The sequence below is a fragment of the Ruegeria sp. CDSB136 genome (assembly GCF_059610965.1).
The window spans coordinates 1-53,361 of record NZ_JBXWOP010000019.1 but is presented as its reverse complement, the minus strand read 5'-3'; the positions used below and the strand labels follow the sequence as shown (position 1 = coordinate 53,361).

At 60.2% G+C, this 53,361-nt stretch carries 65 protein-coding genes and 1 pseudogene (1 of these 66 only partly in view); 38 read left to right on the top strand and 28 right to left on the bottom strand.

Features of this window, described 5'->3' with window-relative positions; all coding sequences use genetic code 11:
* The 3 genes from AC2FIR_RS18950 to AC2FIR_RS18940 all read left to right on the top strand — a co-directional run.
* On the top strand, positions 1-75 hold the 3' end of the coding sequence (locus tag AC2FIR_RS18950) for a hypothetical protein (protein ID WP_496762885.1). 312 nt of this gene lie to the left of the window's left edge; 75 of the gene's 387 nt are visible here — the last part of the coding sequence; its start codon lies beyond the left edge, outside the window; the stop codon is at positions 73-75.
* 141 nt (positions 76-216) lie between these two features.
* On the top strand, positions 217-3,672 hold the full coding sequence (locus AC2FIR_RS18945) for a chromosome segregation SMC family protein (RefSeq protein WP_496762883.1): 3,456 nt from the start codon (positions 217-219) through the stop codon (positions 3,670-3,672).
* Positions 3,673-3,725: 53 nt separating this feature from the next.
* Positions 3,726-4,076 (top strand): hypothetical protein, encoded by a 351-nt coding sequence (locus tag AC2FIR_RS18940; protein WP_496747219.1) that lies wholly within the window; start codon positions 3,726-3,728, stop codon positions 4,074-4,076.
* A gap of 74 nt (positions 4,077-4,150) precedes the next feature.
* On the opposite strand, the gene AC2FIR_RS18935 is transcribed toward AC2FIR_RS18940, so the two are convergent.
* The 4 genes from AC2FIR_RS18935 to AC2FIR_RS18920 all read right to left on the bottom strand — a co-directional run bounded on the left by AC2FIR_RS18935 (position 4,151) and on the right by AC2FIR_RS18920 (position 8,038).
* A complete protein-coding gene (locus tag AC2FIR_RS18935; protein WP_496747217.1) occupies positions 4,151-4,834 on the bottom strand; it encodes a DUF1194 domain-containing protein in 684 nt (227 codons plus the stop codon).
* Positions 4,835-4,980: 146 nt separating this feature from the next.
* Complete coding sequence (locus AC2FIR_RS18930; protein WP_480911842.1) at positions 4,981-6,144, bottom strand: lytic murein transglycosylase; 1,164 nt, start codon at positions 6,142-6,144, stop codon at positions 4,981-4,983.
* Between the two features lie 11 nt (positions 6,145-6,155).
* A complete protein-coding gene (gene cbiB / locus AC2FIR_RS18925; protein WP_480911840.1) occupies positions 6,156-7,076 on the bottom strand; it encodes an adenosylcobinamide-phosphate synthase CbiB in 921 nt (306 codons plus the stop codon).
* Entirely contained in the window at positions 7,073-8,038 is a 966-nt protein-coding gene (locus AC2FIR_RS18920) for a threonine-phosphate decarboxylase (protein WP_496747216.1), read from the bottom strand. Before AC2FIR_RS18920 ends, cbiB begins: the two co-directional genes overlap by 4 nt.
* Positions 8,039-8,221: 183 nt before the next feature.
* Between AC2FIR_RS18920 and AC2FIR_RS18915 the strand changes: the two genes are divergently transcribed.
* Positions 8,222-8,584, top strand: coding sequence for a response regulator transcription factor (locus tag AC2FIR_RS18915; protein WP_170611970.1), 363 nt, complete (start codon positions 8,222-8,224; stop codon positions 8,582-8,584).
* On the opposite strand, the gene AC2FIR_RS18910 is transcribed toward AC2FIR_RS18915, so the two are convergent.
* Complete coding sequence (locus AC2FIR_RS18910; RefSeq protein WP_496747213.1) at positions 8,566-9,555, bottom strand: glutathione S-transferase family protein; 990 nt, start codon at positions 9,553-9,555, stop codon at positions 8,566-8,568. The two genes, AC2FIR_RS18915 and AC2FIR_RS18910, sit on opposite strands and share 19 nt — an antisense overlap.
* A 210-nt stretch (positions 9,556-9,765) precedes the next feature.
* On the opposite strand from AC2FIR_RS18910, the gene AC2FIR_RS18905 reads away from it, so the two are divergent.
* Positions 9,766-10,119, top strand: coding sequence for a hypothetical protein (locus AC2FIR_RS18905; protein WP_170681560.1), 354 nt, complete (start codon positions 9,766-9,768; stop codon positions 10,117-10,119).
* Here the strand turns inward: AC2FIR_RS18905 and AC2FIR_RS18900 are convergent.
* The 3 genes and pseudogenes from AC2FIR_RS18900 to AC2FIR_RS18890 all read right to left on the bottom strand — a co-directional run.
* A pseudogene (locus AC2FIR_RS18900) lies at positions 10,116-10,265 on the bottom strand (L,D-transpeptidase family protein); the annotation flags it as partial. The gene AC2FIR_RS18905 and the pseudogene AC2FIR_RS18900 sit on opposite strands and share 4 nt — an antisense overlap.
* Before the next feature lie 17 nt (positions 10,266-10,282).
* Complete coding sequence (locus AC2FIR_RS18895; protein WP_321250946.1) at positions 10,283-10,513, bottom strand: hypothetical protein; 231 nt, start codon at positions 10,511-10,513, stop codon at positions 10,283-10,285.
* An 18-nt stretch (positions 10,514-10,531) separates the two neighbouring features.
* Complete coding sequence (locus tag AC2FIR_RS18890) at positions 10,532-11,704, bottom strand: MalY/PatB family protein (RefSeq protein ID WP_170611962.1); 1,173 nt, start codon at positions 11,702-11,704, stop codon at positions 10,532-10,534.
* Between the two features lie 94 nt (positions 11,705-11,798).
* Here AC2FIR_RS18890 and def (AC2FIR_RS18885) point away from each other — a divergent pair, with 94 nt between their 5' ends.
* The 6 genes from def (AC2FIR_RS18885) (at position 11,799) to speB (ending at position 15,130) form a co-directional block, all read left to right on the top strand.
* The gene (gene def / locus AC2FIR_RS18885; RefSeq protein WP_170611959.1) at positions 11,799-12,317 is read left to right on the top strand and encodes a peptide deformylase; all 519 of its coding nucleotides are present in this window, start codon (positions 11,799-11,801) and stop codon (positions 12,315-12,317) included.
* Complete coding sequence (gene def / locus AC2FIR_RS18880) at positions 12,314-12,808, top strand: peptide deformylase (RefSeq protein ID WP_496747210.1); 495 nt, start codon at positions 12,314-12,316, stop codon at positions 12,806-12,808. The genes def (AC2FIR_RS18885) and def (AC2FIR_RS18880) overlap by 4 nt, the downstream gene beginning before the upstream one ends.
* Positions 12,809-12,850: 42 nt before the next feature.
* Positions 12,851-13,765, top strand: coding sequence for a methionyl-tRNA formyltransferase (fmt, locus tag AC2FIR_RS18875; RefSeq protein ID WP_496747209.1), 915 nt, complete (start codon positions 12,851-12,853; stop codon positions 13,763-13,765).
* A gap of 5 nt (positions 13,766-13,770) precedes the next feature.
* Entirely contained in the window at positions 13,771-14,007 is a 237-nt protein-coding gene (locus tag AC2FIR_RS18870; RefSeq protein ID WP_170681551.1) for a hypothetical protein, read from the top strand.
* A gap of 1 nt (position 14,008) precedes the next feature.
* Complete coding sequence (locus tag AC2FIR_RS18865) at positions 14,009-14,245, top strand: GlsB/YeaQ/YmgE family stress response membrane protein (RefSeq protein ID WP_170611951.1); 237 nt, start codon at positions 14,009-14,011, stop codon at positions 14,243-14,245.
* 63 nt (positions 14,246-14,308) lie between these two features.
* On the top strand, positions 14,309-15,130 hold the full coding sequence (speB, locus tag AC2FIR_RS18860; protein ID WP_170611949.1) for an agmatinase: 822 nt from the start codon (positions 14,309-14,311) through the stop codon (positions 15,128-15,130).
* A 122-nt stretch (positions 15,131-15,252) separates the two neighbouring features.
* Here speB and AC2FIR_RS18855 read toward each other — a convergent pair whose 3' ends face one another.
* From AC2FIR_RS18855 to AC2FIR_RS18835, 5 genes are all read right to left on the bottom strand, one after another.
* Complete coding sequence (locus AC2FIR_RS18855) at positions 15,253-15,729, bottom strand: alpha/beta hydrolase (protein WP_496747208.1); 477 nt, start codon at positions 15,727-15,729, stop codon at positions 15,253-15,255.
* A 77-nt stretch (positions 15,730-15,806) separates the two neighbouring features.
* Complete coding sequence (gene rnhA / locus AC2FIR_RS18850) at positions 15,807-16,274, bottom strand: ribonuclease HI (RefSeq protein WP_480911824.1); 468 nt, start codon at positions 16,272-16,274, stop codon at positions 15,807-15,809.
* The gene (locus AC2FIR_RS18845; protein WP_496747207.1) at positions 16,267-16,854 is read right to left on the bottom strand and encodes a class I SAM-dependent methyltransferase; all 588 of its coding nucleotides are present in this window, start codon (positions 16,852-16,854) and stop codon (positions 16,267-16,269) included. Before AC2FIR_RS18845 ends, rnhA begins: the two co-directional genes overlap by 8 nt.
* Positions 16,854-17,804, bottom strand: coding sequence for a 4-hydroxy-3-methylbut-2-enyl diphosphate reductase (gene ispH, locus AC2FIR_RS18840; RefSeq protein ID WP_170611941.1), 951 nt, complete (start codon positions 17,802-17,804; stop codon positions 16,854-16,856). Before ispH ends, AC2FIR_RS18845 begins: the two co-directional genes overlap by 1 nt.
* A gap of 191 nt (positions 17,805-17,995) precedes the next feature.
* Entirely contained in the window at positions 17,996-18,571 is a 576-nt protein-coding gene (locus AC2FIR_RS18835; RefSeq protein WP_170611939.1) for a LabA-like NYN domain-containing protein, read from the bottom strand.
* Positions 18,572-18,715: 144 nt separating this feature from the next.
* Between AC2FIR_RS18835 and folK the strand changes: the two genes are divergently transcribed.
* The 10 genes from folK to rnc all read left to right on the top strand — a co-directional run bounded on the left by folK (position 18,716) and on the right by rnc (position 26,554).
* Positions 18,716-19,285: a 2-amino-4-hydroxy-6-hydroxymethyldihydropteridine diphosphokinase gene (gene folK / locus AC2FIR_RS18830; RefSeq protein ID WP_496747204.1), complete on the top strand. Its 570-nt coding sequence runs from the start codon at positions 18,716-18,718 to the stop codon at positions 19,283-19,285.
* 94 nt (positions 19,286-19,379) lie between these two features.
* Positions 19,380-19,733, top strand: a complete 354-nt coding sequence (rpoZ, locus tag AC2FIR_RS18825; RefSeq protein ID WP_170611935.1) for a DNA-directed RNA polymerase subunit omega — start codon at positions 19,380-19,382, stop codon at positions 19,731-19,733.
* 26 nt (positions 19,734-19,759) lie between these two features.
* The gene (locus AC2FIR_RS18820) at positions 19,760-21,892 is read left to right on the top strand and encodes a RelA/SpoT family protein (RefSeq protein WP_170611933.1); all 2,133 of its coding nucleotides are present in this window, start codon (positions 19,760-19,762) and stop codon (positions 21,890-21,892) included.
* Between the two features lie 16 nt (positions 21,893-21,908).
* Positions 21,909-22,607 carry a DUF2062 domain-containing protein gene (locus AC2FIR_RS18815; RefSeq protein WP_170611931.1) on the top strand — a complete coding sequence of 233 codons (699 nt, stop codon included), beginning with the start codon at positions 21,909-21,911 and terminating at the stop codon, positions 22,605-22,607.
* Complete coding sequence (locus AC2FIR_RS18810) at positions 22,600-23,346, top strand: pyridoxine 5'-phosphate synthase (protein WP_496762879.1); 747 nt, start codon at positions 22,600-22,602, stop codon at positions 23,344-23,346. Before AC2FIR_RS18815 ends, AC2FIR_RS18810 begins: the two co-directional genes overlap by 8 nt.
* On the top strand, positions 23,343-23,966 hold the full coding sequence (locus AC2FIR_RS18805) for a LysE family translocator (RefSeq protein WP_496747202.1): 624 nt from the start codon (positions 23,343-23,345) through the stop codon (positions 23,964-23,966). The genes AC2FIR_RS18810 and AC2FIR_RS18805 overlap by 4 nt, the downstream gene beginning before the upstream one ends.
* A gap of 126 nt (positions 23,967-24,092) precedes the next feature.
* On the top strand, positions 24,093-24,557 hold the full coding sequence (locus AC2FIR_RS18800; protein ID WP_496747200.1) for an ABZJ_00895 family protein: 465 nt from the start codon (positions 24,093-24,095) through the stop codon (positions 24,555-24,557).
* Positions 24,558-24,560: 3 nt separating this feature from the next.
* Positions 24,561-24,980, top strand: coding sequence for a holo-ACP synthase (gene acpS / locus AC2FIR_RS18795; RefSeq protein WP_496747198.1), 420 nt, complete (start codon positions 24,561-24,563; stop codon positions 24,978-24,980).
* Between the two features lie 57 nt (positions 24,981-25,037).
* Complete coding sequence (gene lepB, locus AC2FIR_RS18790) at positions 25,038-25,877, top strand: signal peptidase I (protein WP_170681526.1); 840 nt, start codon at positions 25,038-25,040, stop codon at positions 25,875-25,877.
* Positions 25,874-26,554, top strand: coding sequence for a ribonuclease III (rnc, locus tag AC2FIR_RS18785; RefSeq protein WP_480812507.1), 681 nt, complete (start codon positions 25,874-25,876; stop codon positions 26,552-26,554). Before lepB ends, rnc begins: the two co-directional genes overlap by 4 nt.
* 114 nt (positions 26,555-26,668) lie before the next feature.
* On the opposite strand, the gene AC2FIR_RS18780 is transcribed toward rnc, so the two are convergent.
* Positions 26,669-28,045, bottom strand: a complete 1,377-nt coding sequence (locus AC2FIR_RS18780) for a multicopper oxidase family protein (RefSeq protein WP_496747195.1) — start codon at positions 28,043-28,045, stop codon at positions 26,669-26,671.
* Positions 28,046-28,203: 158 nt separating this feature from the next.
* Between AC2FIR_RS18780 and era the strand changes: the two genes are divergently transcribed.
* The 3 genes from era to AC2FIR_RS18765 all read left to right on the top strand — a co-directional run bounded on the left by era (position 28,204) and on the right by AC2FIR_RS18765 (position 29,875).
* Complete coding sequence (era, locus tag AC2FIR_RS18775; RefSeq protein WP_496747193.1) at positions 28,204-29,112, top strand: GTPase Era; 909 nt, start codon at positions 28,204-28,206, stop codon at positions 29,110-29,112.
* Positions 29,109-29,438 carry a DUF1491 family protein gene (locus AC2FIR_RS18770; RefSeq protein ID WP_170611913.1) on the top strand — a complete coding sequence of 110 codons (330 nt, stop codon included), beginning with the start codon at positions 29,109-29,111 and terminating at the stop codon, positions 29,436-29,438. The genes era and AC2FIR_RS18770 overlap by 4 nt, the downstream gene beginning before the upstream one ends.
* A gap of 113 nt (positions 29,439-29,551) precedes the next feature.
* The gene (locus AC2FIR_RS18765; RefSeq protein ID WP_170611911.1) at positions 29,552-29,875 is read left to right on the top strand and encodes a SemiSWEET transporter; all 324 of its coding nucleotides are present in this window, start codon (positions 29,552-29,554) and stop codon (positions 29,873-29,875) included.
* Positions 29,876-29,903: 28 nt separating this feature from the next.
* Here AC2FIR_RS18765 and AC2FIR_RS18760 read toward each other — a convergent pair whose 3' ends face one another.
* Positions 29,904-30,209 carry an NIPSNAP family protein gene (locus tag AC2FIR_RS18760; protein WP_480526266.1) on the bottom strand — a complete coding sequence of 102 codons (306 nt, stop codon included), beginning with the start codon at positions 30,207-30,209 and terminating at the stop codon, positions 29,904-29,906.
* 126 nt (positions 30,210-30,335) lie between these two features.
* Between AC2FIR_RS18760 and recO the strand changes: the two genes are divergently transcribed.
* Positions 30,336-31,061, top strand: coding sequence for a DNA repair protein RecO (recO, locus tag AC2FIR_RS18755; RefSeq protein WP_496747190.1), 726 nt, complete (start codon positions 30,336-30,338; stop codon positions 31,059-31,061).
* On the opposite strand, the gene AC2FIR_RS18750 is transcribed toward recO, so the two are convergent.
* The 3 genes from AC2FIR_RS18750 to AC2FIR_RS18740 all read right to left on the bottom strand — a co-directional run bounded on the left by AC2FIR_RS18750 (position 31,045) and on the right by AC2FIR_RS18740 (position 33,989).
* Positions 31,045-31,437, bottom strand: coding sequence for an META domain-containing protein (locus AC2FIR_RS18750; protein ID WP_480911801.1), 393 nt, complete (start codon positions 31,435-31,437; stop codon positions 31,045-31,047). The two genes, recO and AC2FIR_RS18750, sit on opposite strands and share 17 nt — an antisense overlap.
* Positions 31,438-31,487: 50 nt before the next feature.
* On the bottom strand, positions 31,488-32,042 hold the full coding sequence (locus AC2FIR_RS18745; protein ID WP_496747188.1) for a hypothetical protein: 555 nt from the start codon (positions 32,040-32,042) through the stop codon (positions 31,488-31,490).
* Positions 32,043-32,297: 255 nt separating this feature from the next.
* Entirely contained in the window at positions 32,298-33,989 is a 1,692-nt protein-coding gene (locus AC2FIR_RS18740) for an acyl-CoA dehydrogenase family protein (RefSeq protein WP_496747186.1), read from the bottom strand.
* Between the two features lie 144 nt (positions 33,990-34,133).
* Here AC2FIR_RS18740 and AC2FIR_RS18735 point away from each other — a divergent pair, with 144 nt between their 5' ends.
* Entirely contained in the window at positions 34,134-34,898 is a 765-nt protein-coding gene (locus tag AC2FIR_RS18735; protein WP_496747185.1) for a sulfite exporter TauE/SafE family protein, read from the top strand.
* Between the two features lie 4 nt (positions 34,899-34,902).
* Here AC2FIR_RS18735 and AC2FIR_RS18730 read toward each other — a convergent pair whose 3' ends face one another.
* The 3 genes from AC2FIR_RS18730 to AC2FIR_RS18720 form a co-directional block, all read right to left on the bottom strand.
* Entirely contained in the window at positions 34,903-35,445 is a 543-nt protein-coding gene (locus AC2FIR_RS18730; RefSeq protein ID WP_496747183.1) for a hypothetical protein, read from the bottom strand.
* Positions 35,446-35,478: 33 nt separating this feature from the next.
* Positions 35,479-35,769, bottom strand: a complete 291-nt coding sequence (locus tag AC2FIR_RS18725) for a hypothetical protein (RefSeq protein WP_480903625.1) — start codon at positions 35,767-35,769, stop codon at positions 35,479-35,481.
* Between the two features lie 372 nt (positions 35,770-36,141).
* Positions 36,142-37,740, bottom strand: a complete 1,599-nt coding sequence (locus tag AC2FIR_RS18720; RefSeq protein WP_496762874.1) for a phosphoenolpyruvate carboxykinase — start codon at positions 37,738-37,740, stop codon at positions 36,142-36,144.
* Positions 37,741-37,819: 79 nt separating this feature from the next.
* Here AC2FIR_RS18720 and AC2FIR_RS18715 point away from each other — a divergent pair, with 79 nt between their 5' ends.
* The 8 genes from AC2FIR_RS18715 to AC2FIR_RS18680 are packed head-to-tail and all read left to right on the top strand — an operon-like array spanning position 37,820 to position 43,512.
* Positions 37,820-38,065: a hypothetical protein gene (locus tag AC2FIR_RS18715; protein ID WP_170611894.1), complete on the top strand. Its 246-nt coding sequence runs from the start codon at positions 37,820-37,822 to the stop codon at positions 38,063-38,065.
* Positions 38,066-38,086: 21 nt separating this feature from the next.
* On the top strand, positions 38,087-38,791 hold the full coding sequence (locus tag AC2FIR_RS18710; RefSeq protein WP_170611892.1) for a response regulator: 705 nt from the start codon (positions 38,087-38,089) through the stop codon (positions 38,789-38,791).
* Between the two features lie 33 nt (positions 38,792-38,824).
* Positions 38,825-40,543: an ATP-binding protein gene (locus AC2FIR_RS18705; protein WP_170611889.1), complete on the top strand. Its 1,719-nt coding sequence runs from the start codon at positions 38,825-38,827 to the stop codon at positions 40,541-40,543.
* Positions 40,544-40,547: 4 nt separating this feature from the next.
* Positions 40,548-41,018 (top strand): HPr kinase/phosphorylase, encoded by a 471-nt coding sequence (locus AC2FIR_RS18700; RefSeq protein ID WP_170611887.1) that lies wholly within the window; start codon positions 40,548-40,550, stop codon positions 41,016-41,018.
* Complete coding sequence (rapZ, locus tag AC2FIR_RS18695) at positions 41,003-41,896, top strand: RNase adapter RapZ (RefSeq protein WP_496747178.1); 894 nt, start codon at positions 41,003-41,005, stop codon at positions 41,894-41,896. Before AC2FIR_RS18700 ends, rapZ begins: the two co-directional genes overlap by 16 nt.
* Positions 41,893-42,285: a PTS sugar transporter subunit IIA gene (locus tag AC2FIR_RS18690; protein WP_496747176.1), complete on the top strand. Its 393-nt coding sequence runs from the start codon at positions 41,893-41,895 to the stop codon at positions 42,283-42,285. Before rapZ ends, AC2FIR_RS18690 begins: the two co-directional genes overlap by 4 nt.
* Positions 42,286-42,302: 17 nt before the next feature.
* On the top strand, positions 42,303-42,572 hold the full coding sequence (locus tag AC2FIR_RS18685; RefSeq protein WP_170611881.1) for an HPr family phosphocarrier protein: 270 nt from the start codon (positions 42,303-42,305) through the stop codon (positions 42,570-42,572).
* 40 nt (positions 42,573-42,612) lie between these two features.
* A complete protein-coding gene (locus tag AC2FIR_RS18680) occupies positions 42,613-43,512 on the top strand; it encodes a lysophospholipid acyltransferase family protein (RefSeq protein WP_480903616.1) in 900 nt (299 codons plus the stop codon).
* 79 nt (positions 43,513-43,591) lie between these two features.
* Here the strand turns inward: AC2FIR_RS18680 and AC2FIR_RS18675 are convergent, their stop codons facing one another.
* The gene (locus AC2FIR_RS18675) at positions 43,592-44,467 is read right to left on the bottom strand and encodes a 3-hydroxybutyryl-CoA dehydrogenase (RefSeq protein ID WP_496747173.1); all 876 of its coding nucleotides are present in this window, start codon (positions 44,465-44,467) and stop codon (positions 43,592-43,594) included.
* A 162-nt stretch (positions 44,468-44,629) separates the two neighbouring features.
* On the opposite strand from AC2FIR_RS18675, the gene AC2FIR_RS18670 reads away from it, so the two are divergent.
* Complete coding sequence (locus AC2FIR_RS18670; protein WP_496747171.1) at positions 44,630-45,442, top strand: DUF6473 family protein; 813 nt, start codon at positions 44,630-44,632, stop codon at positions 45,440-45,442.
* Between the two features lie 59 nt (positions 45,443-45,501).
* Here the strand turns inward: AC2FIR_RS18670 and AC2FIR_RS18665 are convergent, their stop codons facing one another.
* The 6 genes from AC2FIR_RS18665 to AC2FIR_RS18640 all read right to left on the bottom strand — a co-directional run bounded on the left by AC2FIR_RS18665 (position 45,502) and on the right by AC2FIR_RS18640 (position 49,854).
* Entirely contained in the window at positions 45,502-46,431 is a 930-nt protein-coding gene (locus tag AC2FIR_RS18665) for an electron transfer flavoprotein subunit alpha/FixB family protein (RefSeq protein WP_170611876.1), read from the bottom strand.
* A complete protein-coding gene (locus tag AC2FIR_RS18660) occupies positions 46,431-47,189 on the bottom strand; it encodes an electron transfer flavoprotein subunit beta/FixA family protein (protein ID WP_170611874.1) in 759 nt (252 codons plus the stop codon). Before AC2FIR_RS18660 ends, AC2FIR_RS18665 begins: the two co-directional genes overlap by 1 nt.
* A gap of 286 nt (positions 47,190-47,475) precedes the next feature.
* Positions 47,476-48,048 carry a cob(I)yrinic acid a,c-diamide adenosyltransferase gene (locus tag AC2FIR_RS18655; RefSeq protein WP_480911773.1) on the bottom strand — a complete coding sequence of 191 codons (573 nt, stop codon included), beginning with the start codon at positions 48,046-48,048 and terminating at the stop codon, positions 47,476-47,478.
* Positions 48,049-48,252 (bottom strand): twin transmembrane helix small protein, encoded by a 204-nt coding sequence (locus AC2FIR_RS18650; RefSeq protein ID WP_170611869.1) that lies wholly within the window; start codon positions 48,250-48,252, stop codon positions 48,049-48,051.
* Between the two features lie 75 nt (positions 48,253-48,327).
* Entirely contained in the window at positions 48,328-49,155 is an 828-nt protein-coding gene (locus AC2FIR_RS18645; RefSeq protein ID WP_170611867.1) for an SDR family NAD(P)-dependent oxidoreductase, read from the bottom strand.
* Positions 49,156-49,224: 69 nt separating this feature from the next.
* A complete protein-coding gene (locus AC2FIR_RS18640) occupies positions 49,225-49,854 on the bottom strand; it encodes an SH3 domain-containing protein (RefSeq protein WP_480714111.1) in 630 nt (209 codons plus the stop codon).
* Positions 49,855-50,052: 198 nt separating this feature from the next.
* Here AC2FIR_RS18640 and AC2FIR_RS18635 point away from each other — a divergent pair, with 198 nt between their 5' ends.
* From AC2FIR_RS18635 to AC2FIR_RS18625, 3 genes are all read left to right on the top strand, one after another.
* Positions 50,053-52,401, top strand: coding sequence for a DNA topoisomerase IV subunit A (locus AC2FIR_RS18635; protein ID WP_496747169.1), 2,349 nt, complete (start codon positions 50,053-50,055; stop codon positions 52,399-52,401).
* A 98-nt stretch (positions 52,402-52,499) separates the two neighbouring features.
* Complete coding sequence (locus tag AC2FIR_RS18630; RefSeq protein WP_170681495.1) at positions 52,500-53,090, top strand: hypothetical protein; 591 nt, start codon at positions 52,500-52,502, stop codon at positions 53,088-53,090.
* Between the two features lie 116 nt (positions 53,091-53,206).
* A partial coding sequence (locus AC2FIR_RS18625) for a GTP-binding protein (protein ID WP_496747254.1) occupies positions 53,207-53,361 on the top strand: 155 nt, incomplete at its 3' end.

The window sequence follows — 53,361 nt, the reverse complement described above, 5'->3', positions numbered from 1 at the left end:
ATCTCGCGTCCGAACTATGAATGTATCAGCTATGGGGGATTCGACTATGCAGTGTATGAATGCACCCCTTATTGAAACGCGCGGATTGTTGCGAGATTTGGCAAGATATTGTGGATAACTCGGATCATTGGTCCATATACTGCGTATCTCCGTTGACACCTCCCCCTTCGGTTGCGCAGACTTCCTACTCATAGGAATCACGGGACCCAGCGGCCATTGCGCTTTAGCAAACTCAAACTGACCGGCTTCAAAAGCTTTGTTGATCCGACCGATCTGATCATCGCGGACGGGTTGACCGGTGTGGTGGGTCCGAATGGATGCGGCAAGTCCAATCTGCTCGAGGCACTGCGCTGGGTCATGGGGGAAAACCGCCCGAAATCCATGCGCGGCGGCGCTATGGAGGATGTGATTTTTGCCGGTGCTGCCACGCGCCCCGCCCGCAATTTCGCCGAAGTGGTCCTGACCATGGACAACTCGGAACGTCTGGCGCCATCCGGGTTCAACGAGAGCGACCAGCTTGAGATCGTCCGCCGCATCACCCGCGATGTGGGCAGCGCCTACAAGACCAACGGCAAGGACGTGCGCGCCCGTGACGTGCAGATGCTGTTCGCCGATGCCTCGACCGGTGCACATTCACCGGCGCTGGTCGGCCAAAACCGCATCGCCGAACTGATCAACGCCAAACCCCGCGCGCGCCGCCGCATTCTTGAAGAGGCGGCGGGTATCTCGGGCCTGTATCAGCGCCGGCACGAGGCCGAGCTGAAATTGAAAGGAACCGAAGCCAACCTGACCCGGGTCGATGATGTGCTGGAACAATTGGGCACCCAACTGGCGCAACTCGCCCGTCAGGCCCGCCAGGCCGCCCGCTATCGCGAGATCGGCGAACAACTGCGGCAGGCTGAAGGGATGTTGCTGTATCGTCGTTGGAAAGAGGCCGACATGGCCCGCCAGCAGGCCGAGGAAAAACTGCGCGACCGCATCACCGAAGCCTCGCGCGCCGAGGCCGAAGCCCGCGCGGCTGCCGCCAAACGCGCCGAGATCGAAGAAACCCTGCCACCGCTGCGCGAGGAAGAAGCCATCGCCGCCGCCGTCCTGCAGCGCCAGCAGGTTCAGCGCGACCAGCTTTCCGATCAGGAATCCCGCGCACGCCAAACCATCGAAACCCTGACCAACCGCATCAAGCAACTTGGCAACGATATCGAACGCGAAGCCGGGCTGAACCGCGACGCGGGCGAGATGATCGAGCGTCTGGAATGGGAAGCCCGTGAGCTGGCCAAAGCGGCCGAAGGTCATGACGACAAAGTCTCCGAGGCTGCCGAAATCGCGCGCGAAGCCGCATCCGTGCTGCAGGACCGCGAGGATCACCTGTCGCAGGAAACCGAGGACATGGCCCGCCTCGTCGCCCGCCACCAGTCGGCGCAGCGGCTGGTCGAGGACAGCCGCAAGACCCTGTCCCGCTCTGAGGCCGAAGAAGACAAGGCGCGCGCCGCCGTGGATGAGGCCAAAGCTGCCCTGACCCGTGCCAGCGAAGCCTTTGAGGTCGCGCAGGACGGTGAGGAAGAAGCCCGCGAAGCCGCCGAAGCCGCCGAGGAAGCTTTGGCCGCCGCTGACGAGCTGCGCAACGACACGCAGGCACGCGAGGCGGAAGCCCGCGCGCAAAGGTCCGAAGCCGAAGGGGAGTTGGGGGCCATTCGCGCGGAAACCATGGCGCTGGCCAAACTGGTCGAACGGGATACGGCCGAAGGCGGGCAGGTGCTTGATCTGCTGCGTGTGGCGCCGGGCTATGAAAAGGCGCTGGGGGCTGCGTTGGCCGACGATCTGCGCGCGCCCCTGGTCGAAGGCGACGGTCCTTCCGGCTGGGTTCAGGTTGCGGGATATGACAATGATCAGCCCTTGCCCGACGGTGCGGAACCGCTGGCGCTGCATGTCTCGGGGCCGGATCGCCTCAGCCGCCGGATTGCGCAAATCGGGTTGGTGGATGCCGATCTGGGCGCGCGACTGCAAGCTTCTCTGAAGCCCGGCCAGCGGTTGGTGTCGCGGTCCGGCGATTTGTGGCGCTGGGACGGTTTCAGGGCCTGGGCTGAGGATGCGCCAAGCGCGGCGGCCCTGCGGCTTGAACAGCTCAACAAGCTGGAAGCGCTTAAGCAGGAACTGACCCGTACCGAAGCGCAGGCCGATGGTGCCCGCGCCGCGCACGAGGCGCTGTCTCGGAAACTGGCGGATGTGACCGAAGCCGATCGCCGCGCGCGCGAAGCCCGCCGTGCTGCCGATCAGCGCATGGCCGAAACCGCCCGCCTGCTGAGCCGGGCGGAGGCCGACCGCAACCTGGCGCAGGGCAAGCTGGAAACCCTGTCCCTTGCAGTGGATCGCCATAAAGAGGACGCCATGTCCGCCCGTGTCCAGTTGCGCGAGGCCGAAGGCGCATTGAGTGGTCTGGGCGACCTCGACAGTGCCCGAGCGCAGGTCGAGGACATCAAGCAGACGGTCGAGGCGGCGCGGATCACCATGCTGACCCACCGCTCGACCCATGACGAATTGCGCCGAGAGGGCGAGGCGCGGACCCGACGCTCGCAAGAAGTGACGAAAGACCTCAGCGGTTGGAAGCACCGTCTGGAGACGGCGGAAAAGCGTATCTCGGAACTGGCTGAACGCAAGGAAAGCTCGGAAGAGGAACTGTCCGATGCTATGGCCGCCCCCGGCGAGATTGCCGAGGCCCGCGAGGAGTTAAACGAACTGATCGAGGCGGCCGAGGCCCGCCGGGCCGAGGCCGCCGACAAACTGGCTGAGGCCGAGACCCAGCAGCGCGAGGTGGTCCTGGCCGAGCGCGAGGCGGAACGCCATGCCTCGGAAGCCCGCGAATCCCGCGCTGCCGCCGAAGCGCGCTGTGATGCGGCGAAAGAAAGCGTCGTTGCCGCAGCCGAACGCATTGCCGAGGATCAGCAACTGACCCCGAACCAGCTGCTGAACCAGTTGGACACGAACCCCGACCAGATGCCCGCCGCAGATGCGCTGGAGGCCGAAGTGAATCGCCACAAGCGTCAGCGCGACGCCATGGGTGCGGTGAACCTGCGTGCCGAAGAGGACAGCAAGGAGGTTCAGGAGGAGTTCGACACCCTGAACAGCGAAAAGGCCGATCTGGAAGAGGCGATCAAGGCCTTGCGCAGCGGCATCGCCAGCCTCAACCGCGAAGGACGCGAACGGCTGCTGACCGCATTCGAACAGGTGAACGCGAACTTTGCCATGCTGTTCAAGCACCTGTTTGGCGGCGGTGAGGCCAATCTGGTCATGGTCGAAAGCGACGATCCGCTGGACGCGGGGCTTGAGATCATGTGCCAGCCGCCGGGCAAGAAACTCTCGACCCTCAGCCTGCTTTCTGGGGGTGAACAGACGCTGACGGCGACGGCGCTGATCTTCGGCGTCTTCCTTGCCAACCCCGCACCGATCTGCGTGCTGGACGAAGTTGACGCGCCGCTGGATGACGCCAACGTCACGCGCTTCTGCGATCTGCTGGACGAGATGTGCCGCCAGACCGACACGCGCTTCCTGATCATCACCCACCATGCGGTGACCATGGCGCGGATGGACCGGCTGTTTGGTGTCACCATGCAGGAGCAGGGCGTCAGCCAACTGGTCTCGGTCGACCTCAAGAAGGCCGAGCAGATGGTCGCCTGATCCATCACTGCAATGTCATGCCCATTTCAGACCCGCGCAGGGTAGGGTGGGGCATGACCCGTTTTCTGTTCATTGCCCTGCTGACCGCCAGCCCGCTTGCGGCTGCAGAATGGACCACCAAACCCGGAGACGTCCCCCTGAGCGCGCAGGAATTGGACGCATTGGCGGGCCGCACGCTGACATTCTACGACGACGGGAAATCGAAATACTCGGTGGGAGGGGCCTATTCCTACACCTATGCCAGCGGCGAATCGGCGTTCGGCACCTATTCCATCGCCGAGGACGGCAGCGTTTGCATCGCCTATCGCAACGGCTTCAACCGCTGTGACCTGTATGTCCGCAGTGGTGAACGGCTGATCCTGATTGATCAGAAAGGGAACCGCTATCCGGTGCGGCCGGAGTGAGAGCGAGGCGTGCACCGTCGATCATTTCATCCACTGGCTGCTAGGCGGGGCTAAGCTGCCATGCGCTTTATTTGCTATCGCGTTGCAAGCAGCTGATCTTGGAGTTCCCGTAGCAGCTTTCTCTTCATGGCCCGCGCGTAGTCCGCATAGCCGTTCGCGATTTCTACAAATGCGCCGGGCCCAGAAATTACATGGTTCGCATAGTAAGCTTGAACCTCTGTCTCGGCCCCTTCGATCACTAGCCCGTTGACAGTCACGCGCTCGAAAGGAAAGTGTCTGTAAGCGCTTTCTGGCGGGTAGCGGTGGTTGTGGATACCATCACCGGAAACATCGAGAACAAGCCGGTCACACCAAGACACCTCGCTAAGTTTAGTCGCTCCGAAACTAAGCGCAGCGCCTATTGCGGTCGGATATTCGGCCGCTCCGCGCTGATGGACGAACAAGCGCTCAATGAACCCGGACAAATCCTGTTCGTTGTGGATAAATTTCCAAGGAGAGATGATCGTTTGCTGGTGGTAACCACTCCATTCGTAGGCCATCAGCGCAACAGCATCAGGTCTGGACAGGATCACGCTTCGTACTGATGGGTCGGACAGTGCGGCAGCCAGGCCTTCACGCTGCATTTTGTGTTCGGCATCGTCCACGCTGACCGAAACATCGAGTGCAAAAGCAAGGGCAGTCGAGCATTCTGGTTCTTCTGCTGTTGCCGGGCAGGTCGGCAGCAGCGCCAATAGGGCAATGCGTGCCAAAGGGATCATCGTGAAGCGCTCCTTTGCAACGTGTTTGATGAAAGAACGATAGCATATCGCCCGGGATTCGTCAGAATCGGCGTTGCCAGAACACTTGAAGCTTCGGAACATCCTTCTGTGATATGTTCCGGTCTGGGCTCAAAGCAGAGATTTGATCACAACCGCCCCAGCAACTCCGCCGTGGGCCACGCATCCGCAGGCAGCCCCAACCGGACCTGTTCGGCTTGCACCGCAGCGCGTGTCCCAGCGCCCAGAATGCCATCGATCTTGCCCACGTCATGCCCGCGCGCCTGCAGCTTGCCCTGCAACTGCTTCATTTGCGCACCGGACAGGCCCTGCGCCGGATTGCCCGCATTGTAGATCTGCGCGCCTTCAAGGCGTGTTCCGAAATAGGCGGCGGTCAGAACATAGACAAAGCTCTGGTTCCATTCGAAATAAACGTCGAAATTCGGATAGGCCAGAAAGGCCGGGCCCTTGTGACCCTGCGGCAGGATCAGCGAGGCGGGCAAATCCGCCAACGTCCCATCGCGCGCCTGAACGCCCATCGCCTGCCATTCTGACACAGGCCGCGGTTTGCCGGGGCCGGACAGCGACCAATCCATCTGCGCTGGTACCGTGACTTCCTGCAGCCACGGCTGACCCGGTTGCCAGCCCAGATGCGACAGCATCTTTGCCCCCGACATCAGCGCATCGGGCGCGGATGTCTTCAATGAGACCTTGCCGTCGCCGTCCCCATCGACACCGTTTTCCAGAATGTCACGCGGCAGCATCTGCACCATTCCGATCTCGCCCGCCCATGCCCCGGTGGTGCGGGCCGGGTCGAAATTGCCTTGTTGGTACAGCTCGATTGCCGCGAAGATTTGCGGCCGGAACAGTTCGGGGCGGCGGCAGTCATGGGCCAGCGTCACTAGCGCGTTGCGGGTGTTGAAATTGCCCTGAAACGCGCCGTAATCGGTCTCGAACGCCCAGAACGCTAACAACACGCCGCGTGAGACGCCGTATTCCCGTTCGATCCGGTCGAACACCGCATCGTATTTTCCTGACATGGCCTTGCCCCGGTCGATCCGGTTCTGCGAGATCAGGCGACGGGAAAACTCGATGAAGGGTTTCTGGAACACGCCCTGCGCCCGGTCGGCTTTCAGCACTGCGCCATCCTGCTGAACACCATTGAAAAAGCCGTCCACGGTGGATGTGTCGAATCCCTGCTCAATGGCTTCGTCTTTCAGGCCCTTTACAAAGGAATTGAACCCGCCGCCGCATTGGGCAAAGGCAGGGGCGGCAAACAGGGTGGCGGCGATCAGGCCGGAAAGAAAACGCATGAGTGTGCCCGTCAGAAAATAAAGTTAAGCCCAACCCACACCGACACGAGGCCCAGTGCAAGCCCCCAAACCCGCCAAAGCATGTCACATGCGCGGAAAACCTCTGTCGCGCCGATCTCGCGCGGGGCTTCGCCATTGACCCATGCCAGATCGCGCACCTGCCCGTCGTAGCTGCGCGGGCCGGCCAGTGCCACGTTCAGCGCCCGCGCCATAGCGGCTTCGGGCCAGCCTGCATTGGGCGAGATATGCTGGCGCGCATCCCCTGTAATTTCAGGCCAGCGGTTCCATTGTCCGGACAACGCCACGATCATCAGGCCGGTCAGCCGGGCCGGGATCAGGTTCAGCAGATCGTCGAACCGGGCCGCAGCCCAGCCGAATTCCCGATATTTGTCGTTGCGATAGCCGATCATGCTGTCGGCGGTGTTCACGGCCTTGTAGATCAGCAGGCCCGGAAGCCCCGCGACCAGAAACCAGAAGGCCGGCGCGATCACCCCGTCGCTCAGGTTCTCGGCGGCGCTTTCGATGGCCGAGCGCGCAACCTGCGCCTCGCTCATGTCGCGCGTATCACGCGACACGATCATGGCGACCTTCGCGCGCCCTTCGGGCAGGGATACTCGCAACCCGTCCGCGACGTCCTTCACATGCGACACCAGCGATTTCTGCGCCAGCAGGATGGCGCAGATCACGACCTCGGCCATCCATCCCAGAAACGAAAGCGCCCAGCCAATCAGGACCGACGCAACAACCAGCAGGACGACAACCCCGACACCCTTGAGCCGTCGCATGGCCCCATGGTTCAGGCGCTTGTCCAGCCAGCCGATTGCATTGCCGAATACCACTGCAGGGTGACGCAACCGCGACCACAGCCAGTCCGGTTCACCCAGCGCAGCGTCCAGGGACATGGCGCAGATCAGCACGAACGCGCCGGTCACAGCGCGGCCTCAAGCCTGTCCCAGCCGTTGGCGGGCGGCAGGCCAAGACGCAGGTAGGTTTCGGAATAAGGAAAGGTGCGGCTCCAGATATGGGCCTGGGCCAGGCGGTCCTGCCAGGCGGCGGCATTGTCCACCTCGTAGAGGCGGAACAGGGTCGTTCCCCCGACCAGCCTTGCGCCCTTGTGCGTGACCAGCCTGTCCAGCTGTGCGGCTTCGTCACTCAACCTTGCACGGGTGGCCTCGGCCCAGCCGGTGTCCTGCAGCGCCCGGGTTCCGATACGCAGGGCCGGACCCGATACCGCCCATGGCCCGGTCAGATCGTTCAGTCGGGCGATCATGTCCTTCGGACCGACGGCAAAGCCCAGCCGCAACCCCGCCAGCCCCCAGAACTTGCCAAAGCTTTTCAGAACGATTGTGCCGGGACGGTCCGACAGACGGATCAGTGAGGCGCCGGGTGTGACGTCGCAAAAGCTCTCGTCAATCACAGTCAGCGGAGAATCGGCGTCGCGCTCGGCCCAGATCCGGCCATCCGGGTTGTTGGGGTGCACGATCACCCGGGCCTCGGCCGCGCCGTCCCCGGTGACTGACCAGCCCTGTGCGGCAAAGGCCGCCGCGTGTTCATTATAGGTGGGCATCGTGATCCGGACCCGCCCCGTTGCTGCAAGCGCGGGAATGCGGGCGATCAGGGCCGACGCGCCGGGCGCGGGCAGAATCGCGGCCTCATCGGGAACCGACCAGAACTGTCGCGCAGCCTGGGTCAGACGCTCGAACGCGCCGTGATCGGGCAATTCGGTCCAGTCCGATGGCACCAGCCCGGAAACATCGTAGGGATGAGGGTTGATCCCGGTAGACAGATCGATCCAGTCGCTGCGCGTGCCGCCATAGCACCGGATGGCCCCGTCCAGCCCGCCGCCGTGATCCCGGTTGCTGCGCGGGTTCAGGTTGCTATTACCGCCGATCATATGAATTTTGCCCCAAAACGCCCGATTCAGCCCGCTTCAAGCGGATTTTTGCCTTTTTGACAAGCAAATCCGCGTGATCAGAGCCCCTCAGGGCCGCCATTAACACTTTGTTAAGGAAATCGCGTGATCACGAATTACGGGGGTCGGCACCGTTCACCTTATCAAGTGCCGAGGTTGTTGCAAATGAATGTTCTGATTGTTGAGAGTAACCCCGACCTTGGTCGGGTCTGGAAAAGGCATCTGGAAAGACAAGGCGCGATCGTTACGCTCGTCGCCGGCCAGGAGGCTGCGATCCTTGCGCTTTACGGAACGGCCTTTGATGTCATCGTGCTTGATCTGGTTCTGGAAACCGGCAGCGCGCTGGCGGTTGCGGATTTCGCCAGCTATCGCCGCCCCGAGGCGCGGGTGATCTTTGTCACCAACACAACGTTCTTCTCGGACGGTTCGATCTTTGCCCACAGTCCCAATGCCTGCGCTTATGTGCAAAGCGAAACGCCGCCGGAGGATCTGGCGGCGATGATCGAGCATTACGCGGCGGGTCGCTGATCGCGCCGGTGCGGTTCTGAATAATCCAGCTCCGGGTTCACGGGAATGATGCGATGCGGGTTTATGCTGTCGTGGCTATAGTGATAGTGGCGCACGATGTGGTTCATGTTCACCGTCTGCGCGACGCCCGGCCACTGATAAAGTTCGCGCGTATAGGCCCAGAGGTTCGGGTAATCGATCAGCCGCCGTTTGTTGCACTTGAAATGCAGATGATAGACCGGGTCGAACCGGATCAGGGTGGTGAACAGACGCCAGTCGGCCTCGGTCACGCGGTCGCCCATCAGATAGCGGCTTCGGGCCAGCCTCTCCTCCAGCCAGTCCAGCGTGTCGAACAACGGATGCACGGCCGCGTCATAAGCTTCCTGTGTGGTGGCAAAGCCTGATTTGTAGACACCGTTGTTGACGTCGGAATAGATGCGGGCGTTGACCGCTTCAATCTCATCCCGCATCGCCTCGGGCCAATAGTCATCGGTATTGCCGGTGATCCCGTTGAAGGCGCTGTTAAACATCCGGATGATTTCCGAGCTTTCGTTCGACACGATCGTCTCCTGCGCCTTGTCCCAAAGGATCGGCACCGTCACACGGCCCGAATAGGCAGGATCGGCTTTGGTGTAGATTTGATGCGCATGGGTCAGACCATAAAGCGTGTCGCCCGTGGCGCCTTGAGCGTCCGGTTCGAATGTCCACCCCTGATCCAGCATGTCCGGGTTGACCACCGACACGGAGATATGGTCGCCAAGCCCCTTCAGTTCCCGAAAGATCAGCGTGCGGTGCGCCCAGGGGCAGGCAAAACTGACATACAGGTGATAGCGCCCGCTTTCTGCGGCGAACCCGCCTCTGCCCGACGGGCCGGGGCTGCCATCGGCGGTCAGCCAGTTGCGAAACTGCGCGGCCGAGCGTTTGAAAGCTCCGCCGGTTGATTTGGTGTCATACCAGGTGTCATGCCACGTGCCGTCGATCAACAGGCCCATATCGGCTCCTCCGTTTGCGGTTCACAAGAACATATGATGCCGCGCCGAACCTTCCTACGTCACCAAGCGCGCAACCGGTCTGCACCCGTGCACATCCGGCGCTGGGATTTTCGTGCAACAGATCATTGGCAAGCCGCGCCATGTGACCCGGTTCACTGGATTTTTACATCCATGCCCTCACAATAAAGGGCACCGAAGGGGAATTTTTGTATGAGTACGTATGTTTCAAAGGAAATGCGCGCCGAGTTGGACGCCGCGCGAATCGCCACATTGAAGAAAACCAGCCGTTTGCGGGTGGAGATGGGCGACAATTACTTCAAGATCCTCAAATTGTGGAAAGACGGTTTCTCGGTCGAGGCCGCGACGACCCCGCGCTTGCGCGGGCTGGTCGACATCTATGACGGCGCGACCCACCTGTACCAATGCCTGATCATCGCCGATGAAGAGGAAGCGGGCGAAATGCGCTATGAATTCAAGCGCAACACCGTTGCCGCCGACAGCGCTCCGCTGGATTTCTACCGATCCCCCGATGCGCCGATCGCACTTCTGGGGCATGAGGACTAGGGGCGGATTTCCACCGTCCTACCGTGTTCCGTAAGGCTCCAAAACTGTGCTATCTCGATATTGGAAGTCGCAATGCAGCCTGCTGTCCAATCGCCGGGCAAGGTCGGTCCGACAATGCCGATGGGTTGCCAGTGGATGAAAATATCGCCACGGGGATCAACCCCTACTGCCGCGCAAGGGCGATGCCCTTCGGTTGCGGATAATTAAGCCCTAAGGACAGGTGAAATGCGCTTTGAGGATTGTCGCGATTGACGGCGAAAGTACCCTCGAGCGTATTGCCGTCGCCTCCCCGTACCTTATTGCCATCCGCTGCAAACCCCAGCGCGATATCGGGCTGCATCACCACCGCGCCCTTCAGAGTAGCGGTCAGGCGCCGGGCAGATTCCTCGATCAAAAAGGCCCGGCGCACCTGTTACTGCAAGTCGCCAAACGCCCGTTTCAGCCGGGCGCAGGCGTCTTCGACCCGTGATTTCTGGGTCGCCAGATTGAACCGCTCAAACGTCTCGCCGCCCGTGCCGAAACCGGGGCCCGATGAGGTCGCGATCTTTGCATCCTCGCGCAGGCGGCGGACAAATTCGGCGTGATCCATCCCGGTGCCCGAGAAATCGACCCAGGCCAGATAGGTCGCCTGCAACGGCATCGACCACAGTCCGGGAATTTCGGCGATGGCGGCATCGAACAGTTTCCGGTTGTCGATCAGATGCGCGATCTGCGCATCGACCCATTCCGCCCCCGCAGGGGAATAGGCGGCGGTAACCATGGCAACGCCCAGAGCGGATGGATCATAGTCCAGCGTGTAAAGCCGGTGCCGCATCGTGGCGCGCAGCTTGTCGTCGGGGATGATCAGGTTGCCGGTGCGTTGACCCGCGATGTTGAACGTCTTGGACGCCGCCGTCAGCGTCACCGTCCGGGGCCGCGCCTCGGGGGCGGCGACATCCATCGGCACGAAGGTGTTTCCAGGATAGACCAGATCGTGGTGAACCTCGTCTGAAACCAGAAGCAGTCCGTTGCGTTCGGCAAAGGCAGCTACAGCCCGCAGTTCATCCGGCGTCCAGACCCGGCCCGACGGGTTCTGCGGCGAACACCACAGCAGCAACTTCTCGGACCCGTCCAGCCGCGACTGCGCATCTTCCAGATCCAGCGCGTAAGTATCACCGTCGCGCACCAACGGGCATTCCACGACGCGCCGCCCGGTCTTGTTCACCTTATGGGCAAACTCGTGGTAAACCGGCGGGAAAATGACCACGCCATCACCCGGTTCGCTCCAGACATCCAGACACAGTGCAATGGCATTACCCAGGCCTTGCGCGGACAACACCCAGTCAGTGTCGATTTGCCAGTTGTGCCGGGTTTTCATCCACCAGGCGATGGCCTCAAGGTATTGCGGGTGCTGCCAGGAATACCCGAAAGTCCCTTGATCGGCCGCCGCGCGCACCGCTTCGATCACGCAAGGCGCGGTGGCATAATCGGAATCCGCCGTCCACATCGCCAAACCGTCCCGGGGTGAAACTCCGTACAATTGTTCCATCTTGTCCCACTTGGTACAGTTGGTTTCGCGGCGGTCGATCGGGTCGTTGAAAGTCATGTCTGCTCCATTTGTCACGCCGAAAGCTAGCCACTATTGACACAAGCGCAAGGGGGGCGTTGCGGCTGGGCGCGCGTTGCCCTAAATCAGCCTCATGAAACGTGATATTCTGATCCATCCCGATCCCCGCCTGAAAAAGGTCTGCGCGCCTGTGGCCGACCTGACGGACGCGCTGCGCACGCTGGCCGATGACATGCTGGAGACGATGTATGATGCGCCCGGCATTGGCCTTGCCGCGCCGCAGATCGGCGTACTCGAGCGGCTGATCGTGCTGGATTGCGTCAAGGAAGAGGGCGAAGCGCCGCGCCCGCTGATCATGTTCAACCCGGAAGTCATCGCCGCCTCGGAAGAAACCAATGTCTATGAGGAAGGCTGCCTGTCGATCCCTGAACAGTATGCCGAAGTGACCCGGCCCAAGGTGGTGGACGTGGCCTGGATGGACGAGAACGGCAATGCACGCACCGAAACATTTGACGGTTTGTGGGCAACCTGCGTTCAGCATGAGATCGACCACCTGAACGGAAAGTTGTTCATCGACTATCTCAAACCGCTCAAACGCCAGATGATCACCCGCAAGATGCAGAAGCTCAAACGTGAACGGGCCCGGACATGACCGTCCGCACCTGCCTGCCCTGGCCGGACAAGCGCCTGCGCACCAAGGCCGATGACGTCACCGAGATCACCGACGAAATTCGCGCCATCTGGAACGACATGATCGACACGATGGAGGCGATGCCGGGCGTTGGCCTCGCTGCGCCTCAGATCGGCGTCATGCTGCGGCTGGCCGTAGTCGACGGTTCGACCGAGCCGGGCCGGGCGATCCGGCTGGCGAACCCGGAAATCCTGCACAGTTCCATTGAGCTGCGCGAGCATGATGAGGCCAGCCCGAACCTGCCCGGTGTGTCGGCCAAGGTGAAGCGTCCGCGCGCGGTGACGGTGAAATATATCAATGAACAGGGCGTCGTCGACCGCCGCGACTTTGTCGGGATCGAGGCGACAAGCGTTCAGCATCAGATCGACCACCTGAACGGACGGATGTATTTCGACCGCCTCAGCAAGGTCAAACGCGACATGCTGCTGCGCAAGGCCAAGAAACTCACGTAGGCCGGGCTTCAGCCCGGCACCCCAGCACCTCCGGAGCCGACGATGCGCATAATCTTCATGGGAACCCCTGATTTCTCGGTCCCGGTGCTGGATGCGCTGGTCGAGGCCGGGCACGAGATCGCCGCCGTCTATTGCCAGCCGCCGCGCCCGGCCGGACGTGGGAAAAAAGACCGTCCGACCCCCGTACACGCCCGCGCCGAGGCGCTGGGCCTGACTGTCCGCCATCCCGTTTCGCTGAAATCAACCGAAGAACAGGCCAAATTCGCGGCACTGAAGGCAGATGTGGCCGTTGTTGTCGCTTATGGGCTGATCCTGCCGCAACCCGTTCTGGATGCGCCCGCGCGGGGGTGTCTGAACATCCATGCCAGCCTGCTGCCGCGATGGCGCGGCGCCGCCCCGATCCACCGGGCGATCATGTCGGGGGACGCGCAGACCGGTATCTGCATCATGCAGATGGAGGCCGGACTGGATACCGGCCCGGTCCTGCTGCGTCAGGAAACTGATATCGGGCCCGAGGAGACGACCGTCCAATTGCACGACCGGCTGTCTGACATGGGCGCCGGGCTGATCGTCGAAGCGCTTGCCAAACTGCCTGATCTGACACCCGAGCCGCAGCCCGATGATGGCGTAACCTATGCCACCAAGATCGACAAGGCTGAGGCGCGCATCGACTGGGCACGGCCCGCCGCCGAGGTTGATCGCCAGATCCGCGGCCTGTCACCGTTTCCCGGCGCATGGACGGATATCAGCGGCGAGCGCATCAAGCTGCTGGCGTCGCGTCTGGCCGAAGGGCAGGGCGCACCGGGCGAAGTTCTGGATGCAACCCTGCGCGTGGCCTGCGGTGACGGGGCGGTCGAACTGCTGCGCTTGCAAAGGGCGGGCAAAGGCGCGCAGGATAGGGAAACCTTTCTGCGGGGCTGGCCGATCCCAATTGGCACCCGGATGTCTGCGGAGTAAGCTGAATGTTCATGATCCTGATGGGCACCGTCGTGATCGCCGGAATCGTAGGGTATCTTTCTGAAAAGACGGGCTTTACGCATAACGGATATCTGCCCTCGATCATCATCTGCGTTGGCGGGGCTTTTCTGTTCTATTTCGTCCGTATCATGTTCGGCATCAGCTTTGGCCCGCCCGGTTTGGACGCAATGCTGTCCTCCATCGGTGCCCTGATCATCGTGCCGACGCATTGGAGGAAATGACATGCCGGTTGTCGCCCTGATCGTGATCGGAGCCGCCGCTGGTTTTCTCGCCACGCGATTGATGCGGATCGAAGCCGATATTCCCACCACCATGCTGATTGGCATCGTTGGCGCTCTGATTGGCGGCTTTGTGTTGCGGATGCTGGTGACTGTGATGGGCTGGCTTTCCGGCTTCGTGGGCGCTGTTTTGGGTGCGCTTCTGGTGATCTGGCTGTGGCAGAATTACCTGCGGCGCTGATGTCTTGACCTTTCGGTGCGTTAAGGGCCAGATCACGGCCGATCCGCAACGCAAGGAAGTCCAATGCCGCATGATCTGAAACCGGGTGACGTCGCCCTGATGGGTGTCCCGCTGGACCTGCATTCCTCATTCCTGCAAGGTCCGGCCTTTGCCCCGGGCCGCATCCGCGAGGCGTTGCATTCCGGTGCCGCCAATCTGACCGCCGAAGACGGCACCGATCTGGGCGCGACCGACCGGTTCAGGGACACAGGCGATCTGGACGTGTTCGAGATGCGCGGCCAGGAACCCATTGACCGGATCGAAACAGGGGCAGCCGAGCGCATCGCCACAGGCGCGCGGTTGTTGTCGCTGGGCGGCGATCATTCGGTCGCCTTTCCATTGATCAAGGCGCATTCCGAACGGTACGAAGGGCTGAACATCCTGCATATCGATTCACACCCCGATCTGTATGACGAACAGGATATCGGCCCGCTTGGCCATGGATGCCCCTTTGCCCGCGTGATGGAAAGCTGCCGGATCAACCGTCTGGTGCAAGTTGGCATCCGGACGATGAACACCCATCAGCGAGAGCAGGCCGAAAAGTTCGGGGTCGAGGTCATCGACATGCGCAACTGGCGATCCGACCTGCAGATTTCTTTCGAAGGTCCGGTCTACCTGTCGCTGGATCTGGATGCGCTGGACCCGGCCTTTGCGCCCGGTGTCTCGCATCACGAACCCGGTGGACTCAGCACGCGCGAGGTCATTGATCTGATTAACCGGTTTCAGGGCCAGCTGGTCGGTGCGGATATCGTGGAACTGAACCCGCATCGCGACCCTTATGGCATGACGGCCATGGTCGCGGCCAAGTTTGTCAAGGAAATCGGCGCGCGCCTGCTGCGCCGCTAGCGGTTGTCACAAACCTCGGCTGATCCAAGCCGCGGGGCGGTGCCGGTCGTCATGCCAAACAGTTCGGTCTCGGCCGCGGTCATCCAATGCATGCCCTCGGCCGGGGCTGCGGCCAGCGTGAACTAATAGAACTCCTCGGGCGCGCCGATATCGCGGAAATAGTCCAGATAGCGGTCGTGTTCGGGGTCGGTGGTTGGAATTTCGGTCGCAACGATGCCTGCCCCGCTCCAGCTGTGAACGCCGACGCAGGCGCCCGGCTGCAAAATGCGCCGCTTGCCGGCCAGGAACAGATCCGTTCCACCAGACGCAATCAGCCCGTTTGACGGAACGATGATGTCGAAGCCTGCATCATGCACTGCGCGGCTGAACACCACATTGGCGTCATCGTCCGCCGACCCTTCGATATTCAACAACACCAGCGTCCGGATGTCTGGGTTGCGCGCGACAACCTTTTCAAAGGCGGCAAGCGTGGTGTCATCGATTGTGCCGGTTGCGATGATCTGATCATCCCGGGCGACAAACTGCACAGGCTGGTAGAACGTGCCGCATGACGCCAGCAGGCTCAGGCAGGTGCAAATAATGGCTGGGCTGGTTTTCATCCGGATACTCGCACTGTGACGGCCATGAGGTATCAGCGCGCAGATGGCCCGTCCACCGGTCAGGGCGACACTGCGGCTCAGGCCTGCGCCTTTTTGGGCTTGAACGGGTCCATTCCGGCGCGGGCCAGTTCATCGGCACGCTCGTTCTCGGGGTGTCCGGCATGACCTTTGACCCATTCCCAGGTCACGTGGTGGCGCGACTGCGCTTCGTCCAGCCGCTGCCACAGATCGACATTCTTGACCGGTTTCTTGTTCGAGGTCTTCCAGCCGTTTTTCTTCCAGCCGAATATCCAGCCGGTGACGCCGTTTTTTACATAGGCGCTGTCGGTCACGATGGTGATTTCCGACGCCCGCTCCAGTGTTTCCAGCGCACTGATCGCGGCCAGCAATTCCATCCGGTTGTTGGTGGTTTCGGCTTCTCCGCCGTTCAGTTCACGCTCTTTCAAAATGCGTTCGCCATCCACCGCGCGCAAAAGAACACCCCATCCGCCGGGACCGGGATTTCCCGAACAGGCACCATCGGTGTAGGCAAACAGATCAGGCATGGGCGAAAACCAGAACGAACCCGTCACAGGACCCGGCCAGCCCTTTTCCCATCCCGGTCACGCAACGATCCAGCGTGAAACCGGCATCGGCCAGCGCCGTTTCGATCTCGGGTTGCGAATAATAGGTGTAGTACCGATCCAGATCGTCGCGATGTTCGCCCGTACCCAGCTTCATACCCAGAAACAGCTGGCCGCCGGGTTTCAGCGCCCCGTGGATCGCGCTCAGGTGTCGGGGGAAATCGGCGCGTGGGGCGTGCAGCAGGGAAAAGCTGGCATAGATGCCGTCGTATTCGGCCTCTTCGGTGACGTCCTCGAACGTACCCAGATGCGCATCCACCCCGTTTTCGCGGGCATGGTCCACAAAGGCTGGCGTGGCATCCAGCGCCCTGACCTTCAGGCCCTGCCGCATCAGAAACGCACTGTCCGATCCGGGGCCCGAGCCCAGATCCAGCACGTATCCGCCTGCGCCGACCGCGTCGGCAAAAGCCTGTCGTGCCTCAAGCTGTTCGGCAGGCAGCGGCATCTGCAGATAATCCGATACCCGGCTGGTATAGGCGTCGATCGTTTTCCGGTCCGGCATCACGCAGGTTCCCTCAGTACGCGCGGCACTTTGAACTCCACGTTTTCCACGGCGGTCTCGACCAGTTCGACGGTCACGTCGTAATGATCGCGGAAGGCGTCGATCACCTCGTTGACCAGCACTTCGGGGGCCGAGGCTCCGGCGGTGATAGCGATGCTGGAAATCCCCTCAAGCGCACGCCAGTCGATCTCGGTCGCGCGCTGCACCAGCTGTGCGTAATTGCACCCCGCGCGGGACGCGACCTCGACCAGACGGCGCGAGTTGGACGAGTTCGGTGCGCCCACCACCAGCAGGGCATCGGATTTCGGTGCTACCGACTTGACCGCTTCCTGCCGGTTGGTGGTGGCGTAACAGATGTCTTCCTTGTGCGGACCGACAATGGCGGGGAACCGCGCCTCAAGGGCCGCTACGATATCCCGCGTGTCATCCACCGACAGGGTGGTCTGCGTGACAAAGGCCAGCTTGCCCGGGTCGCGCACCTGTACCTGCGCCACATCGTCGACGGTTTCCACCAGCAGCACCTCGCCATCGGGCAGTTGCCCCATGGTGCCGACAGTCTCGGGATGGCCTTTGTGGCCGATCATGATCATCTGCAGCCCGGCATCCGCGTGGCGCTGTGCCTCGACATGGACCTTGGACACCAGCGGGCAGGTGGCGTCGACATAGATCATCTCGCGTTGGGCGGCTGTTGCGGGAACCGATTTTGGCACACCATGGGCGGAGAAGATCACCGGTCGGTCGTCGGGGCATTCGTCCAGCTCCTCGACAAAGACCGCGCCCTTGTCGCGCAGCCCGTCGACCACGAATTTGTTGTGCACGATCTCGTGGCGCACATAGACAGGCGCGCCCCATTTCTGCAGCGCCATTTCCACGATCTTGATGGCACGGTCCACACCGGCGCAGAAGCCCCGCGGGGCAGCAAGGTAGAGTGTCAGGGGCGGCTTGGTCATTGGGCGGTCTCCTTACGGCACAGGTATTTCTTTTCCTGGCCTTGGTCCAGACAGAACCGCGTCATCGATCTGACATGAATCGGTGTTACCAAGATGGTGTTTCAGCACCTGTTCCTAGTTAAAGAAAGCGCGGCCAGGATCCAGATCCTGACCGCGCATATTTTTTCCCCATCAAGAAAACGTTGGCCGGGTCAGTGCCCGCCAGCGACCGCGACACTGCGCGTCTCAGCGGGCATCTCGCGCGGAGGGCGGCCGATCACGTCGCGCAGGTCCTCGAGTTCGATAAAGTTGTCGGCCTGGCGGCGCAGCTCGTCCGAGATCATCGGCGGCTGGCTACGGATGGTCGAGACGACCGAAACGCGCACGCCTTGGCGTTGCAGGCTGGCAATCAGCGGGCGGAAATCCCCATCGCCCGAGAACAGCACGATATGATCCACGCGCGGTGCCAGTTCCATGGCATCGACAGTAAGCTCGATATCCATGTTCCCTTTGACTTTCCGACGCCCCATGCTGTCGGTGTATTCCTTGGCCGGCTTTGTCACCATGGTGAAGCCGTTATAGTGCAGCCAGTCGACCAGCGGGCGGATGGGCGAGTATTCGTCGTTTTCCAGTAGCGCCGTGTAATAAAAAGCTCTAAGCAGTTTGCCTCTGCGCATGAATTCCTGACGCAGCAACTTGTAATCGATATCAAAGCCGAGTGCTTTCGCGGCCGCATAAAGATTCGAGCCGTCGATGAACAGCGCCAGCCGTTCGTCCTTGTAAAACATAAATAGGTCCTTCCGGTATAATCCAGAGCGCCGCTTGTTACGTGAGTGAGCGAGTGAGAAAAATTATGGGCACCCCGATACCCCATAATTTAGTGCTTTTAATGTGTATCGCAAGTATGCAATTCGCCGAATATAGGGGGTGTAATGGTTAATTCTTCGTTAATCGCGGTTGTAGCGCTGGGCGCCAATCTCAGTCTGAGAGGAGCCGCGCCGGAAATGACCCTACGTCAATCTCTGGATGCGCTGGCGCACCGGGGTGTGGTGATTCGCTCTGTCAGCCGCTTTTTTGCGACCCCCTGTTTTCCCGCCGGTGCGGGTCCGGATTACGTCAATGCCGCGGCTTTGATCGAAACGGATCTGGCACCGGAAGACCTGCTTCAGATCCTACACGGGGTCGAGCATGAGTTCGGGCGCGAACGCGCGCAGCGCTGGGGGATGCGGACGCTGGATCTGGATCTGGTCTGTTACGGCGACCAGGTGCATCCGGACCGGGCGGAACATGACCGCTGGCGCACCCTGCCGACGCAGGACCAGGCCCGTCAGGCCCCCGACCAATTGATTCTGCCGCACCCACGCCTTCAGGACCGGGCTTTCGTGCTGGTTCCGATGGCGGACGTGGTACCCGACTGGCAGCATCCCGTACTGGACCGGACGGTGACCGAGATGGTCGCAGCTCTGCCGCCTGAAGATGTTGCGCAGGTTACGCCGCTGTGATCCGCGCATTTTCGGTATTTCCCGCTTGTCAATGCCGGGATTCGCGCTTAGATAATCCCCTTCCTGACATGGATTCAGTAACGGAGAGCGCTCAATGGCCCGCGTGACGGTTGAAGACTGCGTAGACAAGGTACCGAACCGGTTCGAACTGGTGATGCTCGCCGCCCATCGTGCGCGCGAGATTTCTGCCGGTGCGTCGATCACCGTGGACCGTGACAACGACAAGAACCCCGTCGTGTCGCTGCGCGAGATTGCGGACGAAACCCAAAGCGCGGATGACCTGCGCGAGCGTCTGATCGAAGCCAACCAGACCCAGATCGAGGTTGATGAGCCGGAAGAAGATCAGATGGCGCTGCTGATGGGTGCGGAATCGGACAAGCCTGCCGATGACGACATGTCGGAAGAAAAGCTCCTGCGCGCTCTGATGGAGGCACAGGGTCAGGGGTAAGCCCAAAGAATGAGGGTGCGGACCGGATGATTTCTGCTGACGACCTGATTGCGCTGGTCCGCAACTACAACCCAAAGACAAATGCTGATCGCATCGCCCGCGCCTATGAGTTCGGGATGCAGATGCACGAAGGGCAGTTCCGCCATTCCGGCGAGCCCTATTTTTCCCATCCGGTTGCCGTTGCCGCCATCCTGACCGAACAGCGTCTGGATGATGCAACGATCATCACGGCGCTGCTGCACGACACGATCGAAGACACCAAAGCCAGCTATGGCAAGGTCTCGGAACTGTTCGGCGATGAGGTCGCCAAACTGGTCGACGGCGTCACCAAGCTGACCAACCTGCAACTCTCCAGCCGCGAAACCAAGCAGGCGGAAAACTTCCGCAAGCTTTTCATGGCCATGTCCAAGGACCTGCGGGTCATTCTGGTCAAGCTGGCTGACCGACTGCACAACATGCGCACCATCAAGGCGATGCGCCCGGAAAAGCAGGTGCAAAAAGCGCGCGAGACGATGGATATCTATGCGCCGCTCGCAGGCCGCATGGGGATGCAGTGGATGCGCGAGGAACTCGAAGACCTCGCCTTCCGCGTCCTGAACCCCGAAGGCCGCCAGTCGATCATTCGCCGCTTCATCACCCTGCAACGCGAAACCGGCGACGTGATCCACCGCATCACCGGCGACATGCGGCATGAGCTGGAAAAGGCGGGCATCGAGGCCGAGGTCTTTGGCCGCGCCAAGAAACCCTATTCGATCTGGCGCAAGATGCAGGAAAAGGATCAGGGCTTCTCGCGCCTCTCGGACATCTACGGATTCCGCATCATCACGCCCAGCGAGGAAGATTGCTATCGCACCCTCGGGGCCATTCACCAGCGCTGGCGCGCGGTGCCCGGTCGGTTCAAGGATTATATCAGCCAGCCGAAATCGAACGGCTACCGCTCGATCCACACCACGGTTTCGGGGCGTGACGGCAAACGGGTCGAAGTTCAGATTCGCACCCGCCAGATGCATGACGTTGCCGAAACCGGTGTCGCCGCGCACTGGTCCTATCGCGATGGCGTGCGCTCGGAAAACCCGTTTGCCGTCGACCCGGCCAAATGGATCGCCAATCTGACCGAACAGTTCGACAACGAGGATGATCACGAAGACTTCCTCGAAGCGGTCAAGTTGGAGATGTATTCCGACCAGGTGTTCTGCTTCACACCCAAGGGTGACGTGGTGAAACTGCCGCGCGGGGCGACACCGATCGACTTTGCCTATGCCATTCATACCCGCATCGGGCACGCCTGCGTGGGGGCAAAGGTCGATGGTATCCGGGTGCCGCTGTGGACCCGGCTCAAGAACGGACAGTCGGTGGACATCATCACCGCCGATGGCCAGACGCCGCAGGTCACATGGCTGGAGATTGCCGTCACCGGCAAGGCGCGCACTTCGATACGGCGCGCCCTGCGCGAGGTTGACCGCGAGCGGTTCATCAAACTGGGCAAGGAACTGGCCCGCGCCGGGTTCGAACATGTGGGCCGCAAGGCCACCGACAAGGCGCTGGACACCGCCGCCAAGCACCTGCGCCTGAAGGATCGTCATGAATTGCTGGCCCGTCTCGGCAGCGCCGAACTGACCGCGCACGAGGTGGTCAGCGCCGTCTATCCCGAACTGACCCAGGACGACGGCGATGCCATCCCGCTGCGCCGCGCGGTCATCGGGCTTGAGGCGGGGCAGAAATTCGACCGCGCGCCCTGTTGCCAGCCGCTGCCGGGTGAACGCATCGTTGGCATCACCTATCGCGGCAAGGGCGTGGTGGTCCATGCCATCGACTGCGACCGCCTGTCCGAATTCGAGGATGAGCCCGAGCGTTGGGTTGATCTGCACTGGCATCACGGCACCCATCAGGCTGTTTATGGCGCGACACTTGATCTGACCATCGGCAATGATGCCGGTGTGCTGGGGCGAATCTGCACATTGATCGGCGAGAAAAAGGCCAATATCTCGAACCTGGAATTTGTCGACCGAAAACCGGATTTTTACCGCCTGCTGATCAATGTCGAACTGCGTGATCTGGAGCAGTTGCATTCGCTGATGCTGATGCTCGAAGCGGAAAGCGACGTTGCCGCGGTGGAGCGTTTCAGGGATCGGACTAAAACCGCAGTGGCGGCTGGTTGAGAGAGGGTGATCACGAGTGGTTTTCAAGCGCCGAGACCGACGCTCGCCTGCCCGGATCGCTTCGGAATTTGTCTATCCCCGTGGGGGCTGGACCCGTGCCTTTCACTATGTCAAACACCGCGTCCGTCGCCTGCCTGACACGCCCGAACGCATTGCGCGCGGTATCGGGGCAGGGGTCTTTGCCGCGTTCACCCCTTTCTATGGTCTGCACTTTCTGGTCGCGGCGGTCGGCGCGCGGCTGATCAACGGCAATATCCTGGCCTCCCTCAGCGGCACGTTTTTTGGCAATCCTCTTACTTATGTCCCCATCGGTGTGATCTGCCTGCAAACCGGGCATTTCCTGCTGGGAACCGAGTTCGAAAAAAGCGAAACCCGGGGTCTGATGGGCAAGTTCGCCGATGCCATGGGCGATCTGAAGGACAATTTCTTCGCGATGTTCACGGACCGGGTCGCAGACTGGGACGGACTGAGTATCTTCTATAGCGAGGTATTTTATCCCTACATGATCGGCGGCGTCCTCCCGGGCCTTCTGGCCGGGATAATCTGCGGGTATCTCAGCCTGCCGCTGATCCGCAAATACCAGCAGCGCCGCCGGGCGAAGATCAAGGCGAAGTTTGAAGAAATCAAACGGCTGGCCGGTGCAAAGACTGCCGTTCCCGAAACAAAGCCTCTAGGCTCGGGCCAAAACCAGAAAAAGGAATCGCGTGATGTCTGACAACTATCTGCGTCTGGGCGTGAATATCGACCACGTGGCCACCGTGCGCAACGCCCGTGGCGGGGACTATCCCGACCCTCTACGCGCCGCAAGGATCGCGGAAGAGGCGGGCGCGGACGGCATCACCGCGCATTTGCGCGAAGATCGCCGCCATATCTCGGACGCCGATATCGACGGGCTGATGGAGGTTCTGACCGTGCCCCTGAATTTCGAAATGGCCGCGACCGACGAGATGCAAAAAATTGCCCTGCGCCACAAACCGCACGCAGTGTGCATCGTTCCGGAAAAGCGTGAGGAACGCACCACCGAAGGCGGGCTCGAAGTCGCGCGCGAGGAAAACAAGCTGGCCCATTTCATCGCCCCCCTGCGCGATGTCGGCTGCCGCGTGTCGATCTTCATCGCCGCCGACAAGCGCCAGATCGACGCCGCCCACCGTATCGGTGCCGAGGTGATCGAACTGCATACCGGCGCCTATTGCGATTTCCACGCCGAAGGCCGCATGGAAGACGCCGCGCGCGAGCTGGAAGCGCTGCGCGAGATGTCCACATACGCCCATTCGCTGGGGCTCGAAGTTCACGCGGGCCATGGCCTGACCTATGAATCGGTCAAACCCGTTGCCGCTTTCCCCGAGGTGCGCGAACTCAATATCGGCCATTTCCTGATCGGCGAGGCGATTTTCCGGGGCCTAACACCAACGATTGCCGAGATGCGCCGCCTGATGGATGAGGCGCGCGCATGATCACGCCCGCCTTTGTCGCGATCTGGTTTGCCTGGCTGATGGCCGGGGGCTCTCCGGGTCCGGCGACGATGGGCATCGCGGGCACCGCCATGAACGAAGGCCGTCGCGCGGGCCTGGTGTTTGCACTGGGAATCTGCGCCGGTTCCGCTGCATGGGGCGTCGCGGCGGCGCTCGGGCTGTCGGCGATCATGCTGGCCAATGTCTGGGTGTTCGAGGTGATCCGTTATATCGGCGTGGCTTATCTGGGCTGGCTGGCCCTCAAGGCCCTGCGCTGCGCCTTGTCCGCGGATGAGGTCGCGCTGGGCAAACCGGTCACTGGCTCGCTCCGCACGATCTTCGCCAAAGGTGCCGCCATCCACCTGACCAACCCCAAGGCGATCCTCAGCTGGGGCTCGATCTACGCCATCGTCGCCCCGAACGATGCCAGCCTTGCGATGCTGCTGGGTTATTTTGCAATGCTCTACGCAGGCTCACTGCTGATCTTCATCGGCTACGCTTTCCTGTTCTCGTCCGAGCGCATGGTTCGCTCCTACCGCCGCGCCCGCCGCTGGTTCGATTTCGCCTTTGCCGGTTTCTTTGGCGTGGCGAGTTACAAGATACTGACGGTGCGGGTGTCGTGATGCGAGAAAATTTCACTCTAACGCTTCTCGTTTGAAACGCCTCTCGTTTGACGCGTAACCTCTTGGAAAATAGAAAATAGAAAATAGAAAATAGAAAATAGAAAATAGAAAATAGAAAATAGAAAAATGAAAAAACCGAGTCTCCAGAATTTTGCTCTATGGTTGATTGCAATACGCGTAGCTATGGTATTCATTGATTTGCTATCTTTAGCGTTTTTTAACTTTGAGATTTCGTCATTTGCAGTTTCGATCGCACCGGTATTCGGAGCGGCGGTGGCCTCGGGGCAAAAGTATGTCCGCGAGAACGGGCGATTGTTGGCAGCTAGCCAGGGATGGCGATTTGCGGTGCTGGCGACTCTGGTTTTCATTTGTGTAGAAGCCGTTGTGACATCTACTCTCGGTCTGATCTTAGTCGGGCCAACCTTTTACTACGTTTTTACCTCTGTACTCTCCAGCGGCAGTAGTGGGGTATTCATTGGCGTGATGCTTTTCTATATCGTTATTGTCTTCATTTCGGTCCGAATTTTCTTTTCCATGGCGGCAAAAAGAGAACTTAAAGCACTGGAAAAGAACGCTCAAAAGGGAATGTAACGTTTGATCCTGGGCATCGGCACAGACCTCGCAAATATCGACCGCATTCAGGGCACGCTCGACCGGTTCGGCGACCGGTTCCGCAACCGTGTTTTCACCGACACCGAACAGCGCAAGGCCGAGCGCCGCCACGACACCGCCGGAACCTACGCCAAACGCTGGGCCGCAAAAGAGGCGTGTTCCAAGGCGCTGGGCACCGGTCTGCGCATGGGCATTGCGTGGAAAGACATGGCCGTGACCAATCTGCGCACCGGCCAGCCCATTATGCACGTCACCGGCTGGGCCGCCGAACGGCTGAAGGAAATAACGCCCGAAGGTTATGAGGCCATCATCCACGTCACCCTGACGGACGACCACCCCTGGGCGCAGGCCTTTGTTGTGATCGAGGCGCGCCCCGTTCAAGATCGCCCCGCACAGCCTTGACTTGCCTCCGGTCGACCCGCATGTAGCAACCCAATAAGCCAAGGACCGGAGAGCAGTATGGCCGAGGAAGCCAAATCAGGTAACGCCGTCTGGGAGACGATCAAAACCATCGTCTATGCCCTGCTGATCGCGGGCATTTTCCGTACCCTGTTCTTTCAGCCCTTCTGGATCCCGTCCGGCTCGATGAAGCCCACCTTGCTGATCGGCGACTTCCTGTTCGTGAACAAGATGGCCTACGGCTACTCCTACGCGTCCTGCCCCAGCGTGATCATTCCCAGCGTCGGTCTAAACATCGATGCCGAGGATATCTGCGGCTGGATGCAGGGGGATGACAATACGCGCATCTGGGGCGGCGAGCCCGATCGCGGCGATGTCATCGTTTTCCGCCACCCCGTCACAGGGCGCGATTTCATCAAGCGGCTGATCGGCCTGCCCGGCGACCGCATTCAGGTCCGCGACGGGGTGATCATCCTGAACGGCACACCCGTGCAGCAAACCCCCGACGGCGTGTTCACCGAAATTGCCGAACCGCAAGGCCCGCAGGGTCTGCGCCCGCGCTGCGAAAACGGCCCTGTCGGCATTGGCGGTGCCTGCGAAAAAAGCCGCCTGATCGAAACCCTGCCGAACGGTGCTTCCTACGAGGTGCTGAACATCCGCAATCAGGGGTCCGACAACACCGGCATCTACACGGTTCCCGAAGGCCACTATTTCTTCATGGGCGACAACCGCGACAATTCCAGCGACAGCCGCGTGCCACAGTCCGCAGGCGGCGTCGGCTATGTTCCTTATGAAAACCTGATCGGCCGCGCCGACCGGATCATGTTCTCGTCCGCTGGCCGTTCGATGCTGTTCTTCTGGACCTGGCGGGGCGACCGCTTCTTCAAGGCGGTCAATTGAAGCTTTCAGCCGAAATAAAAGCCTTCCAGCGGCGTTTGGGGTACGAATTCAAAAGCCCCGAACTGCTGCTGCGCGCGCTGACCCACGGATCGGTGTCCTCGACGACCCGGCCCGACAATCAACGGCTCGAGTTTCTGGGCGACCGGGTCCTGGGCCTGGTGATGGCCACCGCCTTGCTTGAGGCGGACAAGAATGCCTCCGAAGGCCAACTGGCCCCGCGATTCAACGCACTTGTTCGCAAAGAGGCCTGCGCCGACGTGGCCCGCCAGATTGATCTGGGCGCGGTCCTGAAACTGGGCCGGTCCGAGATGCTGTCCGGCGGGCGCCGCAAACAGGCCTTGCTGGGGGACGCGATGGAGGCGGTGATCGCCGCCGTCTACCGCGATGCGGGGTTTGAGGCTGCCCGCGATGTCATCCTCGCGCTCTGGGGCGATCGTATTCACAAGGTCGAGGCGGACGCCCGCGACGCGAAAACCGCGCTGCAGGAATGGGCGCAGGCCCGCGGTCAAAAGCCGCCCGCTTACGTCGAAGTCAAGCGCAGCGGTCCGGATCACGCCCCGGTCTTCACCATTGCGGCCCGTCTGCAGGACGGAACCGAGGCGCAGGCCACCGCCGGATCGAAACGGCAGGCGGAACAGGCGGCAGCCAAGGCGCTGCTGGAAAATCTCGCGAAATAGCCCGACAGGGATCATTCTTCATCTGGCCGAAAGTATCCCGGGGGTGAGCCCGGATGACATCCGGGCGAGGGGGCTGGCCCCCTACCGGCTGGATTAGCGCGGCCGATCCGACGCTTAGACCACCCGGATATACGCGGTCAGCCCGGTTTTCTGATGCTCGATTACATGGCAATGAAACGCCCAGTCGCCGGGATTGTCCGCGACAAGCGCGATCTCGGCCACCTCGTCCTTCAGCAACAGCATCGTGTCCGTCATCAGAGGCGGCAGTTGGCGCAGGTTCGATTTCAGCGGCACAAAGGCCAGCCCATGCAGGTGGATCGGATGCAGATTGGGCGATTCATTGCGCAGCCGCAGTACGTAGGTTTTGCCCATCTCCAATGTGGCCAGCGGGCCGACACCCTGAGCCGCATCGCCGGGCCACGGGGTTCTGTTGACCGACCAGAAGTTGTAACCCAGCGAACCGCAGAACCCGTTATTGGGCGCGCCGCCCTCGGGTGTCCAGCCAAAGACGAATTCGTGCACCTCGGCCCGCACCAGATCCGGCCTGGCGACCGGGTTGATGGGCAGGGGGCGCAGGTCCCGCAAGTCCCGCGAAAGCGCGGCTCCGACAGACCGCAGTCGCGCCATGGCAACCGGTGCACTTCCCGGCAGTTTCGCCATCAGATCGACGGTTCGCCCTTCATCGGCAGGCATCGCAACGGCAAAGTCGACCCGTTGGCCGGGACCGACCAGCAAGGGGTCTGCCACGCTTGGCATCGGCAGCGCGATTTCGACCGGATGACCATCCCAGGCGATAATCCGCGCCTCGGCCCCGGCCAGATGCAGTTTGTAGATGCGGGTCGTATCCGAATTGAGAACCCGCAGCCGCACCAGGCTGCCCGCCGGATGATCATAGGCCGGCCCCGTCAGCCAGTTCGCCGTCTGAACATTTCCGAACGTACCCGCCCGCGCGGCCCCGCGCGCGGTAAAGGCAGGCAGAAACTGCCCGTCCTCGCCCAAGCGGAAATCCCGGAGGTTGACCACTTGCTCACTATCAAAGCCGGGGTCTTCGGCCTCGGCGATGACCATCACCCCGGTCAGCCCATGGGCCATCTGCTCCATCGTCATGCAATGCGGGTGATACCAATAGGTTCCGGCATCCGGTGGCGTGAATTCATAGGTAAAGACCTCATCCGTTCCGATCGGCATCTGGGTCAGATAAGGCACCCCGTCCATCTGGTTGGCAATCCGCATCCCGTGCCAGTGCATGGCGGTGTAATCGGGCAGAGTGTTGCGCACCGGCAGGCGCATCACCTCACCCTGCGTGCCATACAGAACCGGCGGCGGTGCGTCGGGTGACAGGCTGACCATGCCCGTGGTCACCTGATCCTTAAGCGCAAAGCTGGCCGGTTGAATGACCAGTTCCTGCGTACCTGCTGCCAGTCCCAATCCACCCAGACTCAATGCGCCTGCGGCAGCCCCACTGCCCAAAAGAAACTCACGGCGTTTCATATGTGCCTCATTTTCGGATTTGATCGCCTGGCTGGGTTCGGCTGAGCGCACGGTATTCGTGCCATCCCGGACGCATGGCGGCAATGCGACAAATCCCTCTGGCCCGCATGGCCAATCTGCTATAGGGATGCGCAGTTGCAAACAGGATCGCATTGAACATGACCACACGCGCCGGATTTATCGCCCTGATCGGAGAGCCCAACGCAGGCAAATCCACCCTGCTGAACCGCATGGTCGGGGCGAAGGTTTCCATCGTGACACACAAGGTGCAGACCACCCGTGCCCGAATTCGCGGCGTGGCGATGGAAGGCGACGCGCAACTGGTCTTTGTCGACACGCCGGGCCTGTTCAAGCCCCGCCGCCGCCTGGACCGCGCCATGGTCGCCGCCGCTTGGGGCGGGGCGGCGGATGCCGATGTCGTCGTGCTGATGGTCGAGGCCCATCGCGGCATCACCGAAGGGGTCGAGCGTATCCTCGAAGGTCTCGAGGAGATCGGTCAGGGCCGCATCGTTGCGCTGGCAATCAACAAGATCGACAAGGTGCCGTCCGAGAAACTTCTGACCCTGACAAGCGATCTGAACGCACGCTATCCGTTTGCCGAAACCTTCATGATTTCGGCGGAAAAGGGCCATGGCGTCGATGACCTGCGCAAATGGCTGGCTTCGGAATTGCCCGAAGGCCCGTGGCTTTACCCCGAGGACCAGATCGCCGATCTGCCCCTGCGCATGATCGCCGCCGAGATGACGCGCGAGAAACTGACCCTGCGCCTGCATCAGGAACTGCCGTACCAGCTGACCGTCGAGACCGAGAACTGGGAAGAACGCAAGGACGGTTCCGCCAAAATCGATCAGGTCATCTATGTCATGCGCGATGGCCACAAGGGCATCGTGCTGGGCAAGCGCGGCGAGACGATCAAGGCCGTCAGCCAGGCCGCGCGGGCAGAGTTGGAAGAGTTCCTCGACCGCAAAATCCACCTGTTCCTGCAGGTCAAAGTCCGACCCAACTGGCTGGAAGAATCCGAACGCTATTCGGAAATGGGTCTGGATTTCAAAGACGGCAACGCATGACCCGACTGACGGCGGAATTCTGGGTCCATGCCTATCTGGCGCGGCTTCGCTTTCAGGAAATTCCTGCCTTCGTCGTGGCCCATGGCGACGACACGGCAGGCGCGGTGCTGATCAAGCTGAACACGCTTGACGGGCAGGCCACGGCCTTCCAGCGCAGCTTTGATCTGATGAGCGGCGAACGCAAATGGGTCGAACTGTCCGGCGGCCCCGAGCCGGACGTGGACGCCGCCATCCAGCGCCAACGCAGCTTTGACCCCGATCTCTGGGTGATCGAGGTCGAGGACCGGCAGGGCCGGCATTTGTTGGGGGAAGAGGGGTTGGAATGATCCCTGCTTCGAAGGGTCTTTGACGCACGGATCAAAGCGTCTATTTTGAACCTGCTCCTGGCCAGAACGGACTGGCCTATCCGGGAAACAACACAAGACGATGAGGTGTTCGCGTGGCTGAAACACTCGCTGAGAAACTGGAAAAATCCGAGCTTGGCCACTGGATGCAGCGGTTCGAGGGCTTCATGGTTTTCGTCGGAGTCTTCGGCCCGTTCGCCACCCTTCCGCAATTGATCAAGCTCTACTTTACTCACTCCCAGCACGCCACCGGTCAGTCACTGCTTTCGTGGTCGCTCTATGCCGGTCTGTCGTTTCTGTGGTTCGCCTACGGGTTGGTGGTCGGCAAACTGCCGATTTACGTGGGCAACGGAATCTCGATGGTGCTGAATCTGCTCATGGTCATCGGCATCCTGATCCACGCGGGCGTGACGTTCTGACCTCGCATTCTGTGGAACCACTCTGGCCTTACCACCCGCCGCTTTTCTGTGTGATATCGTGCCCGGTGGCGCTGAGCGTATCACCGGCAAACATTTTCACCTTGGGCGCAAACGCCTGAAAATATGGCTGCGACTGCACATGGGCCAATGTCTCGGCACTGTCCCAGCGACCCCAGTGAAACCGGGACACACCATCATCGGCCACCGCAACCTGATAGGCGAATTTCCCTGCGGCCTCGGGGTCGGCGTCGATCGCCGCGATGAACGTGTTTATGGCTTCCAGCCATTCAGTCTCGTCGCCATCGTAGCGATATGTGATTGTAATTCCGCGCATCATATCTCATCCCTATTTAACTCTAATGTTAATTAGAGAGTGATATCGCCTGCACGTCAAGCTTTCATGGTTGCGGTCCAGACCCGCCACAGGTCAAATGGGCACAGCAAACGGCACGGGGCCCATTTGGACTGGCGCGATCACGGCATACTTCTGACCTCTCGCCGCCATGGCGAAACGGCGGCGATTATCGAGGTCTTTACCCAGACCCATGGACGTCATGCCGGTGTCGTACGTGGCGGGGCCAGCCGCAAGATTGCGCCGATCCTGCAGCCCGGTGCGCAGCTGGATGTGCTGTGGCGGGCGCGGCTTGAAGAACATATCGGAACTTTTCAGGTCGAACCCCTGCGATCGCGCGCGGCGGCGGCCTTTTCAGGACGTCTGGCGCTGGCCGGGCTGAACACGGTGTTGTCGCTTCTGTCCTTCTGCCTGCCCGAGCGAGAACCGCATCCGGGCATCTACAAGCAGACTGAACAGTTGATGGACCTGCTGGGGCAGGATGACATCTGGCCACTGGCCTATTTGCGCTGGGAACTGGCGCTGCTAGAGGAATTGGGTTTCGGCCTCGATCTCTCGGCCTGCGCTGTAACAGGCGCGACCGAGGGGTTGATCTATGTCTCCCCCAAAACCGGGCGCGCGGTCAGTGCAGCCGGAGCGGGAGAGTGGGCCGACCGATTGTTGCCGCTGCCCCCCTGCCTGCGCGGCGAAGGGCAGGCACCGGATGCCGAGATCGTCGAAGGGTTGAAAACAACGGGCTATTTTCTGGAACACCGGGTAGCGCCTGCACTTGGCCACCACCCCTTGCCGGCGGCCCGGGCGCGGTTTCTGGATCAGCTCACTCGGCGGCTTTGAACACCATCTCGTGCCCGTCCTCATTGCGTAGGATCAGCACATCGCCCGACACCTCGGACTGGGTCATCGCCAGCAGGGCCGCGAAATAGAAACCTTCGGCCTCAAGCCCCGCACAGGCCGCGCGGGTTGCGTTCAGGTCGGTGACCTCGAACCACGGATAAGGCGCGTTCAAGGTGCCGCTGTAGCTGTTGCAAGGTGCGTTGCCTTCGATCCTGCCCTCTTCGGGGAACCGCAGCAGGGCGCTGGCTTCAAATGACTGCCCGTCGATTTCCTGCAAGGTCCATGTGCGGTCCGCCGCGCCATAGGCGGCCACGGATTCGTCCTTGTTGCATTGCAGCAACGCCAGCAGGGGCAGAGTCAGGATCAGGCGTGTCATGACGGTATCTTATCCTTTTGCGTATGTTGGCGAAACCTGTGTGGTCCAGATCAATAAGGTATCTCGCCGCTCAGCAATTCAGCGCGCACCTCGCTTCGGGGCCGCCAGTTATACTTGGTATCCTCGCGCACCGGTGCCCAGTGCAAGGCGCCGCTGTTGCGCCACGGGTCTAGGATAATGCCGTCATACAACGACGCCCCAGTGGCGCTGATCGACGCCGAATGGTGGATGATCCGGAACGCCGTCGGCGGAGACGTGGCCCAGTTCAGGTCAAGCGTGCGGAAATCCTCCTGCCGCAGCCGCTTCGTCATGGCCTCGGCCCAGTCATTGCACAACCCATATTCGCGAAAACCGTTGATGACCTTGGCGTTGTGGATGATGGCCGGATCCTCGACCTGCCATTCCCGCGCCAGACGCTGCGAATAGGTGTAAGCGATTGTGGCGGCCCTTTGCGCCTCGGCCGGGTCAACGTCGGGGCCGAGGCCTCCGATCGCTTGCGCCAGCGCGTCGATGTCGCTTTGGCCCGCTGTCGGCTGCGTGGTCGCGCAGCCGCTCAGGGCGATCGCGGTTAGGGTCACCCAAAGTGCAAGAAATATTCTGGTCATTCTTTGTTTACCAACTGCCCGTGTGGTTCCGTCTGTTCCACGGGATGCTCTACCCCAGTTTCGCGCGGAATCAGAGGGGGAAATTTTCATGCCCCGATTCAGAGGCACATCCTGGTAGGCAACCGAGTTCGCCAGGGTTTGCGCATGTGAAATACGAACGACCGGAAGGTCCAGGCGCGTGCAAATCCGACAAAACAAGAAAAGACCCGGTGCAAGACCGGGTCCAGTTGGGGAAACAGAGATGCCGAAAACCGGTCAGCCGAGCAGACGTCGCGCGATAACCTGAGCCTGAATTTCGGCAGCTCCTTCGAAAATGTTCAGAATGCGCGCATCACACAGCACGCGGCTGATCTTGTATTCCAGCGCAAAGCCGTTGCCGCCATGAATTTGCAGCCCGTTATCCGCTGCCGCCCATGCGACACGCGCGCCCAGCAGCTTGGCCATTCCGGCCTCAAGATCGCAGCGCTGGCCATGGTCTTTTTCCCAGGCGCTGAAGTAGGTCAGCTGCCGCGCGATCATGATCTCGACCGCCATCATGGCCAGCTTGCCCGACACACGCGGGAAGTTGATCAGAGATTTGCCAAACTGTTTGCGGTCCTGCGCGTATTGCATGGCAATATCCAGCGCGCATTGCGCCACGCCAATGGCGCGTGCCGCCGTCTGGATACGCGCGGATTCGAAGGTTTCCATCAACTGCTTGAAGCCTTTTCCTTCTTCGCCGCCCAGCAGGTTTTCGCCCTTGACGTGGAAGCCGTCAAAACCCAGCTCGTATTCCTTCATGCCGCGATAGCCCAGCACCTCGATCTCACCGCCGGTCATGCCGGGGGTGGGGAAGGGGTTTTCATCCGTACCGGGCGTCTTTTCCGCCAGGAACATGGACAATCCGCGGTGATCGGTGGTGTCGGGATTGGTGCGCGCCAGCAGGGTCATCACATGGGTGCGCGCCGCATGCGTGATCCAGGTTTTGTTGCCGGTGATCTTGTAATCACCGTTCTCGTCCTTGACCGCACGGGTGCGCAGGCTGCCAAGGTCCGAGCCGGTGTTGGGTTCGGTGAACACGGCAGTCGGCAGAATCTCGGCGCTGGCGATCTTGGGCAACCATTGCGCCTTTTGCTCATCCGTGCCGCCCGCAATGATCAGTTCAGCCGCGATCTCGGACCGGGTCCCCAGTGAACCAACGCCGATATAGCCGCGTGACAGTTCCTCGGACACTACGCACATCGAGGCTTTGGACAATCCGAACCCACCGAATTCTTCGGGAATGGTCAGGCCGAAGACGCCCATTTCCGCCAGTTCTTCAATGATCTCGATCGGGATAAGTTCATCCTTGAGGTGCCAGTCATGCGCGTTCGGTTCGACCTTTTCCTGCGCATAGCGGCGGAACTGGTTGCGGATCATTTCAAGCTCTTCGTCCAGACCCGAGGCGCCGAACATGGTGGCGCCGGACTGATCCTGCATCAGCGCGACCAGACGGCTGCGTGCGGCCTGTGAATTGGCCTGTGCCATCAGGGTTTGAACTTCGGAACACTGGAACCCGGACAACGCGTCCCAGCCCAGCCCCAGATCCTGCAGGCGCACAACCTCGCCTTGGTTCATCGGAATGCCGCCCGCGACCTGATGCAAGTATTCGCCAAAGGCGATCTGGTGTAGCATCTGTTCGATTTCACCGAACTTGCCGTCGGCCTCCAGCGTTTCGGCCCAACGCTGCATCTGTTGCAGGGATTGATTATAGGTAGCCAGCCATGCAAGGCCGTGCGCGGCGGTCTGGTTGGCTTCGATCAGTGCCCCCGAAATCTTACCGTCAGCGCTGACCATATCGCGGACGGATTCCCGCGCCCGTTCAAAAACCGCCTCGACCGCCGGAACGGCAGCTCGGGTCAGGGTCAGCAGATCGGGCAAAATCGCAGGTGTCGTCATCTGGGTCATATCCTGTCCGTCGTGGGCCATGAATCACGTCCTTCTCTGGGTCGTCTGGTCATATCATGCTGCACGTGCAGCGCAACAAAAATACGAAATTTGCAGGTAAAAAGTTCAAAAATTACCCGATGAGTTTTGCAGTGCAGAGAAATCTGGGAATGGTATCAACGAGGCATGACATGGTTTTCAATACTCTCGACACAGGATCTGGCGCTGGCCGTTTCGATTGCCTTTCTTGCCGGTTGCATCAAGGGAATGGTCGGATTTGCCATGCCCATGGTTCTGGTTTCGGGGCTGAGCATCTTCTTGCCGCCCGAATGGGCCGTGGCCGGGCTGATCCTGCCAACTTTGGTCACAAACGGAGTTCAGGCGTTGCGCGAAGGTGTCCCCGCAGCGGTGTCGTCCATCCGACGGTTCCGTGTGTTTCTGATCGTGGGGCTGCTGTTTTTGTTTGCGGGTGCCCAACTGGTCAGCCTGGTTCCGCCGCGAACGCTGTTGCTGATGATCGGCGCACCGGTGACCTTCTTTGCGCTGATTCAGGTCTTGGGATCAAAGCTGACATTGTCGAAACCTTCAGCCTGGATTGAGGCGGCGATGGGTTCGGTTGCCGGTTTCGTGGGCGGCATGTCAGGCATCTGGGGGCCGCCGACCGTGATGTACCTGACGGCCCTGAACACGTCGAAGGCAGATCAGATGCGGGTTCAGGGCGTCGTTTACGGGCTGGGTGCGGTGGCGCTGGTTTTTGCCCATCTGGGATCAGGCATCCTACGAATGGAAACGGCCGCATTTTCCGGTTTTCTGATCGCACCGGCGGTCATTGGGTTGTGGGCAGGGCTGAAGTTTCAGGCACGGATTGATCAGGCTCGGTTCCGCAAGGTGACGTTGATCGTGTTGCTGATCGGCGGCCTGAATCTGCTTCGCCGGGGGCTGACGGGTTGAAGGGTCAGGCCCGGCTGTCCGCGTAGCGGAACGAGAAGTAGAGGATCAGCATCAGAAAAAACAAACCAGAGATATCGCCAATCAAAAAGGCGATGTATTCCGCCGTGGCGCTGCCAAAGGCCATGTTGGTCAGGATCGACACCAGAAACGACGTGACAATCCCCACACCCATGACACAGGCCCAGCATGGCCGTTTGTCGGGCCGGGGAAATAGGTCCCAGCCAAGCCCTTTACACAGATAAAACACCGCAGGCGCGGTCGCGACGGCAATGACCATTGCCATCAGGCGGCTGGGCAGGAACACGTCCCATCCGCCGACATAAGCGAAGACGATGAAAACACCGGGCAGCAGTGCAAAAACGGCGCGCCATCCCAACAGCCAGGCGGCCAGAACCCGTACGCCATGCGGCAGAAACAACAGGCTGGCCCGGCTGGGGTATTCAGGAAAAAACACGTTCTGAAGGGGCATCAGAACCTCAAACGTGAGGAACGATACCACCACATAGGCCAAAGAGGCGTAGAAGGTTTCGGTAGCCCATTTGCGCACGACAATCAGCCGTCGTCACAAAACGCAGCGGCTTCATCTGGGTGCATGAACGATATACCGCCCCCGGTTGGCGCTGCCGCTTTGTGACAGATACCCTTTCTGGACCAGCGATTTCAGCGCGCGGAAGAATGTCGGGCGCGAAACGCTTTTGACAAGGGTGTGTTCGATCAAACCGAAAGTGCGCACTTCCTCGTCGGATTTGGACAGTTCCTCGGCGGCATAGTAGATATCGCGCTCAACCGGAGAGAGCTTCTCGAGGCCCAGCGTTCGTTCCATGCTCTGCATGAGTTTGCGCAATTCAGTGAGTTTCGAAATTTCCGTCATGATTTTCCGTTTTCCCCTTAGTCAGGTTTCAGTCACCCGTGGTGATGAGAAACATGCAGTGTGGTGCTGTATTTGGCATGTCTCATATTGACACTCATCCCTCTGGGACTAAACAGGTTTCCTGATTAGGCTGCTCAATTTCCAAGGTGAGTGAGTTCTTGAGAGCTGCCCAAAAGTTCTTTCAGTTGCGGCCCGGTGCGTTTCGTGCCGGGCACTTTTTTGACCTTAATGAAAACGTGGGTAGCGCAATTCGCCGCATCAGGCAATGCAATTGCCAACACATATGGGTGAATACATCTATATGGCGAGCAGTGCTGCGCCTTTCACCCGGGTCCGGATGAAATCAGGGGCGCGGTGGCCCCTGAAATTGCCTTATCCGATTGCGACGGCTTTGATGTCTTCGTCGATAAAGGGCAGATATTGCTCAAAGTTTTCGGCAAACATCTGCACCAGTTTTCCAGCCTGTTTGTCGAAGGCTGCCTGATCGTCCCATGTGCGGCGCGGGTCCAGCAGGACTTCGGGCACACCGGGAACCGAGACCGGAACGTCAAAGCCAAAGCTGGCATCCTTGCGGAACTCCGCATCCGCCAGCGACCCTTCCAGCGCCGCAGTCAGCAGCGCGCGGGTTGCCTTGATGGGCATCCGGCTGCCAACGCCGTAAGCGCCTCCGGTCCAGCCGGTGTTCACCAGCCAGCAGGTCGCGCCGTGCTGGGCAATCTTGTCCCGCAGCAGGTTGCCGTAGGCCTCGGGGCGGCGCGGCATGAAAGGTGCGCCAAAGCAGGTCGAGAATGTGGGCTGAGGCTCGGTAATGCCACGCTCGGTACCGGCGACTTTCGACGTGAAGCCTGACAGGAAGTGATACATCGCCTGCGCCGGTGTCAGCCGCGCAATCGGGGGCAGAACACCAAATGCGTCGCAGGTCAGCATGATGATATTCTTTGGATGGCCGCCCAACGCCGATTTCGATGCGTTCGAGATATATTCCAGCGGATAGGCGCAACGCATGTTCGCTGTCAGGGAATCGTCGTCGAAATCCAGTTTTTTGGTCTCGGGATCGAAGACCATGTTCTCGATCACCGTGCCGAATTTCGTGGTGGTGGCGTAAATCTCGGGTTCTGCCTCGGCATTCAGGTTGATGGTCTTGGCATAGCAGCCACCTTCGAAGTTGAAAGTGCCGCGGTCGGACCAGCCGTGCTCGTCATCGCCGATCAGCACGCGGGACGGGTCGGCGGACAAGGTGGTTTTGCCGGTGCCGGACAGGCCGAAGAACACGGCGGTATCAACCGGGTTGCCCACAGCATGGTTGGCCGAGCAGTGCATCGGCATCACGCCCTTTTCGGGCAGCATGTAGTTCAGCAGGGTAAAGACCGACTTTTTGTTCTCACCTGCATATTCTGTGCCGCCGATCAGGATCAGCTTGCGGTCGAAGTTCAGCGCAATCACGGTCTCGCTGCGGCAGCCGTGCTTTTTCGGGTCCGCGCTGAAACTGGGGCAGTTGATGACGGTGAAATCCGCGGTGAACTCGTCCAAGTCAGCGCGATCCGGCCGGCGCAGCAGGTGGCGGATAAACAGGTTGTGCCAGGCCAGTTCGGTGACCATGCGCACGTTGATCGAATAGGCCGGATCGGCCCCACCGACCAGGTCCTGCACGAAATAGTCGCGACCCTTCATATGGGCCAGCATATCCTCATATAGCGCGTCAAAGCCCTGGGGGGTCATTGCGGCGTTGTTTTCCCACCAGATGGTGTCGGCGACGCTGTCGGTCTTGACAACATGCTTGTCTTTCGGAGACCGGCCTGTGAATTTGCCAGTCGTAACCAGAAACGCGCCGCCATTGCCCAGCGTGCCCTCGCCGCGCTTCAGCGCCTCTTCGATCAGCGCCGGTTCCATGAAGTTGTAATAGACATTGCCCAGACCCTCGATGCCCTGATCCTCGAGGCGGAATTGCGGGTTAACCCGTCCAGATGTCATGTGTGTCTTCTCCTGTGGCGGCGCGAAGGCTGTTTGGCCTTATGCGCTCTTGGGGCAGTATGCCGGGAAAAACCGGCGGATGGGCGGGTCTTATCACGGTCATTTAGGGCATGAACAGGACGGTTTGGCGCAGTTAGCGCAACCAAGTACAAGTTTAGCGCCACCAAGAATTTTCCGCCAAAAATCTGGGCGGCAATTTGCGGGCAGCAAGGCAAATTTGCCGCAAGCTTGCCCCAAGAAAGGCACGATTCGCAGTTACGGATTGATTCGGCGTCCTAAAAACGCCAACAATGCCTTACAAATAAGCCAATTATTGCAAGAGTGAGCAGGAATAGGGATGAACCCGATGTCAAAGATTGCACTGGTGGATGACGACAGGAACATTCTGACGTCGGTATCCATGACGCTCGAAGCCGAGGGTTTTGAGGTCGAAACATATAATGACGGGCAAGCTGCCCTGGATGCATTCAACAAGAAATTGCCGGACATGGCGGTGCTGGACATCAAGATGCCCCGCATGGACGGCATGGACCTGTTGCAAAGGCTGCGCCAGAAAACTCAGATGCCGGTGATCTTCCTGACATCCAAGGATGACGAGATCGACGAGGTTCTGGGCCTTCGCATGGGGGCGGATGACTATGTCAAAAAGCCTTTTTCACAGCGTCTTCTGGTCGAACGTATCCGCGCGTTGCTGCGCCGGCAGGAAGCGACCGAGGGCGATGTGTCCGCTGCCGCCTCTGGCGACGCCAAGGTCATGGAGCGTGGCGAGCTTCGGATGGATCCGCTGCGCCACGCCGTAAGCTGGAAGGGCACCGATGTTTCGCTGACAGTGACCGAGTTCCTGTTGTTGCAGGCGCTGGCGCAGAGACCGGGGTTCGTCAAAAGCCGCGATCAGTTGATGGATGTGGCCTATGACGATCAGGTTTATGTCGACGACCGCACCATCGACAGCCACATCAAGCGGCTGCGCAAGAAAATGCGCGCGGCAGATCCTGAGTTTTCGGCCATCGAAACCCTGTACGGCATCGGGTACAGATACAACGAAGAATAAGAACAGCCTTCTGATAAGGGGTAGCCGGGTCTCGTGCGCGATACCGAACAAGCCAATGCGCTGCGCGACGGAGATGTCGTTTTGGGGGATGACTGGGTCATCCCGCATGATCCCGAGTCCCATGAACTCAGGGCAACGCGGTCGCGACGCAATCTGTTTTCTCTGCGCGGCTCTCCTCTGGCGCGCAAGATCATCACGTTCAACCTGATCGCCCTGGTCATTCTTGTGACCGGGTTGCTGTATCTGGACGATTCACGCAAGGAGCGGGTCCAGCAGACGGCGCGCAATCTGGTGGGTGATGCCCAGCTGGTCAGCAACGTGTTCGAAACCCAGCTGCGTCAGGCGGATTCCGACGGCCCCCGGGACGCTGCTGATCTGGATGTCAGGGACACGTTGTCCGGACTTACACTGCCCGATGGCGGCGAGGTCTTCATTTATGATGCCCAGGGCACCCTGATCGGCTGGACCCGAGGCGCTTCGCTGCCGGCGCAAATGCCTCTCGGGTTGGAGTCAGGGGCCGATGCGCCAACCGGCAGTACAGTTATCAGTGACGGTCTCAATGCCGTCTGGATGGGTCTGACGACAGTATTCACGAAACCGCAGGAAACCGATCCACCGACGCTTGCACAACGCGTACAGGAAATCATCCCGCAGGCATTGCTGGGCAATGTTCAAATGCAGGCGGTTCAGGATGATGCAGGGGAAACCGCAATCGTGGCGGCTGCGCCCATTCTGTTTGACGGAAGCCCGGTCGGTGCCGTTGCCATGGCCGGTCCGGCCGGTGAGATTGATGCGCTTGCCCGGCAGGAGCAGGAGCGCATTCTGCAGATGTTCGTGGTGGCCCTGCTGGTGTCTGTCGGCCTGAGCCTTGTTCTTGCATCAACCATCGCCAACCCGCTTGCGGATCTGGCGGCGGCTGCCGAGATGGGCAGGGACAGGGGGGCTGGTGTCAATCCGGGCCGCATTCGAATTCCCGACCTCAGCGCCCGCCCCGATGAAATCGGGCAGCTCAGCGGAGCGCTGCGAGGGATGGTGACCGCGCTTTACAACCGGATCGATGCGAACGAGCAGTTTGCGGCGGACGTGGCGCATGAAATCAAGAACCCGCTTGCAAGCCTGCAATCGGCAGTCGGGACGCTTCGCATGGTCAAACGCGACGACCAGCGCGAGAAACTTTTGGGCGTGATCGAACATGACGTGCGGCGCCTGGACCGGTTGGTCAGTGATATTTCCAACGCATCCCGACTGGATGCCGAACTGGTCAAGGAAGAGGAGCAGCCCTTTGATCTGCTCAAGCTGCTGGGCAATCTTGGGCAGTATCTGGGCGAAGACGCGCGGTCGAAAGGGATCGACTACATCACCGATCTGCCGCCCGACCCGATTGTGATCAACGGGCTTGAGGCGCGACTGGCACAGGTTTTCGTCAATCTGATCACCAATGCGATTTCCTTCTGTGAGGAAAGCGATGCCATTCGGGTCTGGGTACGACAGCGCGAGAACCGGGTTCTGGTGGTGGTGGAAGATACCGGTCCGGGCATACCCGATCAGGCGCTGACCAAAGTGTTCAAACGCTTCTACTCGCAGCGCCCGGTCGAGCATTTTGGGAACAACTCGGGCTTGGGACTTGCGATTTCAAAACAGATTGTCGAGGCCCACGGCGGTGTGATCTGGGCGGAGAATATCCGTCCGACCGAAGCGGACATAACTTCGGATCCTTTGGGCGCCCGGTTTGTTGTCGGGCTTCCTTTGTAGGCATATGTCCAGCCCGACCCTTTCTGCCATCGAACAACAGAACACAGCTTGTATCCATGCCGCTTGCGTCAGCATCGAAGGGCACGGCCTTCTGATCGTGGGGCGTTCTGGCGCGGGCAAGTCGTCACTGGCGCTGCAGATGATGGCGCTCGGGGCACGGCTTGTTGCGGACGACCGGGTCAATCTGCATGTACGGGATGGCCATGTGATCGCCGACGCCGTTCCGGAGCTGCGGGGCGTGATCGAGGCGCGTGGTATCGGCCTGTTGCGCGCAGACTCTAAGGGTCCGGTTCCTGTCAGCCTCGTTGTGGATCTGGACCAGAGCGAACCCGCACGTCTGCCCGAGCCACGGATGGTGGTTCTGCTGGGGCATCCTGTTCCCTTGCTTTGGGGCGGTGAAGTCCCCAATTTGGCCGCAGCATTGGTACAATTTATGAAAATGGGACGAATGGATCCGGAATGGCCCGGGAACTGACAGCACAGCGGCGTATCGTTCTGGTCACCGGGCCTTCGGGTGCCGGACGTTCGACCGCAATCCATGTTCTCGAAGATCTGGGCTTTGAAGCCATCGACAACCTGCCCATGGGGCTGTTGACACGCCTTCTGGATGGCCCGGAAAGCGACCGGCCCATGGCGCTTGGGATCGACGCGCGCAACCGCGATTTTTCAACCATCGGATTCATTGAACTGGTGGCGAAACTCAGCCGGATGGAACAGGTCGATCTGACCACCCTTTATCTGGATTGCAGCGATGACGTGCTGCTGCGACGCTTTTCCGAAACCCGCCGGCGGCACCCGGTGGCAAGGGATTCCAGCCCCGAATCCGGCGTACGCCAGGAAAAGGAGCTGCTGGCCCCGATCCGCGAAATTGCCGATACGCTGATCGACTCGACAGCACTGAATGTCCATCAGTTGCGCGATGAGGTCGAGCGATGGTTCGCACCTCAGGGCGGCCGACATCTGGCGGTGTCGATTGAATCCTTTTCGTACAAGCGCGGCCTGCCAAGGGGACTGGACATGGTGTTTGACTGCCGGTTTCTGGCCAATCCGTACTGGCGCCCTGAATTGCGCGCGGCCGATGGTAGAAACCCGGATGTTGCAAGCTATGTTCAGTCGGATATGAACTACGGACCGTTCTTCGACAAGGTCGTCGATCTGCTCAGGCTTTTGCTGCCGGCCTTCCGGGCCGAGGGCAAGGCGCATCTTTCGGTTGCGTTTGGCTGCACAGGTGGGCAACATCGCTCGGTCGCGATGGCCGAAGCGGTCGCAAAAGCCCTTGCGGAAGAGGGCCAGCAGGTGGCAATCAGACACCGCGAAATGGAACGACGCTCGTTGAATGTGAGGCCGGATTGATCGGGATCGTAATTGTAGCGCATGGCAGGCTGGCCGAAGAATACCTGGCCGCGATGCAGCACGTGGTCGGGACACAGCCGGGTCTTGTCGCGATCCCGATCGAGGCCGATCATGATCGCGACGCCAAACAAACCGAAATATGCCGTGCTGCGGATCAGGTCGACGCCGGCGACGGTGTCGTTGTCGTGACTGACCTGTTTGGCGGCAGCCCGTCGAATCTGAGCATGCGGGCCTGCGCCCCGCAGGATCGTCGCATACTTTACGGCGCAAACCTTCCCATGTTGATCAAACTGGCCAAAAGCCGCCACTTGCCCGTCGGCGATGCCGTCCGGCAAGCGATTGAGGCTGGACGAAAATATATCAATGCGCAGAATGTCACGTTGGACTAAAATCGGATTAATTGACCATGACCACCCGAAGCTTGAAAATTATTAACGAAAAGGGCCTACACGCCCGTGCCTCAGCCAAGCTGGTCGAGGTGGTCGAGGGATTTGATGCCAGTGCCGAGGTTTCGCGGGACGGACTTTCTGCATCCGGTGACAGTATAATGGGCCTTTTGATGTTGGCAGCATCGCGCGGAACCACTATTGACGTCGAGACGTCCGGACCGGATGCTGAGGCGTTGGCGGAAGCCTTGGAAACTTTGGTGAACGACAAGTTCGGAGAGGGATTCTGAGCCGGTCCTGCCAGGACAGGAAGAACGGGAAAACCAGGAATTGGCGGAAACAACGCACGAGACCAAGACGAACCCGGTGGTAGATGGGGCCGGTGAACAAGGCGAAATCTATGATCGCAGAACGCTGACCTACGCCAACTCGTTTGACGATGCCTGGACTTCGGCTGCCATTCGGGTCATCGAATGGTGCACCGGAAAACTGACCATTTTGCGAATGGTCAATAAATTCGAAAAAAAGAACGAGTTGTATCGCGGCCAGCGTTTCTGGGGCGGCGCGCTCGAGGTGATGGGCATCAAACTGACCACGCCGCAGGAACAGATCGATCGCATTCCCAGGGAAGGCCCGGTCGTTGTGGTCGCCAACCACCCCCATGGCATGGTTGACGGCATGATTTTTGCCGAACTGATCGGCCGTGTGCGCAGCGATTATCGCATCCTGACCCGCTCGGTTCTGACCGGCCTGGATGAAGCTGCGACATCGTTCATGATCGCGGTTCCGTTTCCGCACGACCCTGAAGCCCAGGCCAAGATGCTGGAAATGCGCGGCAAGGCGATGGAACACCTCAAGAATGGCGGCGTGGTAGCCTTGTTCCCTTCGGGCGTGGTGATGTCTTCGGACAGTTGGTTCGGCCCCGCACAGGAACGGGAATGGAACGTCTTTACGGCGAAGATGATCCGCCGGTCCGGTGCTCAGGTCGTGCCGATCTTTTTTCCTGGTTGCAACTCGCGCTGGTATCAGATCGCAAACCGTGTTTCCCCGATCCTGCGTCAGGGGCTACTGCTGCACGAGATCGTAAGGTCCTGCAACAAACCGCAGTCTCCGGTCATCGGTGATCCGGTATCGCAGGACGACATGCAACTGCTCGAAAAAGACCCGCGCGGGTTCATGGCATGGCTTAGAAAGCACACCTTGGCTCTGGGCGGTGGGACCAGGGCCTGATCCGCGTCTTCATCTGGCTGAAAACATCCCGGGGGTGAGCCCGGATAAAATCCGGGCGAGGGGGCTGGCCCCCTGTGCGTCAGCGCGTTGGTATTGGGACTTCCCCACGATAATCATAGAACCCGCGCTCGGTCTTGCGCCCCAGCCAGCCGGCCTCGACGTACTTTGTCAGCAGTGGACACGGACGGTACTTGGTGTCGGCCAGACCCTCATGCAACACATTCATGATCGCCAGGCAGGTATCCAGGCCGATGAAATCCGCCAGCTCCAACGGCCCCATCGGATGATTGGCGCCCAGCTTCATTGACTGGTCGATGGACTGAACACTACCGACACCCTCATACAACGTATAAACCGCTTCGTTGATCATCGGCATCAGGATCCGGTTCACGATGAAGGCCGGAAAATCTTCGGCGCTGGCTGCGGTCTTGCCCAGCCGGTCCACAACAGCTTTGCAGGCCTTGTAAGTCGCTTCATCCGTTGCGATGCCGCGGATCAATTCGACCAGCTGCATGACTGGAACAGGGTTCATGAAGTGAAACCCCATGAACCGTTCCGGACGGTCGGTCCGGCTGGCAAGACGCGTGATCGAAATGGAAGAGGTGTTCGAAGTCAGGATCGTATGGGGCTGCAGATGCGGTTGAAGGTCCTCGAAAATGGCCTGCTTGATCGTTTCGCGTTCGGTCGCGGCCTCGATCACAAGATCGGTTTGACCCAGTTTAGGCAATTCAAGCGTGGTATCGATGCGCAAAAGGGCGGCCTGCATGGCCTCGTCGGTGATCTTTCCGCGGGACACCTGCCGGACAAGATTCCCTTCGATCGTCGCCAGAGCATTGTCCAGCGCCTCCTGGCTGACGTCGGTCAGAAGGACGTCATATTCCGCCAGCGCCAAAACATGGGCGATGCCATTGCCCATCTGGCCCGCGCCGATCACTCCGACTGATTTTACATCCATGTTCAGGTGCCTTTGTCCCATAGGTTGATCCGACACTATCGGCAGATCGGGGCGGGCGGCAAGGGGTTGGATCAGGCTGAATTTGCTTCAAATGCGCACATTAGGGTTTTATCAATTCCTGCGGCCGCAAGATGGCACCCGGGTGAAAAACAGGTGGGTGTTATGAGCTATCTTCAGGTCGGCTCGGGCCGGGTCGATGTTGCCGTTTGCCAATATGAACAATCCAGGCTCTGGTTTCGCGGGCCTGAGAAGCGACCGGACAAGTCCTCAGTGGTTTGTGTTGGCGGCGACGAAACATTCGGGCGGTTCGTGGATCAGCCGTTCCCTTCAGTGCTGGAAGGGCGTGTGGGAAAGTGTTGTGTCAATCTGGGCAGCCTGTTTGCCGGGGCCGAGGCGTTGGTGCGCGATCAAGGGATACTGAACCTGGTGAATGGTTCCGGGCTGTGCGTGTTGCAGATCCCCGGACTTGCCGGTCAGTCGAACCCATTTTACCGGGTGCATCCCCGCCGAAATGACCGCTTTATTGAGCCGACGCGTAAACTCGTAGACCTTTATCCCGAAGTTGATTTCACAGAGTTTCACTTTGTGAAGCATCTTTTGACGCGGCTATTGGATCTTGGGGCCGCCCGGTTTGCGTTGTTAGCCCAGGGTTTGCAGGATCAGTGGTGCAAAAACCTGCAGTCCTTTCTCGAGCGTGTTGGACCGCCAGTGATCTTGCTGTGGCTGCGCGTGCACAGGCAATCGCCATGCGATGTTGGCGGGCAATTGCTGGTCGACAGGCCAATGGTCGAGCAATTCCGATCGCATTGCGCGGGCATTGTCGAGTTGTCGGTCAGCGTTGCCGGCGCTTCGGACGAACTTGAGGACGTGCTGTTCGGAACATTGCAGCAGCCCATGGCAGAGCACATGATCGGCCCGGCCGCACACAGGGCCATCGCGGATGCTCTGGTGCCGGTTATACAAGATCTGAACTGAAAAAGGCTCGCCTTGCGGCGGGCCTTGAAGATTTCTCGTCGAAAAAACTGTGTTCTTGATCAGCCAAGCTTTTCGGTCAGTTCCGGAACGGCCTGGAACAGGTCGGCAACCAGTCCGAAGTCGGCGACCTGGAAGATCGGCGCTTCTTCATCCTTGTTGATTGCGACGATGACCTTCGAGTCCTTCATGCCAGCCAGGTGCTGGATCGCGCCCGAGATGCCTACGGCAACGTACAGGTCTGGAGCCACGACCTTACCGGTCTGACCCACCTGCCAGTCGTTCGGAGCGTAACCCGAGTCGACCGCCGCGCGCGATGCGCCAACAGCGGCACCCAGCTTGTCAGCCAGGGCTTCGATCAGTTTGAAGTCTTCTTCGGAGCCAACACCGCGGCCACCTGAAACAACAACGCCAGCCGAGGTCAGCTCGGGGCGGTCGCTGGCCGCAACCTTGTCCTCGACCCAGGACGACAGGCCCGGATTTTCGCCGACCGAGATGGTCTCGACCGGGGCCGAACCACCTTCGCCCGCCGCGTCAAAGCTGGCGGTCCGCAGGGTGACGACCTTTTTGGCGTCGTTCGATTTCACGGTCTGGATCGCGTTGCCTGCATAGATCGGGCGTTCGAAGGTCGAACCGTCCACAACGCCGGATGCATCCGAGATCACCATCACGTCAAGCAGGGCTGCAACGCGCGGCATAACGTTCTTGGCGTCGGTGGTGGCAGGGGCAACGATGTGTTCGTACCCGTCGGCCAGACCCACGATCAGCGCTGCGGTCGATTCCGCCAGGCGGTGGCCCAGCGAAGCGTCTTCGGCAACCAGAACCTTGGAAACGCCGTCGATCTTGGCAGCGGCTTCACCAGCGGCAGCGGCGGAACCGCCAGCGGCCAGAACGGTTACATCGCCCAGAACTTTCGCGGCATTGACGGCCTTGGCGGTGGCGTCCAGCGACAGCTCACCATTGTTGACTTCAGCGAGAAGAAGAACAGCCATTACACAGCCCCCGCTTCTTTGAGTTTCTCGACCAGCTCGTCGACCGAGCCCACGATGATGCCCGCAGCGCGTGCCGGCGGCTCTTCGGTCTTGACGATTTCCAGACGCGGAGTGACGTCGACGCCGTAATCGGCGGCGGTTTTCTCGTCCAGCGGCTTTTTCTTCGCCTTCATGATGTTGGGCAGCGACGCATAGCGCGGCTCGTTCAGACGCAGATCAACGGTCACGATGGTCGGCATCTTGACGCTGATGGTCTGCAGGCCGCCGTCCACCTCGCGGGTGATCTTGGCGGTGTCGCCTTCAATGTCCAGCTCGGACGCGAAGGTGCCCTGGCTCCAGCCCAGCAGGGCCGACAGCATCTGGCCGGTGGCGTTCATGTCGTTGTCGATCGCCTGCTTACCCGCCAGAACGATGCCCGGCTGTTCTTCCTCGACCACTTTGGCAAGGATCTTGGCAACGGCCAGCGGTTCGATGTCCTGATGCACGTCATCGGCAGCAACGACCAGAATGGCGCGGTCCGCGCCCATGGCCAGAGCGGTCCGCAGCGTCTCCTGCGCCTGCTTCACGCCGATCGAGACGGCCACGACTTCCTCAGCTTTGCCAGCCTCTTTCAGGCGGATCGCCTCTTCCACTGCAATCTCGTCGAACGGGTTCATCGACATCTTTACATTGGCGAGATCAACACCGCTCCCGTCCGCCTTCACGCGAACCTTCACGTTGTAGTCAATCACGCGCTTGACAGGCACAAGTACCTTCATTTTTGCGTACGCTCCTTACAAAAACGGCAAGCCGCGTCGCGACTCCACCAATGCTCTCGGGGTGTAGATAGCGTCTCAATCCGCGCGACAACAGAGCAAAATCGTCACGTCGTAAGCTTGAGACGTCGCGTTTCATGATTTTTTTACGTAACGGTAGTGTCGCAGTGGGAACGGGTTGGTGCGCGACGGGACGAGTGGCGGACCGGAACAGACGCTTTACTGTGATTGTCGGGCCGAGGCCTCACCCTTCCGGTCGCCACCGGGTCTACAGGACACCGTGCCGCTTTCAGCGGTTCGCGCCCGGAACCCACAAAACGTCAGTCTGGCCGTTGTTGTTGGCGCAGCGGGCGGCGACGAAGAACCAATCGCTCAGCCGGTTCAAATATTTCACGGCGACTACGTTGACGGGCTCCATATTGGACAGTTCGACCACCAGACGCTCGGCCCGCCGCGACACCGTGCGACATACATGCAATTGCGCCGCCAGCCGGGTGCCGCCCGGCAGGATGAAACTGCGCAGCGGCTCCAGCCGTTCGTTCATGGCGTCGATCTCGGCTTCCAGCCGGTCGATCTGTGCCGGAGCGATCCGCAATGGCGGGTAATCCGCCTCGGCATCCTTTTCCATATCGGGACGGCACAGATCAGCACCCAGATCGAACAGATCGTTCTGGATGCGCGCCAGCGCTGCTTCGACATCGCCATCGGCTTCCGCGCGGGCGACGCCGACAAAGGCGTTCAGTTCGTCCACCGTGCCATAGCCGGCCACACGGCCCGAGTATTTGGCGACCCGTTCGCCATTGCCAAGCGCGGTTTTGCCATCGTCGCCTGTGCGCGTGTAGATTTTGTTCAGAACAACCATTTATTGCCCTCCCTGTCCGCGCAGATAGACGTAGAGCACAATCAGCACCACGGCAATGAACTGAAACAGGATGCGCAGGCGCATCATCTTGTTGCTTTTGTGGGCCGCTTCGGTCCCACCTTTGCCAAAGTTTGCAATGCCCAAAGCCAAAACGACGACAACTGCCGCCATGGCCAAAAGCAAGACCAGCATGATCAGGTCCATGGAGCCCTCGTCCGCGTTTGTTTTCACGCCTCCATCTAGCGGGCGCAGCGGCAAAAGCGAATGGGTTTTTGTGTCTCAGCCCAATGACAGAATGCGATCTATGGTTTTTGTGGACAAAACCCGGCGCAGATACCCGGCGATGTAGGTGGGCGTGGTGACGTAATAGCGCGCGCGCGGTCTTTTCGCGCTCACGGCAATCGCGAGTTTGTCGGTCACGGCTGATGCGGGCAGTTCAAACCGGTCGGGGCCAGAAGATTCGTAGAGTCGCGTCAGCAGCGAAGTTTCGTATTTTTCCCGCAATGCCGAGTTTTCCCAGTCGATGAACCGTTCAAACACCGGGATCGAGTTTTCCCGAATTTTCGAAGTGATCGGCCCGGGTTCGATCAGGACGACCTTAATATCGGTATCCCTGAGCTCCAGCCGCAGGGTGTCGGTCAGACCCTCAATCGCGTATTTCGTCGCGACATACGCACCGCGCCAGGGGAACGCGACCAGTCCAAGCACCGATGAGCATTGTACTATACGACCGTGACCCTGACGCCGCATCACCGGGATGACCTGCCGGGTCAGTTCGTGCCAGCCAAATACATTGGATTCGAATATGACGCGCAACCCATCCGTCGGCACGTCTTCTATCGCACCGGGCAATCCATGTGCACCATTGTTGAACAGTGCATCCAGCGTGCCGCCGGTCGACTCAAGCACCTGTGCCAGGCCTGTTCGGATACTATCCGCATCTGCATAATCGATTCGCGGACTGTCAAAGCCCTGTGCCCTCAGCCTGTCGCAGTCGCGCTGTTGGCGGCAGGCCGCGAAGACTCGCCAGCCGCGGGCGCGCATCCCATGAGCCGCATCCAGGCCAATACCGGAAGAGCAGCCTGTGATCAGAATGGATTTCTGCATGTCATCCCCGAGATGTTCTTTTGCCAAAAGCTATGGCGCGGTCCCGGTCAGGACAATGACATCGCTGTGTCAGTTTTCTGTTTTTCGGATCAGTGAGGCGGAAATCCATCCGATCTGTTGCCCGGGCAACACGCGCAGCCGCAGCCAGCCGGTTCCCGAATCGCCAATCACTTCGACCTTCTGTCCGATCGAAACCTTGCCAACGACCGGATAGATCGTGCCGGGCCCATCGCGCATGTTGACGCGGGTGCCCGTAACTTCGCGGATGTCTTTTGCGGGCTCGGTGGGGGCAACGGTCTGCGAAACCCCGTCGGGCACCTCAGGTGTGATCTGACGCAGCGCTGCCGCACCCTGATCCAGAGACGCCAGAGAGAATGTCGCGGCCTGATCGCCAAACAGGGACAGGTCTGAACTCAGCCCAACAGCAACCTGCGTCAGCTGCGCCTGAGTATCGACCTGAACAGGCGCCGGTTCAGGTTCCGGCTTTGGCTTCTCGGGTTCGACCGGCTTAATAGCGGCTTTTTTCACAAGGTCTTCCGCCGGGGCCGGGGCAATCTGCTTTGGTGCAGGTTTGGGAACTGACGCCACTTGCACAGGTTTTTCCGTGCGCAGGCCGCGCGGCTCGAAATCGGGGCCGCCGCTCATCACGTAGAAGCTCCATCCGAGCAGAGCAAAGGTAACAAGTATAAGGCGCGTCATGACGCAATCCCCCGGGTAATCGCAACAACAAACAGGCACCATTCAATTGATGAAAGTTTAGCATAGCTTGGGGATTGAGTCGAAAGATGGGGGAAATCCGGGGCTTGCCTCCCCGTGTTGCAAAAAGCGCGACTTGTCCCCAGTAAATTGCGCGCTGCTTGCTTTACCGCGCCGCGCTTGCGTCGTATCACATCATATATGAACGACACGATCGACGACCCCAACATGGAGACCCCCGGCAACGGGGGTGAGGTAGCCGAACCGCTGCGCCGCGCAATTGGCGAACGCTATCTGACCTATGCGCTGTCCACCATTATGCATCGGGCCTTGCCCGACGCGCGGGATGGGTTGAAACCGGTCCACCGGCGAATCCTCTATGCGATGAGAGAGCTGCGACTCAGCGCAACCGGAGGATTCAGGAAGTCGGCCAAGATTTCCGGCGATGTGATGGGCAACTATCACCCGCACGGGGACGCCGCGATTTACGACGCGATGGCGCGTCTGGCGCAGGACTTCAACGTCCGTTACCCGCTGGTCGACGGGCAGGGGAATTTCGGCAATATCGACGGCGACAACCCGGCGGCCTCGCGATATACCGAGGCGCGGATGACCATCGTGGCCGAGGCGCTGCTTGAGGGGCTGAACGAAGACGCCGTCGATTTCCGCGACAACTATGATGGCACCCTGACTGAGCCGGTCGTGCTCCCCGCGCAGTTCCCGAACCTTTTGGCCAACGGGGCCAGTGGTATCGCGGTGGGGATGGCCACGAACATCCCGCCGCACAACATCTCGGAACTCTGCGACGCCTGTCTGCATCTGATTAGGACACCCGACGCCCGCGACGACACGTTGTTGAACTATGTTCCCGGCCCGGACTTCCCGACCGGCGGCGTGATTGTCGAGCCGCCAGAGAATATCGCACAGGCCTATCGCACCGGGCGCGGTTCGTTCCGTCTGCGCTGCAAGTTCGAGGTCGAGGATCTGGGGCGAGGTCAGTGGCAGATCGTTGTTACCGAGATCCCCTATCAGGTTCAGAAATCGAAACTGATCGAAAAGATCGCCGAACTGATCCAGACCAAGAAAATCCCGATCCTCGCGGATGTGCGCGACGAATCTGCCGATGACATTCGCCTGATCCTGGAACCACGCTCCAAGAACGTGGACCCCGAGGTGCTGATGGGGATGCTCTACCGCAACTCGGATCTTGAGGTGCGGTTCAGTCTGAACATGAACGTGCTGATCGACGGGGTGACGCCCAAGGTTTGCTCGATGAAGGAGGTGCTGCGCGCCTTCCTCGACCACCGGCAAGAGGTGCTGATCCGCCGCTCGCGCCACCGTCTGGGCAAGATTGATCACCGTTTGGAGGTGTTGGAGGGCTTTATCGTCGCGTTCCTCAACCTCGACCGCGTGATCGACATCATCCGCTACGATGACGACCCCAAGGCCGCGCTGATGCGCGAGGATTGGGGTATCGACCACGTCCGCGCGACCAGCGAAGCTGACTATGTCTCACCCAAGCCGGGCGAGGGCGAACTGTCCGAGGTTCAGGTCGACGCGATCCTCAACATGCGCCTGCGCAGCCTGCGCCGTCTGGAAGAGATGGAGCTGGTTCGCGAACGTGACGAATTGATGCTGGAGCGCGCCAACCTTGAAGACCTGCTGGCCGATGAGGGCCTGCAATGGGCCAAAATCGCCGAGCAACTGAAAGAGACCAAGAAGACATTCGGCAAAGACTACGAAGGCGGCGCGCGCCGGACGCGGTTCGCCGAAGCGGGGCAGGTCGAGGAAGTGCCGCTTGAGGCGATGATCGACCGCGAGCCGATTACGGTCGTCTGCTCTCAGATGGGTTGGATTCGCGCCATGACCGGCCATATCGACCTGAAGCGTGAACTGAAGTTCAAGGATGGCGACGGCCCACGGTTCATTTTCCACGCCGAAACGACTGATCGCCTGCTGGTGTTTGCCTCAAACGGGCGGTTCTACACGGTCAGCGCCGCCAACCTGCCCGGCGGGCGGGGCATGGGCGAGCCGCTGCGCCTGATGGTCGACCTGCCGAATGAGGCGCAGATCATCGACATTTTCATTCACAAGCCAGGCCGAAAGCTGCTTGTCGCATCGGATGCGGGCAACGGATTTATGGTGCCCGAGGATGATGTGCTGGCCCAGACCCGCAATGGCAAACAGGTGCTGAACGTCAAAGGCGACGAAACCGCGATGATCTGTAAACCAGTGGATGGGGATCACGTGGCCGTTGTGTCTCAGAACGGCAAGTTCCTTGTGTTCCCGACTGAAGACCTGCCCGAGATGACACGCGGCAAGGGCGTGCGCCTTCAGAAATATAACATGGCACGCGGCCGCCAGGGCACGCTGGAGCTGGATGGCGGGTTGTCCGACATCACCACTTTCAACTGGGAAGAGGGCCTGAAGTGGTCGATGGGTGGTGACAAGACCCGGCACGAGGCCGATATGTCCCAGTGGCTGGCCAAACGTGCCAGCGTTGGTAAAAAACCTCCCTATGGCTTCCCGCGCGACTATAAATTCTCGTGATCAGGGCGCGCTTGCGGGTGGATTTCTGCCGATACGACTTGGCACAGGCCGTATCGGTGCGCTAGATCAAAGAAAAACAGGCCTATCGAGACGAGAACATGTTGCGCATTCTGACCCTGATCACCGGATTGGCCCTGATGGCCGCTTGCACCCAGACGCAGGTTTATGAAGAGCCAGAATCGCTGGGCGAATTCAAGCTGCGGGTCAACTATGCCTTTGCCGAAAAGGCGGTGCAGGGCCCGGTGTCGCGGGATGCGACGCCTGATGAATGGACCGCAGCCATTCAGAACGCGGTCGACATTCGCCTGGGTCGCTACTCCGGTGCACAGGAATATGACATCGGTATCAGTCTGGAAGGCTATATGCTGGCGCCTCCGGGCATTCCGGTAATCTACAATCCCAAAAGCACGGCGATTGTTCTGGTAAACGTCTACGACGTGAACAAGAAAGAGTTTCTGGCCAAGGGCAAACAGTTTCAGGTTCTTGAGGACACGACCGGCGGAAGTGCCCTGAAAGGTTCGGGACACGAGCGGACCAAAGAAGAGCAGATGAGCGGGCTTGCCCTGAAAGTCGCCGACCGGGTTGAGGAGTGGCTGGCCGAGGAACACAAGGATAATGGCTGGTTTGATCGGCGGCCCGATCTGATCCGGCCGCTCGAATCCGGGGATGTTACGCAAAATCCGGCATAAGGGGCCGCTTTTCCCTCAGGATGTGCTTGATTTTCCCCATTGAACCAAATATCTCGCGCGCGCAGATGTAACCACGGGACCAAGGGTCCCCCAAATCGCAAAAGGGCGCCTGAGGAATGGCAAAGGAAAAGTTTGAGCGTACAAAACCGCACGTCAACATCGGCACGATTGGGCACGTTGACCACGGCAAGACGACGCTGACGGCGGCAATCACCAAGTATTTCGGTGACTTCAAAGCGTATGACCAGATTGACGGTGCGCCGGAAGAGAA

What these genes read in the sequence shown, in the direction of transcription:
- AC2FIR_RS18725 (WP_480903625.1), bottom strand. Translation starts at nt 35,769, where the DNA reads ATGACGGAAATTTCGAAACTCACTGAATTGCGCAAACTCATGCAGAGC.
- AC2FIR_RS18865 (WP_170611951.1), top strand. Translation starts at nt 14,009, where the DNA reads ATGCCGGTTGTCGCCCTGATCGTGATCGGAGCCGCCGCTGGTTTTCTC.
- AC2FIR_RS18740 (WP_496747186.1), bottom strand. Translation starts at nt 33,989, where the DNA reads ATGGCCCACGACGGACAGGATATGACCCAGATGACGACACCTGCGATT.
- AC2FIR_RS18650 (WP_170611869.1), bottom strand. Translation starts at nt 48,252, where the DNA reads ATGGACCTGATCATGCTGGTCTTGCTTTTGGCCATGGCGGCAGTTGTC.
- AC2FIR_RS18935 (WP_496747217.1), bottom strand. Translation starts at nt 4,834, where the DNA reads ATGATCCCTTTGGCACGCATTGCCCTATTGGCGCTGCTGCCGACCTGC.
- AC2FIR_RS18710 (WP_170611892.1), top strand. Translation starts at nt 38,087, where the DNA reads ATGTCAAAGATTGCACTGGTGGATGACGACAGGAACATTCTGACGTCG.
- AC2FIR_RS18670 (WP_496747171.1), top strand. Translation starts at nt 44,630, where the DNA reads ATGAGCTATCTTCAGGTCGGCTCGGGCCGGGTCGATGTTGCCGTTTGC.
- AC2FIR_RS18660 (WP_170611874.1), bottom strand. Translation starts at nt 47,189, where the DNA reads ATGAAGGTACTTGTGCCTGTCAAGCGCGTGATTGACTACAACGTGAAG.
- AC2FIR_RS18920 (WP_496747216.1), bottom strand. Translation starts at nt 8,038, where the DNA reads ATGATCGGCGGTAATAGCAACCTGAACCCGCGCAGCAACCGGGATCAC.
- AC2FIR_RS18810 (WP_496762879.1), top strand. Translation starts at nt 22,600, where the DNA reads ATGTCTGACAACTATCTGCGTCTGGGCGTGAATATCGACCACGTGGCC.
- rpoZ (WP_170611935.1), top strand. Translation starts at nt 19,380, where the DNA reads ATGGCCCGCGTGACGGTTGAAGACTGCGTAGACAAGGTACCGAACCGG.
- AC2FIR_RS18685 (WP_170611881.1), top strand. Translation starts at nt 42,303, where the DNA reads ATGACCACCCGAAGCTTGAAAATTATTAACGAAAAGGGCCTACACGCC.
- folK (WP_496747204.1), top strand. Translation starts at nt 18,716, where the DNA reads ATGGTTAATTCTTCGTTAATCGCGGTTGTAGCGCTGGGCGCCAATCTC.
- AC2FIR_RS18640 (WP_480714111.1), bottom strand. Translation starts at nt 49,854, where the DNA reads ATGACGCGCCTTATACTTGTTACCTTTGCTCTGCTCGGATGGAGCTTC.
- AC2FIR_RS18630 (WP_170681495.1), top strand. Translation starts at nt 52,500, where the DNA reads ATGTTGCGCATTCTGACCCTGATCACCGGATTGGCCCTGATGGCCGCT.
- AC2FIR_RS18890 (WP_170611962.1), bottom strand. Translation starts at nt 11,704, where the DNA reads ATGACTTTCAACGACCCGATCGACCGCCGCGAAACCAACTGTACCAAG.
- rnhA (WP_480911824.1), bottom strand. Translation starts at nt 16,274, where the DNA reads ATGCCTGATCTGTTTGCCTACACCGATGGTGCCTGTTCGGGAAATCCC.
- AC2FIR_RS18715 (WP_170611894.1), top strand. Translation starts at nt 37,820, where the DNA reads ATGGGCGGGTCTTATCACGGTCATTTAGGGCATGAACAGGACGGTTTG.
- AC2FIR_RS18665 (WP_170611876.1), bottom strand. Translation starts at nt 46,431, where the DNA reads ATGGCTGTTCTTCTTCTCGCTGAAGTCAACAATGGTGAGCTGTCGCTG.
- def (WP_170611959.1), top strand. Translation starts at nt 11,799, where the DNA reads ATGAAACGTGATATTCTGATCCATCCCGATCCCCGCCTGAAAAAGGTC.
- ispH (WP_170611941.1), bottom strand. Translation starts at nt 17,804, where the DNA reads ATGACCAAGCCGCCCCTGACACTCTACCTTGCTGCCCCGCGGGGCTTC.
- AC2FIR_RS18635 (WP_496747169.1), top strand. Translation starts at nt 50,053, where the DNA reads ATGAACGACACGATCGACGACCCCAACATGGAGACCCCCGGCAACGGG.
- speB (WP_170611949.1), top strand. Translation starts at nt 14,309, where the DNA reads ATGCCGCATGATCTGAAACCGGGTGACGTCGCCCTGATGGGTGTCCCG.
- AC2FIR_RS18820 (WP_170611933.1), top strand. Translation starts at nt 19,760, where the DNA reads ATGATTTCTGCTGACGACCTGATTGCGCTGGTCCGCAACTACAACCCA.
- AC2FIR_RS18780 (WP_496747195.1), bottom strand. Translation starts at nt 28,045, where the DNA reads ATGAAACGCCGTGAGTTTCTTTTGGGCAGTGGGGCTGCCGCAGGCGCA.
- AC2FIR_RS18720 (WP_496762874.1), bottom strand. Translation starts at nt 37,740, where the DNA reads ATGACATCTGGACGGGTTAACCCGCAATTCCGCCTCGAGGATCAGGGC.
- AC2FIR_RS18845 (WP_496747207.1), bottom strand. Translation starts at nt 16,854, where the DNA reads ATGCCGGACCGGAAAACGATCGACGCCTATACCAGCCGGGTATCGGAT.
- AC2FIR_RS18940 (WP_496747219.1), top strand. Translation starts at nt 3,726, where the DNA reads ATGACCCGTTTTCTGTTCATTGCCCTGCTGACCGCCAGCCCGCTTGCG.
- AC2FIR_RS18870 (WP_170681551.1), top strand. Translation starts at nt 13,771, where the DNA reads ATGTTCATGATCCTGATGGGCACCGTCGTGATCGCCGGAATCGTAGGG.
- AC2FIR_RS18700 (WP_170611887.1), top strand. Translation starts at nt 40,548, where the DNA reads ATGTCCAGCCCGACCCTTTCTGCCATCGAACAACAGAACACAGCTTGT.
- AC2FIR_RS18770 (WP_170611913.1), top strand. Translation starts at nt 29,109, where the DNA reads ATGACCCGACTGACGGCGGAATTCTGGGTCCATGCCTATCTGGCGCGG.
- AC2FIR_RS18745 (WP_496747188.1), bottom strand. Translation starts at nt 32,042, where the DNA reads ATGACCAGAATATTTCTTGCACTTTGGGTGACCCTAACCGCGATCGCC.
- fmt (WP_496747209.1), top strand. Translation starts at nt 12,851, where the DNA reads ATGCGCATAATCTTCATGGGAACCCCTGATTTCTCGGTCCCGGTGCTG.
- def (WP_496747210.1), top strand. Translation starts at nt 12,314, where the DNA reads ATGACCGTCCGCACCTGCCTGCCCTGGCCGGACAAGCGCCTGCGCACC.
- AC2FIR_RS18655 (WP_480911773.1), bottom strand. Translation starts at nt 48,048, where the DNA reads ATGGTTGTTCTGAACAAAATCTACACGCGCACAGGCGACGATGGCAAA.
- lepB (WP_170681526.1), top strand. Translation starts at nt 25,038, where the DNA reads ATGGCCGAGGAAGCCAAATCAGGTAACGCCGTCTGGGAGACGATCAAA.
- AC2FIR_RS18805 (WP_496747202.1), top strand. Translation starts at nt 23,343, where the DNA reads ATGATCACGCCCGCCTTTGTCGCGATCTGGTTTGCCTGGCTGATGGCC.
- rapZ (WP_496747178.1), top strand. Translation starts at nt 41,003, where the DNA reads ATGGCCCGGGAACTGACAGCACAGCGGCGTATCGTTCTGGTCACCGGG.
- AC2FIR_RS18855 (WP_496747208.1), bottom strand. Translation starts at nt 15,729, where the DNA reads ATGAAAACCAGCCCAGCCATTATTTGCACCTGCCTGAGCCTGCTGGCG.
- AC2FIR_RS18735 (WP_496747185.1), top strand. Translation starts at nt 34,134, where the DNA reads ATGACATGGTTTTCAATACTCTCGACACAGGATCTGGCGCTGGCCGTT.
- AC2FIR_RS18760 (WP_480526266.1), bottom strand. Translation starts at nt 30,209, where the DNA reads ATGCGCGGAATTACAATCACATATCGCTACGATGGCGACGAGACTGAA.
- AC2FIR_RS18915 (WP_170611970.1), top strand. Translation starts at nt 8,222, where the DNA reads ATGAATGTTCTGATTGTTGAGAGTAACCCCGACCTTGGTCGGGTCTGG.
- AC2FIR_RS18930 (WP_480911842.1), bottom strand. Translation starts at nt 6,144, where the DNA reads ATGCGTTTTCTTTCCGGCCTGATCGCCGCCACCCTGTTTGCCGCCCCT.
- AC2FIR_RS18675 (WP_496747173.1), bottom strand. Translation starts at nt 44,467, where the DNA reads ATGGATGTAAAATCAGTCGGAGTGATCGGCGCGGGCCAGATGGGCAAT.
- era (WP_496747193.1), top strand. Translation starts at nt 28,204, where the DNA reads ATGACCACACGCGCCGGATTTATCGCCCTGATCGGAGAGCCCAACGCA.
- AC2FIR_RS18835 (WP_170611939.1), bottom strand. Translation starts at nt 18,571, where the DNA reads ATGTTTTACAAGGACGAACGGCTGGCGCTGTTCATCGACGGCTCGAAT.
- AC2FIR_RS18910 (WP_496747213.1), bottom strand. Translation starts at nt 9,555, where the DNA reads ATGGGCCTGTTGATCGACGGCACGTGGCATGACACCTGGTATGACACC.
- AC2FIR_RS18905 (WP_170681560.1), top strand. Translation starts at nt 9,766, where the DNA reads ATGAGTACGTATGTTTCAAAGGAAATGCGCGCCGAGTTGGACGCCGCG.
- AC2FIR_RS18645 (WP_170611867.1), bottom strand. Translation starts at nt 49,155, where the DNA reads ATGCAGAAATCCATTCTGATCACAGGCTGCTCTTCCGGTATTGGCCTG.
- AC2FIR_RS18800 (WP_496747200.1), top strand. Translation starts at nt 24,093, where the DNA reads ATGAAAAAACCGAGTCTCCAGAATTTTGCTCTATGGTTGATTGCAATA.
- AC2FIR_RS18750 (WP_480911801.1), bottom strand. Translation starts at nt 31,437, where the DNA reads ATGACACGCCTGATCCTGACTCTGCCCCTGCTGGCGTTGCTGCAATGC.